The 57,671-nt window shown below is 39.1% G+C and carries 44 protein-coding genes (1 of these 44 running past the window's edge); 22 read left to right on the top strand and 22 right to left on the bottom strand.

Annotation, left to right across the window (positions count from 1 at the left end; genetic code table 11):
* Together J1N10_RS13010 and J1N10_RS13005 are read right to left on the bottom strand one after the other, a co-directional pair.
* A protein-coding gene (locus tag J1N10_RS13010; RefSeq protein WP_262327151.1) for a LamG-like jellyroll fold domain-containing protein crosses the window boundary here: on the bottom strand, positions 1-2,721 show its 5' portion. The gene continues 897 nt to the left of window position 1, outside the view; the window shows 2,721 of its 3,618 coding nt (coding positions 1-2,721); it begins with the start codon at positions 2,719-2,721; the stop codon falls past the left edge of the window.
* Between the two features lie 103 nt (positions 2,722-2,824).
* On the bottom strand, positions 2,825-2,980 hold the full coding sequence (locus J1N10_RS13005) for a hypothetical protein (protein WP_262327150.1): 156 nt from the start codon (positions 2,978-2,980) through the stop codon (positions 2,825-2,827).
* A gap of 205 nt (positions 2,981-3,185) precedes the next feature.
* Here J1N10_RS13005 and J1N10_RS13000 point away from each other — a divergent pair, with 205 nt between their 5' ends.
* The 4 genes from J1N10_RS13000 to J1N10_RS12985 all read left to right on the top strand — a co-directional run bounded on the left by J1N10_RS13000 (position 3,186) and on the right by J1N10_RS12985 (position 8,273).
* Complete coding sequence (locus J1N10_RS13000; protein ID WP_262327149.1) at positions 3,186-3,308, top strand: hypothetical protein; 123 nt, start codon at positions 3,186-3,188, stop codon at positions 3,306-3,308.
* A 34-nt stretch (positions 3,309-3,342) separates the two neighbouring features.
* On the top strand, positions 3,343-4,833 hold the full coding sequence (locus J1N10_RS12995; RefSeq protein WP_262327148.1) for a helix-turn-helix domain-containing protein: 1,491 nt from the start codon (positions 3,343-3,345) through the stop codon (positions 4,831-4,833).
* Between the two features lie 518 nt (positions 4,834-5,351).
* Complete coding sequence (locus J1N10_RS12990) at positions 5,352-6,458, top strand: methyl-accepting chemotaxis protein (protein ID WP_262327147.1); 1,107 nt, start codon at positions 5,352-5,354, stop codon at positions 6,456-6,458.
* A gap of 357 nt (positions 6,459-6,815) precedes the next feature.
* Complete coding sequence (locus J1N10_RS12985; protein WP_262327146.1) at positions 6,816-8,273, top strand: helix-turn-helix domain-containing protein; 1,458 nt, start codon at positions 6,816-6,818, stop codon at positions 8,271-8,273.
* A gap of 12 nt (positions 8,274-8,285) precedes the next feature.
* On the opposite strand, the gene J1N10_RS12980 is transcribed toward J1N10_RS12985, so the two are convergent.
* The 3 genes from J1N10_RS12980 to J1N10_RS12970 are packed head-to-tail and all read right to left on the bottom strand — an operon-like array spanning position 8,286 to position 10,304.
* Positions 8,286-8,819, bottom strand: a complete 534-nt coding sequence (locus tag J1N10_RS12980) for an RsmD family RNA methyltransferase (RefSeq protein ID WP_262327145.1) — start codon at positions 8,817-8,819, stop codon at positions 8,286-8,288.
* On the bottom strand, positions 8,810-9,664 hold the full coding sequence (locus tag J1N10_RS12975; protein ID WP_262327144.1) for a DUF3822 family protein: 855 nt from the start codon (positions 9,662-9,664) through the stop codon (positions 8,810-8,812). The genes J1N10_RS12980 and J1N10_RS12975 overlap by 10 nt, the downstream gene beginning before the upstream one ends.
* 7 nt (positions 9,665-9,671) lie before the next feature.
* Positions 9,672-10,304 carry a hypothetical protein gene (locus J1N10_RS12970; protein ID WP_262327143.1) on the bottom strand — a complete coding sequence of 211 codons (633 nt, stop codon included), beginning with the start codon at positions 10,302-10,304 and terminating at the stop codon, positions 9,672-9,674.
* Between the two features lie 89 nt (positions 10,305-10,393).
* Here J1N10_RS12970 and J1N10_RS12965 point away from each other — a divergent pair, with 89 nt between their 5' ends.
* Complete coding sequence (locus J1N10_RS12965; protein WP_262327142.1) at positions 10,394-11,818, top strand: ATP-dependent DNA helicase; 1,425 nt, start codon at positions 10,394-10,396, stop codon at positions 11,816-11,818.
* A gap of 62 nt (positions 11,819-11,880) precedes the next feature.
* Here the strand turns inward: J1N10_RS12965 and J1N10_RS12960 are convergent, their stop codons facing one another.
* The 6 genes from J1N10_RS12960 to J1N10_RS12935 form a co-directional block, all read right to left on the bottom strand.
* The gene (locus tag J1N10_RS12960) at positions 11,881-13,629 is read right to left on the bottom strand and encodes a phospho-sugar mutase (protein ID WP_262327141.1); all 1,749 of its coding nucleotides are present in this window, start codon (positions 13,627-13,629) and stop codon (positions 11,881-11,883) included.
* Positions 13,630-13,665: 36 nt separating this feature from the next.
* The gene (rfbD, locus tag J1N10_RS12955) at positions 13,666-14,535 is read right to left on the bottom strand and encodes a dTDP-4-dehydrorhamnose reductase (RefSeq protein ID WP_262327140.1); all 870 of its coding nucleotides are present in this window, start codon (positions 14,533-14,535) and stop codon (positions 13,666-13,668) included.
* Positions 14,535-15,095: a dTDP-4-dehydrorhamnose 3,5-epimerase gene (gene rfbC / locus J1N10_RS12950; protein WP_262327139.1), complete on the bottom strand. Its 561-nt coding sequence runs from the start codon at positions 15,093-15,095 to the stop codon at positions 14,535-14,537. Before rfbC ends, rfbD begins: the two co-directional genes overlap by 1 nt.
* A gap of 130 nt (positions 15,096-15,225) precedes the next feature.
* Complete coding sequence (rfbA, locus tag J1N10_RS12945) at positions 15,226-16,104, bottom strand: glucose-1-phosphate thymidylyltransferase RfbA (RefSeq protein ID WP_262327138.1); 879 nt, start codon at positions 16,102-16,104, stop codon at positions 15,226-15,228.
* A 33-nt stretch (positions 16,105-16,137) separates the two neighbouring features.
* Positions 16,138-17,088 (bottom strand): UDP-glucuronic acid decarboxylase family protein, encoded by a 951-nt coding sequence (locus tag J1N10_RS12940; RefSeq protein ID WP_262327137.1) that lies wholly within the window; start codon positions 17,086-17,088, stop codon positions 16,138-16,140.
* An 88-nt stretch (positions 17,089-17,176) separates the two neighbouring features.
* Complete coding sequence (locus tag J1N10_RS12935) at positions 17,177-18,502, bottom strand: UDP-glucose dehydrogenase family protein (protein WP_262327136.1); 1,326 nt, start codon at positions 18,500-18,502, stop codon at positions 17,177-17,179.
* Between the two features lie 351 nt (positions 18,503-18,853).
* Between J1N10_RS12935 and rpsA the strand changes: the two genes are divergently transcribed.
* The 12 genes from rpsA to J1N10_RS12875 all read left to right on the top strand — a co-directional run bounded on the left by rpsA (position 18,854) and on the right by J1N10_RS12875 (position 37,338).
* Positions 18,854-20,710, top strand: a complete 1,857-nt coding sequence (rpsA, locus tag J1N10_RS12930; RefSeq protein WP_262327135.1) for a 30S ribosomal protein S1 — start codon at positions 18,854-18,856, stop codon at positions 20,708-20,710.
* Between the two features lie 18 nt (positions 20,711-20,728).
* Entirely contained in the window at positions 20,729-21,085 is a 357-nt protein-coding gene (locus J1N10_RS12925; protein ID WP_262327134.1) for an STAS domain-containing protein, read from the top strand.
* Positions 21,085-22,002: a ribonuclease Z gene (locus tag J1N10_RS12920; RefSeq protein ID WP_262327133.1), complete on the top strand. Its 918-nt coding sequence runs from the start codon at positions 21,085-21,087 to the stop codon at positions 22,000-22,002. The genes J1N10_RS12925 and J1N10_RS12920 overlap by 1 nt, the downstream gene beginning before the upstream one ends.
* A 237-nt stretch (positions 22,003-22,239) precedes the next feature.
* The gene (locus J1N10_RS12915) at positions 22,240-25,311 is read left to right on the top strand and encodes a SusC/RagA family TonB-linked outer membrane protein (protein ID WP_262327132.1); all 3,072 of its coding nucleotides are present in this window, start codon (positions 22,240-22,242) and stop codon (positions 25,309-25,311) included.
* A gap of 36 nt (positions 25,312-25,347) precedes the next feature.
* A complete protein-coding gene (locus J1N10_RS12910) occupies positions 25,348-26,835 on the top strand; it encodes a RagB/SusD family nutrient uptake outer membrane protein (protein WP_262327131.1) in 1,488 nt (495 codons plus the stop codon).
* Positions 26,836-26,910: 75 nt separating this feature from the next.
* Entirely contained in the window at positions 26,911-28,233 is a 1,323-nt protein-coding gene (locus J1N10_RS12905; protein WP_262327130.1) for a hypothetical protein, read from the top strand.
* Between the two features lie 105 nt (positions 28,234-28,338).
* Positions 28,339-29,367, top strand: a complete 1,029-nt coding sequence (locus tag J1N10_RS12900; protein WP_262327129.1) for a LacI family DNA-binding transcriptional regulator — start codon at positions 28,339-28,341, stop codon at positions 29,365-29,367.
* Between the two features lie 118 nt (positions 29,368-29,485).
* Positions 29,486-32,119, top strand: a complete 2,634-nt coding sequence (locus tag J1N10_RS12895; protein ID WP_262327128.1) for a glycoside hydrolase family 2 protein — start codon at positions 29,486-29,488, stop codon at positions 32,117-32,119.
* A gap of 216 nt (positions 32,120-32,335) precedes the next feature.
* Positions 32,336-33,196: an ROK family protein gene (locus J1N10_RS12890; RefSeq protein WP_262327127.1), complete on the top strand. Its 861-nt coding sequence runs from the start codon at positions 32,336-32,338 to the stop codon at positions 33,194-33,196.
* 15 nt (positions 33,197-33,211) lie between these two features.
* Positions 33,212-34,084, top strand: coding sequence for an ROK family protein (locus J1N10_RS12885; protein WP_262327126.1), 873 nt, complete (start codon positions 33,212-33,214; stop codon positions 34,082-34,084).
* A 118-nt stretch (positions 34,085-34,202) separates the two neighbouring features.
* Complete coding sequence (locus tag J1N10_RS12880; RefSeq protein WP_262327125.1) at positions 34,203-35,990, top strand: glycoside hydrolase family 9 protein; 1,788 nt, start codon at positions 34,203-34,205, stop codon at positions 35,988-35,990.
* 82 nt (positions 35,991-36,072) lie between these two features.
* Positions 36,073-37,338: a glycosyl hydrolase family 8 gene (locus J1N10_RS12875; RefSeq protein ID WP_262327124.1), complete on the top strand. Its 1,266-nt coding sequence runs from the start codon at positions 36,073-36,075 to the stop codon at positions 37,336-37,338.
* A 243-nt stretch (positions 37,339-37,581) separates the two neighbouring features.
* Here the strand turns inward: J1N10_RS12875 and J1N10_RS12870 are convergent, their stop codons facing one another.
* The 10 genes from J1N10_RS12870 to J1N10_RS12825 all read right to left on the bottom strand — a co-directional run bounded on the left by J1N10_RS12870 (position 37,582) and on the right by J1N10_RS12825 (position 45,117).
* Positions 37,582-38,625 (bottom strand): permease, encoded by a 1,044-nt coding sequence (locus J1N10_RS12870; protein WP_262327123.1) that lies wholly within the window; start codon positions 38,623-38,625, stop codon positions 37,582-37,584.
* A 59-nt stretch (positions 38,626-38,684) separates the two neighbouring features.
* Positions 38,685-39,383: an aromatic aminobenezylarsenical efflux permease ArsG family transporter gene (locus J1N10_RS12865; protein ID WP_262327122.1), complete on the bottom strand. Its 699-nt coding sequence runs from the start codon at positions 39,381-39,383 to the stop codon at positions 38,685-38,687.
* A gap of 1 nt (position 39,384) precedes the next feature.
* Positions 39,385-39,843 carry a thioredoxin family protein gene (locus tag J1N10_RS12860; RefSeq protein ID WP_262327121.1) on the bottom strand — a complete coding sequence of 153 codons (459 nt, stop codon included), beginning with the start codon at positions 39,841-39,843 and terminating at the stop codon, positions 39,385-39,387.
* A 78-nt stretch (positions 39,844-39,921) separates the two neighbouring features.
* The gene (locus J1N10_RS12855; protein ID WP_262327120.1) at positions 39,922-40,149 is read right to left on the bottom strand and encodes a thioredoxin family protein; all 228 of its coding nucleotides are present in this window, start codon (positions 40,147-40,149) and stop codon (positions 39,922-39,924) included.
* A gap of 59 nt (positions 40,150-40,208) precedes the next feature.
* On the bottom strand, positions 40,209-40,493 hold the full coding sequence (locus J1N10_RS12850) for an ArsR/SmtB family transcription factor (protein ID WP_262327119.1): 285 nt from the start codon (positions 40,491-40,493) through the stop codon (positions 40,209-40,211).
* Positions 40,494-40,570: 77 nt separating this feature from the next.
* Positions 40,571-40,945, bottom strand: a complete 375-nt coding sequence (locus J1N10_RS12845) for a DUF1987 domain-containing protein (RefSeq protein ID WP_262327118.1) — start codon at positions 40,943-40,945, stop codon at positions 40,571-40,573.
* Between the two features lie 200 nt (positions 40,946-41,145).
* Complete coding sequence (locus tag J1N10_RS12840; protein ID WP_262327117.1) at positions 41,146-42,342, bottom strand: rhodanese-like domain-containing protein; 1,197 nt, start codon at positions 42,340-42,342, stop codon at positions 41,146-41,148.
* A gap of 1 nt (position 42,343) precedes the next feature.
* Entirely contained in the window at positions 42,344-42,877 is a 534-nt protein-coding gene (locus J1N10_RS12835) for a YeeE/YedE family protein (RefSeq protein WP_262327116.1), read from the bottom strand.
* Positions 42,874-43,536, bottom strand: coding sequence for a cytochrome b/b6 domain-containing protein (locus J1N10_RS12830; protein ID WP_262327115.1), 663 nt, complete (start codon positions 43,534-43,536; stop codon positions 42,874-42,876). The genes J1N10_RS12835 and J1N10_RS12830 overlap by 4 nt, the downstream gene beginning before the upstream one ends.
* Before the next feature lie 6 nt (positions 43,537-43,542).
* On the bottom strand, positions 43,543-45,117 hold the full coding sequence (locus J1N10_RS12825; RefSeq protein ID WP_262327114.1) for a tetrathionate reductase family octaheme c-type cytochrome: 1,575 nt from the start codon (positions 45,115-45,117) through the stop codon (positions 43,543-43,545).
* 601 nt (positions 45,118-45,718) lie between these two features.
* On the opposite strand from J1N10_RS12825, the gene J1N10_RS12820 reads away from it, so the two are divergent.
* Positions 45,719-46,336, top strand: coding sequence for a DUF6266 family protein (locus J1N10_RS12820; protein WP_262327113.1), 618 nt, complete (start codon positions 45,719-45,721; stop codon positions 46,334-46,336).
* A gap of 481 nt (positions 46,337-46,817) precedes the next feature.
* Here J1N10_RS12820 and J1N10_RS12815 read toward each other — a convergent pair whose 3' ends face one another.
* Entirely contained in the window at positions 46,818-47,000 is a 183-nt protein-coding gene (locus J1N10_RS12815; RefSeq protein ID WP_262327112.1) for a (2Fe-2S)-binding protein, read from the bottom strand.
* 553 nt (positions 47,001-47,553) lie between these two features.
* Here J1N10_RS12815 and J1N10_RS12810 point away from each other — a divergent pair.
* The 4 genes from J1N10_RS12810 (at position 47,554) to J1N10_RS12795 (ending at position 57,520) form a co-directional block, all read left to right on the top strand.
* Positions 47,554-50,733, top strand: a complete 3,180-nt coding sequence (locus J1N10_RS12810; protein ID WP_262327111.1) for a SusC/RagA family TonB-linked outer membrane protein — start codon at positions 47,554-47,556, stop codon at positions 50,731-50,733.
* 12 nt (positions 50,734-50,745) lie between these two features.
* Entirely contained in the window at positions 50,746-52,284 is a 1,539-nt protein-coding gene (locus J1N10_RS12805; protein ID WP_262327110.1) for a SusD/RagB family nutrient-binding outer membrane lipoprotein, read from the top strand.
* A gap of 802 nt (positions 52,285-53,086) precedes the next feature.
* Positions 53,087-56,146, top strand: coding sequence for a SusC/RagA family TonB-linked outer membrane protein (locus J1N10_RS12800; protein WP_262327109.1), 3,060 nt, complete (start codon positions 53,087-53,089; stop codon positions 56,144-56,146).
* A 6-nt stretch (positions 56,147-56,152) separates the two neighbouring features.
* Complete coding sequence (locus J1N10_RS12795; protein WP_262327108.1) at positions 56,153-57,520, top strand: RagB/SusD family nutrient uptake outer membrane protein; 1,368 nt, start codon at positions 56,153-56,155, stop codon at positions 57,518-57,520.
* Positions 57,521-57,671 lie beyond the last annotated feature (151 nt).

Genomic DNA, 57,671 nt, shown 5'->3' with positions numbered 1-57,671 from the left:
GGTCCATAAGGTAAACGATTGATTAAAAGTGCCATTGGTGAAGTTGGCCGAGCCGGCATGTTCTTCATTCACCATTTCTGAAAGGCTTAAATAGGACCAAAAAGGATTGGATACCAGATGGTAGCCACGCTCGCTAAGCACCGTGGATTGACTTTGCTCGTAACTAACTCGTCCATTATAAAATAGATGCGGCTCATCAACCGCTGTATGAAACAAGTAACCTTTAAGAGGTTCAATGGTTTGTTGGTCATCCGTTAATAAAACCCATCCTGTTGCCGGGAGCCAGCTATAGACGTAGTAATCCCACTGTGTTTCCGTATCATCCGTATACATGGTGCCATTCAAATCAGCGAATTTCACATTATCGCCAATGACTCCAAGGTACCAGTTACGATCGGTGGTTAATAAGTACTCTACATAAACATCGACATCAATATTACTGAGTTTGTCAAAGCCTAAGAAGGAGCTGGGTTTTTCATAGGTGGTTCGGAAAATGATGCTGTCCCTGACGTCCAGTGATGAACCTTCGGCGATGTACACTTTGCTGCCACGCGATACTTCAAGCGAAGAAACAGTCAAAGGCTGGCCGTCCGTGTTAATCACCATTCTGGTATCATTATTAATCACCACTTTACTATCTTTATTGGGTAGCTCGGCCGGATGCCAGCTCCAGTTGGCCGGATCAAAAATGTCGGCCACAGTCTCATTACTAGTTGTTGATTTTAGTACTGTTTCTCCTGGTTTAAATAAAAAAGGAGCAAACGATTTTGTTACCCCAAGATCACCATGTATGGTTGCATGTTGATGTCCGTGCCAGTCATGAATCAACGATTGCCCCGTTAGCGTGCCGTAATTATATTGGTAGTAAACCAATAGCCCTTCACTGTTAGTGTCAATCGTATTGTAGATGCCTTCTTTTAATTGTTCGGCTGTACGTGCCACAGACCAAAAGCGGGTGCCTTCCAGTTCGCCCCTGAAGGCACTGTCGCCAATGCGGGTGTACGTATCAGTGGCACTATTTATGAAATACGGACCTTCGAGGGAAGCACTACTAATTAAGCGATTGGCGATAAAGAGTTGTATTTCAGAACCAGTCCCCACTACCGATACATGGCTCCATGCCTGTTTGTGCTTCGTATCGCGAGCTGCTGTATTGATAATGATATTGCCGTCTATGAGCACCTCAATTTGCTGATCAACCATTCTTAGCTCAAAACTTTTGTCAGCATCATTGTCGCCGCTTCCTTGCGAAAACAGTGAGAAATCGCCTAAACTGGTTCTTTTAACCCATCCCCCAATTGTAAACTCCGACTGGGGGGATTTATAGATGCCATTTTCAGCTGAAACGCCATCGCCGACCTGTAAATACCCTCCGTTAAACACTAATGAATTGCCCAGATAGTTGGTAATGGCGCTGTGTTCAGCTGTTAGTGCATAGGTTTCAACTTCGCCATTGGCTACCTTACTACAGGCATTATCCAGGTCGCCTGTGGTATTCGATAATTTAAGACGCATGATAAATTTACCCGGGGCACTCGTTGCTAGGGTGTTAAATGTGATGGTGCCTGAGCCGCTGGTTCCGACTACTTCTATAGGAATATCCAGGTAGTTATCTGTGAATTCAGAGGTGTTGGAGTAATAACCGAACCACACACGAACCAAAACGCTGTCAGCAAATAGTCCGCCTTCATCATTACTTAGTTCTGCCAATTCTATTGCTAAGGTAAGTTCTTCCTCAGGTGTTATAACTGCCGATGACGAAAGGTTATAAAAGGCACTTGTCTCAGCACCAGAAGTTTGACTGAATATTTCTGTTTCGCCCTGCATAAGCGTAACACCAGCTATATAACCGTCTGTGATGTTCTCGGCGTAAGAAGGGCAGCCAACAGTGATGTAGTGGCCTTGACTACTAAAACTCGAAGTAGTGGCATCTTCTATCTCAAGTGTGACATCATAAAAGCCATCCTCGGTTAAAGGAATAGTCGGTTGACTACTGCTGGAATAAATAGGATCAGAACCTGTGGTTACATTGTTGATAGTCCAATGCCAGGTGGTAGGATATCCGTCGCTAAGGTCGATTAAGCGCAGTGTGTCGCCGGTTGCCAGATACTGGCTTTCGGCAGTGAAAGCTGCAGATAGTATCGGTGTTTCGTCAGCAGGTAAACCTGATATTTCAATGCTTTTAATTTCAATATTGGGTAAAAACGATCCGGTATAAAACTGCAGACTTATTGCCGTGCTATTTAACTGAGCTTCTGTTAAGGTATAAACAAAGGTTTTCCAACCGTTTTGAGCCTTTTCATCGTGCAATATCTTGGTTTTACTTAAAGCTGATTGAGGAATCGTGTTATCCAGGTATATTTTCAGGTAGTCGTCGTAGCCAATGTTTTTTTTACTGAGCCGGTAACGTATACTGATGGTTATTTCACTGTAGGCTTCCGAAATAGGGTTACCCTGGTTAGGTGTGAATAAAGGTGATGTTGACTCGTAGGGCGACAGACGAAGGCCTTGGTTGGTAATAGCAGGCAAGCTTTCCGGCTCTTGCCCTTCGGGTAGACTGATGGAGAAGAAAGTCCAGCCATTCGTTGTTAAATCTGTAAGGGTGGTCTTTTTAAAATCTATGGTGTACAGCGAGGTGTGGCTGGCTTTGTTGCCTGCTGTCAGCACAAATGAAGAGCTAAGTAGTGTAAAGATTAACAGGTATGTATTTAACCTTTTCATGATGGTGATGGCTATTTGCTTAGGGTGAACGCTCTTCACAATTCGATTCCGGTCAGTCGAGGAATGCAGAGTTAAATTGGAAGAGGGGTTCATGGATTCTATTTTAATTAAAAGGTGATGATTCAAACGGATTGACTTCAACAAATGTATTTTGCTTAAATATTCTTGTAGGCGGTGTGGTAGCTCCGCCTGGAAGCTCTGGTTCGCCATCGCCTGGATCAGGCAGTGATGACATGGCCATAGAAATGGTTCTATCCATATGATGTACTGTTATGCTTGGTGCGCTGTATTTTCTTTTTGACATTTTAGAGTTTATGCAATAAGTCATTAATGATTTTACAGCGCAAAAATAGAGTGGCTTGTTCTATGAATTTGGTATTCTCTAAGGGCATGCGGGCATATGAACAAATGGAAAGATGAACATGTCTGTTGGAGTGTGATAAAGACCATAAAAACAAGGAGATATGTCCGTTTCTGTGGTGAAGAAAGAGTTTGGCTTGATAATTGATTGGGCAAGCGGGCAACACAATGGAGCTACTCAATTTTTAGGTAAGTTGCTGAAGAATACGCCAGTTTTATATGGCTAATACTAGAGTTTAATTGACATTAATAAGTGATGATATGCAGACACCTGAGTGCAATGAGAAAATGAGCCGGCAGCGTCAATATCTTAAATTGTTAATTGGTTTAACAAGTATTTTAATTGTTGCGTCATTCCTTGTTTATCAGTTTAGCGGGCATTCGCTAGATGAACAGAATAAGCAAATGAAGGCTGACCTACTACTGGTTACTAGTCGATTAGAAGATATTAAGGAAAGGGCAGAGTTGGCTCAGACCGCCATATTAAAAAGCATTGCCAAGTTCGAAATAGAGGATCAAGATCGTTATATGGATAATATAACCTGGATGTGGATGGGTTTTATCGAAGAATATGATGTTGTATATGGTATCAAGGGACAGCTTAGAAATGACACGTATGTTAAAATTATTCGATTGGGAGACAATAAATACCTTCGTAAGATTCATACCCACTCAGCGAAGGAAGTTCTTTGTCAGCAGATTAGTTCCAAAGCTGACGGAATCGCGGTGACAAAGAGCTGGTTTCAACCTTTTACCAGCGAAGAAATAAAAAATGATTGGGTGTATCAATCAAGAATAACAGATGAACCCGTGGTTACTTCTGGATTTTACAACGATCCAATATTAAAAACACCGGTTCTGTCAATATCAAAACGTAATAAAACAGAGAATGCTGTTTTAGAAATCATAAGTGTGAAATTTGCTTTACAACCGTTAGCACAGCTTGTTTATCAAAGTAGTTATACGGAGAATATGTTTATTTTGTCGGATGGGCAGCAGCATGTGGTTTTAGATAATGGAGATGGAGTTTTAAATCAATCATTTAAGATTACTCAAGCCGAAGTCAAAACATTTTTGGACAAAACGCTTCATAAACAGTTTTACCCCGATAGCCCTTTGGAATACACCAGTGAAGGTACTAAATATATGGGGCAATGGATGCTTATATCAAGTGGTAATCAGGAGTATAAATTAGCAGTTGTTGGTCGAGTCAATCCAATTACAATGGAGCAAATTATTTATCTTATCGTTATTGGTCTTGAGCTTATGGTGTTGATTCTTTTGCTGATTATGTATAAAAAAGGAGCTATGGAGATTCCTCCGCGGTTGATTGAAGAAAGTATAGGCGTTCAGCATGAGAATAACGATATGACACAAGTTGCTAATGTGAATGGTGAAAACGAAAGTGATATAGTTGAGGCTATTAATAAACACTTAAGTACTGGTCAACCCTATCTGAATGTTAATTATAGTTTGGGTCATATCAGTGAGCAGATTGGAATTGATCGCGAATCCATAAAGAATGCTATTCAATACTTTGAAAACAAAACGATAAAAGAAAAGATAAATGACTATCGTATTCAGGATGCTATTCAGTTTCTAGAATCAGACAGTAATGCCATGATTTATTCAATGGACTCGATAGCTTTGCAATTTGGTTTTAACTCGCGTACTACTTTCTATCGGGAATTTAAGAAAAGAACCAATTATACACCCGCTGAGTTTCAGACCATAAAAAAAATAATTGCCTAATTTTATATTTTGATGAGAGTGCCTATGCTCTCAAAGCGTTAGAATTGCGGCTCAATAATATCGAATATCTGAATTTAAAGTTAAAAAATTTTATCTTCTCTTTGATAGATAATGAGTTAACTATTGAGGAATCAGTCTTCTTCAGCCATAATGAGAGCTGGGTATAATGGTCAGCTTTACAAGTTCAAGTAATGCTATTCGCCTTGTTGAACAAACCTATTAATCGTTCAGGAAAGCGACTAAGTTCAGATATTCAAGTGTTTATTGGGATTAGTGCGTGCTGAAAATCATGTTTTAATATGCTAGTATTTAGGGATTATTAACAAACCTTTGCATTGGTGGAACGTTATAGTGTCATTGAACCTTAAGGGAGAGGTAAAGGGTAAGTAATAATGGACACTTTTGTTGATATAATACCGTACATGGGGAATAAATATATTGACATTCTCGGAAAGAGTGTTTAATTACTCTGTTAGAATAGTGACGATAATAAACAAGTAATATTTAAAGGGGAAAACATGAGTGATTTAATGATTGAAATGTTAAAGACATTCTTAACAATACCGATAGCGATTATTGCCTTACGATTGATTTTTAAGAAATCAATCATGTTTCGTTTTAGTATGTTAACAGTGTCTTTCGTTATTTTTGTAGCTTTTACCAAATCGATTGAATTCTATGGCGCCAGCTATTTTCAATATATTGTAACGCCATTAAATGTTTTGGTAGGGGTGCTGCTCTTTATGTATATCAACAAGGTGTTGCGTCAACCGCTTGAAAAAGCAATCAAAGAGCTCGAAAGTCTATCCAATGGGGAACTTAGTGTTTCTATCGAAGCGACTGATTCTAAAGATGAGTTGGGCGTGTTGAACAACTCATTAAAAAAGTTATCAGAGAAATTGCGCGATGTTATTTCAGACATCAGCAATGGTGCCAGTCTGCTGTTGCAGGCAAGTAGTAAATTAAACAGCTCGGCTGAAGAATTATCATCTGGTTCAGCCGAACAGGCTTCTTCATTAGAAGAGATATCAACGACCATGGAAGAGATAGCAGGTAATGTTGCGAGTAATACCGACAACGCCAATGAAACATCTACTATTGCCGCTGAATCATCTACAAAAATTGCCAACGTTTCTGATGTATCGAATAAAAGTTATACGGCTGTGAATGATATTTCGGAGAAGGTAAAGGTGATTAATGAAATTGCTGTTCAAACAAATATTCTTGCATTGAATGCCGCTGTTGAGGCCGCCCGAGCGGGTGATATGGGTAAAGGGTTTGCAGTTGTGGCCGCCGAAGTTAGAAAGCTTGCAGAGAACAGTAAACGTGCAGCCGATGACATTATTGTTATGGCCGACTCCACTCGCATGCAAACAGAGCAGGCTAATCAGCTATTAAACGAGATGAAGCCGGAGGTTGAAAAGACATCGCACCTGGTGAGGGAAATTGCGACGGCTGGTTATGAGCAAAATAATGGTGTGGAGCAGGTTAATGGTGCGATTCAGCAGCTAAATGCCAATACCCAACAAGGGGCAGCTGTAGCTGAAGAGTTGGCTTCCAATGCTGAGGAGCTGACAAGCCAGGCAGAGAGCCTTCAGGATGTGATCGGATTTTTCAAGCTATAAGCAGGATAGGGCAGAAGCCGGTTGTTATACCATTTGTATTTTGATTAGTAAACGGTATTATCTGACTTTCTGATTAGAAAAGCCCACGCTATTTTTTAGGTATAAAAACGCCCAATTAGCTAAACGGCTAAGGTGTTTTGGTTTGTTTGCAGTGCATTTTAATGTTTGTTCAAATGTTGGTGTTTAAATAGAATGTGATGTTTAGGTTTGAGGGAGAGGGTTATATGTGTTATGTGTTAGGGTGATGTGCAGATGAGCGTTTTTAAATGAACAGATGCACAGTCACAGAATAGCTCATTGTCAGGGAGGTTTACTTTTTTTGCGCTTTGTTTTATTATTTGAACTATTACAAAAGATATGCGCATTAAGGTTAAGGTTTTGATCCTATTAATTTCTGGTATCATTTTAATTGTTGTTTCAGCTTTATCTGTTCACGATAATTTGCAGTCGAATGATCGAATGATTGAGCACATCAACCATGAGATGCAGGATGCTATTTTAAAACTTGATGAGCTTGAGTCGAGGGGAGCGCAAACAATTTACTCGTTACTAAAATTATCACAGGGCGACATTACCTTGCCAGTAGATACTAATTATGACAAGCTCACCCAGTTATGGGTTGATTATATGAATGAATATGACGTGTTGCACGGCATTAAAGCTTACCTCCAGAATGAAACGCATGTGAAGGTAATTAAGGTGGGGAATAATAATTATCTCAGAATCAAATTGAAAGATGTTGAACGCAGAATCGCCCGGTTTCAACGGTTAACAATTCGCAATGGGACCATAGCTATTAATGATACCTGGTATAAAGAATTAACAATTGATGAATTTGAAAAAGACTGGGTACATCGATCAAAAGTAAACAGTCAAAAAGTATTTGTTTCACATTTTTATAACTCACCCTTATTAAACGAATCGGTATTTTCACTTTACAGGGCCAATAATGATAAGAAGAGTAGGGTACATGCCATTAGTTTAAAAGTGTCGTTACCGGCTTTGGTGGGTAAGTTAAGTGCAACAATGAGTAAATATAATTTTGTTGTGCTTAGCGATGATGAAACGCATGTGAGGATATCCAGTAAGGCGGGGGTATTGCAAAATGCGAAGCCTGGTTTAAAGAACAATGACCTGGTTACATATTTTCTGAATCTAACACCCGATAAAAATTCCTACCCGGCTCGGGCTATACCTTTTAGTTACAAGGGAGTCAGGTATGTTGGTCAGTGGTCCACGTTTAAATTTGGGAATAATACGTATCGTATCGCTTATGTGATGCAATGCCAGATGGCCAATAATGCCCTCACTTATAGTGTGATTACTTTACTTATAACCTTAATTTGCGTTGCGCTCGTGATTGTTTTGGAGCAGCTTCAACGCAAAAAAGAGGAGAGCGAGCATGCGAAGATTAAAGCGGAAGCAGAAGCTGTAGAGCATTTAACAGAAGTAACCGATAAGCAAGAGTATATAGCATTGTACAAGAAGCTTACACGTTATCTGATTGAGTCAAAAGCCTATTTAAAGCCCGAATGTTCACTTGGTTTAATAAGTGAGTCGATTAATGAAGAACGGGAAGATGTAGTTAAAGCTATTGAAAATCATTATCAGAAAAGTGTTCGTGAGTTGGTTAATGATCTTCGGATTGAAGAAGCTACTTCGTTTTTTGATAGTGATGAATATGTCCGTTGTAGCTATTCAATTGATTATTTGGCTACCCGTTTTGGCTATAATTCACGAACTACTTTTTACCGTGAGTTTAAAAAACGAACCAATTTTTCGCCGGCTGAATACCAGATGCTCAAGTCAAATTAGGATTTATAAGGGCTATGAAAAAAACGAAAAGTGTACTTTGCCGTATTTTTTTACTTCACTAAAACGAGGGTGATTGTCAAAGGACTTTTTATCGGAATGCTCCAGAATAAAAACACCATCTTCTTTTAATAGATTATTTTCAAAGAAGCGATCAGGAATCGTTTCAAAGTCCTTCAAATCGAATGGCGGATCGGCAAATACCAGGTCATATTTAAAACTACACTTCTTAAGGTATTTAAATACATCAGCTTTAATAACACTGATCGAGTTATCGAGCTGAAACTCTTTAATCATTGATTTGATAAAGCTAAAATGCTTATAATTTAGTTCTACTGTGGTTATTGCTTCACAGCCGCGCGAGGCAAATTCATAGGAGATACTACCGGTTCCACCAAACAGGTCTAATACGGACAAATCTTCAAAATCAACGCGATTGTTTAATACATTAAATAAACTTTCACGTGCTATGTCGGTTGTAGGACGAGCAGAGAAACTTTTGGGTGGCGAAAAACGCCTTCCTTTTAATAAACCACTGATTATACGCATATGGACAGGTTAAATAAATTATGGAACAATAGCTTGTCACCTTCTTTAATCCGCATATGGTTGCTAAACTTAAAATGAGGTGTTGGATTGGCCATTTTGGCTTGGCGGAGATAATTTTTAAGCTCTTTATAAAGAGGATTCTGTTTATCTGACAAGCCATGAACCATTACATTGGTGTTTTCAGCTTCAAGCTTTAATTGCTCGAAAGTGAACAAGACGAAATACAGAAAGTCATTCACGTTGGCATAGGCATACGAATTGCACAATACCATTTTTCTATCTTTAATCACCAGTAAGTCAAAAAACGTATCGTGCACGGCGATGTGCATCACCACTTCCTGTTTCTTCAGCTGACTGGCAATTAAGCAAGATTCTACAAATGGTGAATAATGTTGGTAAAACTCAATGCTGTCGAACTGTGTTTTAACCAGGTGATACATAAATTGCGGAATACTGCAGATATTCCAGGCATCGGCCATTTTAATTTTCTGAGCCACCAATTCATATGGCTCTTCACTAACAGAATGGTTTAGTTTGAACAATTCGTTGTGCTTGCTGCTATCGTACAAAGCTGAAGGTACCAGAGTAGCTTTGGGCGATTCGTACAAGAAGAACACCTTTTTATATGGCAACTGCAGTAACTCTTCTTTTAATAATACTTCTTGCGTTTTTATATTGTCCTTGCTGGTATCAATAAACGGAATATTGGCAAAGGCAATGTAAGTATTGGTAACCGGGTCGAGTACACAAAAAGAAAGTCCACCCGATGATGATCGGATGGACAAAAAATAAGATGTTGTAATACTTGCGTCAAACGACTGATCTACAACGTATGTCTTGGTCATAAAACAATTATTCCCAGTTACCTGCGTTATTGTTAGCTGCTTCTAACGAACCCACTTTAAGGCCAGGATATCTTTCCAATTTCTCGGTCTTATCGTTAAGGTTAATAATTTCTTGTGGCTCAAGACCAGCCAGGTAAATGTTGTTATGTACTTTGGCTTCGAACACCTGTACTTTAACACCAGAACCAGTCACTACGACACCTGCGCCCATTTCATACATTTTGCCTCCTTCAATGAAAGGAATGTATTTTAATGAATCAACAGGATATCCAGCTGGGAATAAAGAATCTTTTACGCTAACACGAATGGTATCACGGCTAATAATTCCCAAAGCCAACGCTTTAATCTCTGTCATTCCTTCAGCTCGCATGCTATCAGTTAAACTACCTTCTTTTTTAACCAATGGAAGCGAGTCATTCAAGATGAAATTAATTAAAGTGTCATAGCTACCTGTATACTTATTAAACACAGATTTATAAGCTACCTGTGCATCTCTGGTATACATTAGTTTTTCAACGTTAGCATCTTTTCTTAAAGCATGCTGCTCTTGAAAACGAATCGGTTTTTGAATACTTTCAACACAGAAGTATCCTAGCGCAATAATTAAAATAGTCAGAACAATCTGAATAACTGTTTTCATTATCTTCGGATTTTTGTTTTAGTTTGAAGTCACAAATTTAAAAAAAAAATCAAACTACCGATTTTTATTGCGTCTTATCTATATTAAAAATGCTAAATAATCATTTATCAAGCTTAATACGACAGAAATTTGCCTTTGAACCAACAGCATCTCAGCAACAGCTAATAGATGGACTGGGGCAGTTTGTTATGGATGAATCATCGCCTTCGGTGTGTTTAATAAAAGGATATGCCGGTACGGGTAAAACATCCTTAATGAAAGCCTTTACCGATGTGCTGGAAGAGCTAAAAATTCCCTGTCAGTTGATGGCACCAACAGGTAGGGCGGCCAAGGTACTCAGTTCTTATACCCAAAAACCAGCATATACCATCCACAAGTTAATTTATCGTCGTCAGTCGTCGAATGATGATTTTGGGTCTTTTAATTTAAACTATAACAAATCCAAAGAGGCCATTTTCATTGTGGATGAGGCGTCGATGATATCGAACAATAGCTTAGATTATACCATGTTTGGCAGCGGGCGCCTGTTAGAGGATTTGCTCAACTTTGTGTTTGCTCAAAATCGCTGTAAGCTTGTTATAATTGGGGATGTGGCCCAGTTGCCGCCAGTTGGCTTTGACGAAAGTCCGGCATTGGATAAGTTGTATCTCGAGAGTTTGGGGATGCAGGTACGTGATTATTTTTTAAGTGAAGTCGTTCGTCAGGAAGAGGATAGTGGTATTTTGTACAATGCCACCAAGTTGCGTTTTTTGCTTGATGAAGGTTTGTTTGAACCAACATACCCGGCATTAGAAGCCACAGGTTATCCTGATTTCAAGCGTATAACAGGGGAGGAACTTATTGATGAACTTAATTGGTGCCAGGAAAACTATGGTTTAGACGAAACGCTTGTGGTGTGTCGCTCAAATAAACGGGCCAATCTTTTTAATAAAGGTATCCGCGGCAGTATTCTGTATCGTGAGGAAGAGTTGACCGTCACTGACCACTTGCTCATCATGAAGAACAATTACTTCTGGCTAAAAGATAGTAAAGAGGCTGATTTTATCGCCAATGGCGATATTGCTGAAGTGGTTCGTATCAACGGCTACGAAGAATTGTATGATCGTCGTTTTGCCAATGTCACCCTTCGTTTAACCGATTATGAGCATCTTGAGATTGATGTGAAAATAATTTTGGATGCCTTACATACTGATACCGCTGGCTTTTCAAAAGAGAAGCAGGAGGCCTTCTTTCGCAATGTGATGGAGGATTATGAAGAGGAAAAATCGCAGCGCAAGAAGTATGAAAAAGTGAAGGAAAATCCTTATTACAATGCGTTACAAGTTAAATATGCCTATGCTATGACTTGTCATAAATCGCAGGGTGGGCAATGGAAAGCTGTTTTTATCGATCAGGGGTACATACCTGAAGAACAGATGGGAACCGGTTATTTTCGTTGGTTATACACGGCTATTACGCGGGCAACCGAACGCGTGTACCTGGTTAATTTTAAAGATGATTTTTTTGAGGAGTAGAAACAAAAAGACCTTAAGGTTTTCAAAACCTTAAGGTCTACAATTATTTTGTATGAAAGGTATTAAATACCTAAATCTTTCGCAATGGCATCAATAATCGCATCGGCTTTTTCATTCGCCGGATAGAACTCTTCCTTGCTATTCATAGGTACTTTTACTTCCATATAGAATTTAATCTTAGGTTCAGTGCCCGATGGACGAACAGAAACTTTATACCCATTTTCAGTAAAGAACTGCAAAACGTTTGATTCGCCAGGTAAGTCAATGGTCTCGTGCTTGTTTTTCAATACATAGAACGCATCCAACTTCGAATAATCTTTGATGATGCTTACTTTGTCACCCGCCAATGTTTGTGGTGGAGTTGTACGGAAGTTGGTCATCAGTTGCTTGATTTCATCAGCGCCCGATTTACCTTCGCGCACAATGTAAATCATCTTCTCTTTTGAGAAACCATATTCCATGTAAATATCCTGAAGTACATCGAATAGAGATTTGCCATTGTCTTTAGCCCAGGCAGCGATTTCCGCAGTAATAGTGATGGCAGCTACAGCATCTTTGTCGCGCACATAATCGCCAGGTAAGAAACCATATGATTCTTCACCGCCGCAGATGTATTTCTTCTCGCCTTCTAACTCACGAATCACCTTGGCAATCCATTTGAAGCCCGTGTATACATCAAAATATTCAATACCGTTTTTAACCGCTATTTCCTTCATCAACTCTGAAGTAACAATGGTTTTAACGATGTACTCCTTACCGGTTAACTTTCCAAGCTCTTTCCATTTTTTCAGTATGTACCAGGTAAGTAGAGTTGCTGTTTGGTTACCATTAACCAGTACAAATTCGCCTTTTTCGTTACGAACGGCTATACCCAAACGGTCACTGTCAGGATCTGATGCCATCACAATGTCAGCATTGGTTTCTTCTGCTTTATTTAAAGCCATCTCTAATGCAGCCGGTTCTTCCGGGTTGGGCGAAACAACTGTTGGGAATTCACCGCTCACTACATCTTGTTCAGGAACGTTGATGACATTTTCAAAACCGCATTTGCGCAGCGCTGCTGGAATCATTTTAACACCTGTACCATGTATGGGTGAGTAAACAATTTTCAGGTCTTTATTACGGTCAATTAAATCCTGGTCTAAAACAAGGCTTTTTACCTGTTCCAGATATTGGTTATCCATGTCTTCACCAAGCACTTCAATAAGCTCTTTGTTGCCTTCAAATTGAATGTCATCAATCGAAGCTATTTTGTTTACTTCATCAATGACATTAGTGTCGTGAGGCGCTGTTAACTGGGCTCCATCATTCCAATAAGCTTTGTAGCCATTGTATGCTTTTGGGTTATGTGATGCCGTGATAATCACACCACTTTGGCAACCTAACTGACGAATGGCGTATGAGATTTCTGGTGTTGGTCGTAAATCTTCAAATATATACGCTTTAATACCGTTAGCACTGAAAATGTCAGCAACCACTTCAGAGAATAAGCGGCTGTTGTTACGGCAATCGTGGCCAATAACAACGCCAATTTGCTCTACATCGCTAAAGTTCTTCAGTAAATAGTTGGCCAAGCCTTGCGTGGCTGCACCAACCGTGTATATATTCATGCGGTTTGAACCAGCACCCATAATGCCGCGAAGGCCTCCGGTACCGAATTCTAAATCTTTATAAAAAGAGTCGATTAGTTCAGTTTTATCTTCTTTGTCCATCATTGCTTTGATGGCTGCTTTTGTTTCAGCATCGTAGTTGCCGTCAAGCCACTCCTGGGCTTTTTTTACAACAGCATTTAATACATCCTGATTTTGCATCTTCAATAATATTTGTGGTGTGTTAGATAATCAGATTTATTTTATTTTCGATAAGCAAATATCTAAACTGTCTCTCCAATAGGGAATTGCCAGATTGTAGGTTTCCTTAATCTTAGCCTTATTCAAAACACTATAATGTGGTCTTGGAGCAGGCGTTGGATAATCTTTTGTTTCAATTGGTTTGACCCTGCAAGATATGTTCATTTTTTCCAAAATAGCAAGCGTGAAATCATACCAGCTGACAACGCCTTCGTTGCTGTAATGATAGATGCCAGGAACAAAAGGAATAGATTTGCTCATGTCTGATTCAATAATATGTAATATCGCATCAGCCAGATCGCCGGCATAGGTTGGTGTTCCTATCTGGTCGAAGATAACGCCGAGTTCTTCTCGTTCTTGCCCCAGGCGAATCATGGTCTTTACAAAATTATTTCCATTGGCCGAGTAAAGCCATGAGGTGCGGATAATAATTGAGTTCGGATTGCTTTCCATCAAGTGCTTTTCCCCGCTTAGTTTTGTGGCTCCATATACCGACTGAGGCGCCGTTGCAGCATCCTCTTTATACGGAAAATGACTATTGCCATCAAACACGTAATCGGTAGAAATATGGATGACTTTTGCGTTGATTGCCTGCGCTGCTTCTCCTATTTTTTCAACAGCTGTTGTGTTAATCTTTATTGCCAGATCTTTTTCACTTTCAGCTTTATCAACAGCCGTATAAGCAGTGCAATTGATTATATAGCTGTAGTTTACAGCCTTAATTGTTTTTGTTAAATCCTCTGTGTTAGTGACGTCAAGTGTTTCAAGTGATGTAAACGAAAATTGTGCATTGTCAACTTTCTTGCATCTGTCTTTTATTTCTGAACCCAACTGTCCTTCAGAGCCGATAACTAATATTTGCTTCATTATATACCGTATACAAAGTTGTGTTCTGCTTCGCCAAAAGCAGGAAGAATACTGTCCTTCGATGAAATAATTGCCTTTTCTGCAGGGATTTTCCAGTCAATATTTAGTTTAGCATCGTTGTAAGCAATGCCGCGCTCCGCTTCCTGACTATAATAGTTGTCACATTTATAAGAGACAAGGGCTTTTTCGCTTAGTACTGAAAAACCATGTGCAAATCCTTGTGGGATGTAGAACTGTAACTTGTTTTCTGCTGATAATTCAACCGAGAAATGTTGGCCGAATGTTGGGGAGTTCTTTCTTAAATCAACAGCAACATCTAATACTTTGCCTTCCAATACTTGCACCAGTTTGGATTGCGAATAAGGTGCTAATTGATAGTGTAAACCCCTGATGACACCATAGGTTGATTTGGAGATGTTGTCTTGAATAAACTTAGAATTGATACCAGCATCCTGATATCTCTTTTCAGTATAAGCCTCTAAAAAGAAGCCTCTAGGGTCACTGAAAACTTCCGGTTTAATGATTAATAAGCTAGGTATGTCAGTTGTTATAATTTCCATATACTACCAGTTTGTTGTTGGGTTGACTCACTGTATAAAATAATGAGCGTACAAATATAGAAAGATAATAAGTGTATTTGTAAAATGTTTTACGAATTAAAAGTAAAGCGATAATAATCTTGTGTAATTATCAGTTTTCGTTGACAATTCTTAGCAAATACTGCCCATATTCGTTTTTCTTCAATGGTTCGGCCAGTTTAATGAGTTGTTCTTTGTTGATGAAACCTTTTGTATAGGCTATTTCTTCAATACAAGCAACCTTTAGTCCTTGTCGGTTTTCAATGGTTGCAATAAAGTTAGAGGCCTGTAATAAACTATCGTGCGTACCAGTATCCAGCCAGGCGGCGCCACGGCCAAGAATCGACATTTTTAAGCGCTGCTCATTTAAATATAGCACATTGAGGTCGGTAATTTCCAACTCACCACGTTTCGAAGGTTTTAAAGATTTGGCTTTTTGAACCACATCATTGCTGTAGAAATATAATCCTGTAACGGCATAGTGGCTTTTCGGTTTCTCTGGTTTTTCCTCTAAGGAAAGTACTTTCCCATCTTTATCAAACTCTGCAACACCGTATCGTTCCGGATCAGTTACATAGTAGCCAAATACCACCGCACCATCATTTGTTTGTGCTGCTTCTGTAAGTGTTTTGGTGAAGTCAAAGGCATAGAATATATTATCGCCTAATACCAAAGCTACATCGTCATCACCGATAAACTCTTCACCAATAATAAATGCTTGAGCCAAACCATCCGGTGAAGGTTGCTCGGCATATGAAAGCGACAGGCCTAGATCGGAACCATCGCCAAACAATTCTTTATACAAAGGTAAATCATGTGGTGTGCTGATGATTAATATTTCCCGAATGCCAGAAAGCATCAATACTGAAAGCGGATAGTAAATCATTGGTTTATTATAAACCGGTATGATTTGCTTGGAGATACTTTTAGTAATCGGGTAGAGGCGTGTACCTGACCCGCCAGCTAATATTATACCTTTTCTCTTTTTCATATAGCTTTTGTGTCGATTGGAATGAATATGATATTATGCGTCTCCTTGTTTCAACAAGTCATCAAAATACTGAATCGTTTGTGTCAGGCCTTCCCGCAACTGAACCGTGGGCTCCCAGTTGTTCAGCTTTTCTTTAGCCAGTGAAATGTCGGGTTGTCGCTGCAAAGGATCATCGGCAGGTAATGGCAGGTAGACCAGTTTTGACTTGGAATTGGTTAGGTCAATCACGTTTTGTGCCAATTCCAGCATGGTAAATTCATTTGGATTACCAATGTTAACCGGTCCAACAAAGTCTTCGTTATTCATCATGCGAATCATGCCTTCAACCAAATCATCTACGTACTGGAAGCTTCGGGTCTGCTTTCCGTCACCAAAAACAGTAATGTCTTCTCCTTTTAAAGCCTGAACAATAAAGTTCGATACAACGCGTCCGTCATTTGGATTCATGCGAGGGCCATAGGTATTGAAAATGCGGATGATGCGAATGTCAACACCGTTTTGTTGGTGGTAATTCACAAATAAACTTTCTGCACATCGTTTTCCTTCGTCGTAACAGGAGCGAATGCCTATTGGGTTCACATTTCCCCAGTAATCTTCTGTTTGTGGATGAATAAGCGGATCGCCATAGACTTCGCTGGTTGATGCCTGCAAAATACGTGCTTTAATTCGCTTAGCCAGTCCAAGCATGTTAATGGCGCCCATCACCGATGTTTTAATCGTTTTGATAGAGTTGTATTGGTAATGAACCGGCGAAGCAGGACATGCCAGGTTGTAAATCTGATCTACTTCAACAAAGTATGGGTGTGTAACATCGTGACGGATTAGCTCAAAGTAGGGGTTATCCATTAAATGAACAACATTCTCCTTCGAACCGGTAAAATAGTTGTCCATGCAGATAACCTCATTGCCTTCATTTAATAATCTTTCGCATAGGTGTGAGCCAATAAAGCCGGCACCTCCTGTTACTAAAACTCTGTTTTTCATTATGTGTGATTATGACTTAATGCTTTGTTTAGAAATGATAAAGCCTGAAAGGAGTTTGTTGTCTTTCAGGCTTATATTTTCATTAGTATTATTCGCCAATAGTAGGTCGGCCAATACTATAATAGGTATAGCCAAATTCTTTCATTTCCTCAGGGTCGTAAATGTTACGGCCATCAAAAAGGACTTTTTGTTTCAGCAACTTGTCCATCACCTTATAATTAGGTACCCTAAACTCTGGCCATTCGGTTATTAGAATTAAGGCATCTGCATCAATCAGAACATCATACTGGTCTTCGCCATACTCAATAGTATCACCAAGGATGTGTTTCGCTTCATCCATGGCAACCGGGTCGTAAGCTTTAACTTTAGCACCCAACTCAACCAGGGCGTTGGCAATGACAACTGATGGTGCTTCGCGCATGTCATCCGTGTGTGGTTTAAAGGATAAACCCCACATGGCAAATGTTTTTCCTTTAATATCAGGGAAGTGTGCCTTTATTTTGCTGATGATTACTTTCTTCTGATCGTCATTAACATTTTCAACGGCTTCCAGAATACGCAAGTTGTAATTGTTAAGTTGAGCAGTTTTAATAATGGCTTTCACATCCTTTGGGAAACATGACCCACCGTAGCCAGCACCAGCATAAATGAATTTGTTACCAATGCGTGAGTCGGAACCAATACCACGGCGCACGTTGGTGACGTCAGCGCCAACAATTTCACAAAGGTTAGCGATGTCATTCATAAAGCTAATCTTAGTGGCTAACATGGCATTAGCAGCATATTTTGTCATCTCTGCTGATGGAATATCCATAAACAGGATAGGGTGACCATTTAATACAAATGGTTTATAAAGTCTGTTCATTAATTTTTCAGCACGTTCCGACTCAATGCCAACAACAATTCGGTCTGGCTTTAAGAAGTCTTCAATGGCATTACCTTCTTTAAGGAATTCAGGATTGGATGCGACATCAAAATCTAATTCAACGCCTCTTTTCTCTAGTTCATCCTGAATAGCTGCTTTTACTTTTTTTGCGGTGGCAATCGGTACTGTACTTTTTGTTACAACCACTAAATAATTAGTCATGTGTCGGCCAATCTGGCGAGCTACTTCTAGTACATGGCTTAAATCAGCACTGCCATCTTCACCCGGAGGAGTTCCTACTGCAATAAAGATCGCTTCAGAGTGCTCAAGGCTTTCTTTCAGGTTTGTGGTGAAATGTAATCTTTCTTTTTCAACATTTTTAAGAACCATTTGGTCAAGACCAGGCTCATATATTGGAATGATACCCTTTTTTAATTTGTCGATTTTATCTTTATCGATATCAACACATGTTACATTGATGCCGGTATCGGCAAAACATGTGCCGGTTACTAATCCTACATAACCAGTTCCAACAATTGAAATTTTCATATGTCTAAAGTTTTATTTTAGATATTTTCAGCTTAAGTATATTCAGCAATGAAAGTACTATTATAATTCATTTATTACAAAAGCCAAAAGTATAACTTTTATTGTTAGTTTGCCTTAATAATTAGGTGTTGTATAATATAAAGTATAAGAGTGCAGTGTAATTTGATGCAGTATAAAGGCTCCTTAATAAATGTTAAAACGGATGACTTGACGTAAGCGTTTCTCCACCTTATTTTTAGGACTTGCTGTTTATTTGTTCTGAAGCTTTTTTACATGGAAAAAAGTTTCTACTTTTGCAGCGATTTTTTCAATATAATGTCTAACTACTAGTTATTAAAGATTTAAAGAAAAATGGCAGAAGAAAAAGTAAATGCTGAGGAGCAGGAAAAAGCTCCTGAAGTAAAGGAAACGGTAGCTAACGTACCAATGGAAGATTTTGATTGGGATAGCTATGAAGCAGGCGACGTTGTAGGTGGCGGTGCTTCAAAAGAAGAATTAGCAGAGATGTATGATAAAACATTATCTACAATTTCTGAAAAAGAAGTTATTGAAGGTGAAGTTATTACCCTTACAAAACGTGAGGTTGTAATTAACATTGGCTTCAAATCAGATGGTATCGTTAGTCGTAACGAATTCCGTTACAATCCTGAGTTAGCAGTAGGCGACAAAGTAGAAGTTTACGTTGAGAGCCAGGAAGACAAAAAAGGACAGTTAGTTCTTTCGCACAAAAAAGCACGTGCTTTACGTTCATGGGACAGAGTAAACGAAGCGTTGGATAACGACGAAGTTATCAAGGGTTACATCAAGTGTCGTACTAAAGGTGGTATGATCGTTGACGTATTTGGTATCGAAGCTTTCTTACCAGGTTCTCAAATTGATGTTAAGCCTATCCGCGACTATGATATGTACGTAGGTAAAACAATGGAATTCAAGGTTGTTAAAATCAACCCTGAGTTCAAAAACGTTGTTGTATCTCACAAAGCGCTTATCGAGGCTGAGCTTGAGCAGCAGAAGAAAGATATTATTTCTAAGTTGGAAAAAGGTCAGGTATTGGAAGGAACTGTTAAGAATATCACTTCTTACGGTGTATTCATCGACCTTGGTGGCGTTGACGGATTGATCCACATTACTGACCTTTCTTGGGGTCGCGTAAATCATCCGGAAGAAATCGTTCAGTTAGATCAGAAATTGAACGTTGTAATCCTTGATTTTGATGATGAGAAGAAGCGTATTGCTCTTGGATTGAAGCAATTGACTGCTCATCCATGGGATTCATTGGATGCAGAAATGAAAGTTGGTGACATTGTTAAAGGTAAAGTGGTTGTGATGGCTGACTACGGTGCGTTTGTTGAAATCGCAGCGGGTGTTGAAGGTCTTATCCACGTATCAGAGATGTCATGGTCACAACACTTGAGAAGCGCTCAAGACTTCTTAAAAGTGGGTGACGAAGTAGAAGCTATGGTATTGACTTTGGATCGCGACGAGCGTAAGATGTCATTAGGCATCAAGCAGCTTAAAGCTGATCCATGGGAGAAAATTGAAGAGAAATATGCTGTTGGTAGCAAGCACTCTGCTACTGTTCGCAACTTCACTAACTTCGGTGTATTTGTAGAGATTGAAGAAGGAATTGATGGATTGATCCACATTTCAGACCTTTCATGGACGAAGAAGATTAAGCACCCGGCAGAATTTACTGCTATCGGTGATTCAATCGAAGTCGTTGTTTTAGAAATCGACAAAGAAAACCGTCGTTTAAGCCTTGGTCACAAGCAGCTTGAAGAGAATCCATGGGATGTATTCGAAGGAATCTTCACTGTTGATTCAATTCACGAAGGAACAATTGTTGACATTTTCGACAAAGGTGCCGTAATTGCATTACAGTACGGTGTTGAAGGTTTCGCTACTCCTCGTCACTTAGTGAAAGAAGATGGAGCGCCTGCTAAGGTAGATGAGAAACTTGATTTTAAAGTAATTGAGTTTAACAAAGCTGCTAAGCGTATCATCCTTTCTCACTCACGCACTTTCGAAGATGCTAACAAGTCAGAGGAAGTAGCTGCTAAGAAAGCTGCTTCAAAAGCAACCAAAAAAGGTGTGAAGAAGTTGAATGATAACTTAGAAAAGACTACTTTAGGAGATATTTCTGAATTAGCTGCATTGAAAAATCAATTGGAAGCTAACGAAGGAAAACCTGAAGGAGATAAAGAATAAGTTAAAAACCAACGATATATGGACTTCAAGATTGATAAATTAGACGATTTTACACTGGTTCAGGTTCTGAAAGAGAAGATGGATACCCATGTGGCTCCAACCTTAAAATCAGAATTGGTTCTATTGTCAGGTAACGGCGAAAAGAATATTTTGCTTGACCTGGGAAAGTGTAACTACTGTGATTCGTCTGGTTTAAGTGCAATCTTGGTCGCCAATCGTTTGTGTAAAAATGCTGATGGTGTATTTGTATTGGCAGGATTACAGCCGGCAGTTGAGCGTTTAATCTCAGTGTCGCAGTTGGATTCAGTTTTAAACATCGCACCATCGTTAGAGGATGGTATTCAAATGATACGTAAAGCCATTGAAGCAATTTAATGTCTTTGTCATTAACCATCCTTGGAAGTAATTCAGCATTACCTACATCGGATAGATATCCTACCGCTCAGATACTACGTGTATCTGAGCGTTTTTTTTTAATCGACTGTGGGGAAGGTACGCAAATGCAATTGCGTCGTAATAAAATCAACTTCTCCAAAATCAATCATATCTTTCTTTCACACCTTCATGGAGATCATGTATTTGGCTTAATTGGACTGATTTCTACATTTGGCTTGTTGGGAAGGCGCAAAGTATTGACAATTCACGCCCATGAAGATTTGAAAGGCTTATTGCAGCCACATCTCGACTATTTTTGTGCCGATTTACCTTATTCAATTGTGTTTAATGATTTAAGCTACGAGGAGCCCCGTGTTATTTATGAGGATAAAAAGGTGATTGTGCAATCCTTCCCGCTCTCGCATCGGGTGCCTACCTGTGGTTTTTTATTCAAAGAGAAGCCAAAACCCGCCAATATTCGAAAGGAAGCCATCGTAAGGTATCAGTTAACCGTTCCTGAGATTGTAGCTATCAAAGCTGGAGAGGAATTCATAGGCGAAGATGGTTTAGCTGTCGCTTCAGAAGAATTACTGACTCCTGCTCCTAAGCCTTGTTCATACGCCTTCTGTTCCGATACGCGTTATTATCGGCGTGTTATTCCGTTTATTGAAGGCGTGGACTTACTGTATCATGAAGCAACATTTCTGCATGAGTTAAAAGATTTGGCTAAACGAACCAGTCATACAACCGCTAAGCAGGCTGCGACCATTGCCCGTGATGCACGCGTGGGGAAATTATTATTAGGACATTTTTCCAGTCGCTATAGAGATTTAACTCCAATATTGGATGAAGCTAAAGGTATATTTGAACCCACGGTCTTGGTTTCCGATAATCAAACCTTCGAGGTTAATCGATAAGTATCAATCCTATTAATTTAACTGCAATCTGTTTTTTTCTTCATTTTTTTGTGAAAAAATGTAAATATTCCTTGTGCTTTGTATCCTTTGTCTACTCTGGCTTACGCTGACATTAATTTTCCTCAAGATAGTTGCAGTGAATAAATAAAGAGTGCAAACGCTTGCATAAATAAATTCAATCGTTCATATTTGCATTGAATTTTGATTTGAAATATCGTTTAACCAAAATTAGATCAAATGAATAAAAATCCAATTGGTCACACTGCGACAGGTGGTGTGAAGAGAATTGGCAGGCGTTTAATGCTTTTTGCATTGATGGCTCTGCTTTCTTCTACAGTGCAATTGCTTGCACAAAATCAAAAAACAATTACAGGTAATGTGGTCGATGTAACCGGTGAATCACTGCCTGGAGTTAATGTTTCTGTTAAAGGAACAACAAACGGAACCATTACTGATATTGATGGTAATTTTACTTTATCCGTTCAGGATGCGGATGTTTTATTAATCAGTTTTATTGGGTATAAGGCACAAGAGATTGCTGTAGCTGGTCAAACAAGTTTTAATGTTATTCTTGAGGAAGATGTAACTGACTTGGATGAAGTGGTTGTGGTAGGTTATGGTGTGCAGAGAAAGTCTGATGTAACCGGGGCTATTTCAACCGTTAAAACTGAAGAATTAGTTAAGCGTGATGTGGCTTCAGTTGAGCAGGCCTTACAGGGGCAAATAGCAGGTGTGACTGTTACACAGGGCTCTGGTACGCCTGGTTCAACGCCTAATATTACTATTAGAGGATTGGGTTCGTTAAGTAATACCACGCCTTTGTATGTTGTTGATGGAATGATGATGGACGACATCTCGCATGTTAATTCAAAAGATATTGAATCGACACAAGTGTTAAAAGACGCTTCTGCATCGGCAATTTATGGTTCGCGGGGTGCTAACGGTGTGATTATTATCACCACTAAGAAAGGTAAAGCTGGTCAAGGGAGAGTGAATTTTAGTGGCTATTATGGCGTGCAGAACTTCAGATATACTCCAGAGTTAACGACTGCTAGCGAGTGGGCCATGTTGAATAACGAGGCTCGTTTAGCTGCTGGAATGGAGCCTAATTATTCGAATCCTTCCGCTCTGGGTAAGGGAACGGATTGGTTAGCGGCTGTTACTAACGAGAATGCACCAATTCAAAGCTATGATTTGTCTTTTTCTGGAGGAACAGAGAAAAGCACTTATTTTATCAGTGGACAGTATTTTGGTCAAGAGGGGATTATAAACAACACGGAATATAATCGACTTTCTGTGCGTGTAAATTCAGAGCATAAGGTAAAGGATTGGTTAACGGTTGGTGAAAATATCTCCGTTACAAACTCCAATCAATCGACAGTTTTAGAGGGGGATGAGTGGAATAACTTATTGATTACGCCTCTTAATATGGAGCCTGTAACGCCTGTTTATAACGAAGATGGCTCGTATGCAGCTTCAAATAATCAGGTGAATAACCCGGTTGCAGCTATTGATAATACCAATAATAATCGTGAGGAGTTTAGGGTTTTAGGTAACCTGTATGCCAATATCAATCTGATGAAAGGTTTGGCATTCAAAACCAATTTTGGTGCTGATTTATCATTTAATGAGGAAGATACTTATAACCCGATTTATTTTGTTTCGCTGACGGATAGAAATGAAATGAACAGCTTGGCTAAGGGGCATGATCGTGGTACGCTTATAACCTGGTCGAATACGCTTAATTATAACAGGACATTTGGTTCTAACCATGATGTGAAGGCAATGGTTGGAACGGAATATCTGAAACGTAAGTATGAATACGATGGAATTAATGTAACTGATTTCCCAACAGATGACGAGGATTATCGCATTATAGATAACTCAAGAAATGCGCACCAGGGCAGTACTTATGGTTCATTTTTAGAGGATAATCAGATTTCTTACCTGGCGCGATTAAACTATTCTTATGCTGGTCGTTATTTGTTAACAGTTAACTTCAGGGCCGATGGTTCGTCTAAGTTCGGCGATGCTGAAAAGTGGGGCTATTATCCATCATTCTCTGCCGGATGGCGTATTGTTGAGGAGAGCTTTATGGATGGTGTTGAGTGGATTAGTAATTTAAAACTGCGCGCTGGTTGGGGGCAGATTGGTAACCAGGCTGCTTTGACGCCTTATCGTCAGTCGACAACAGCATCGGCAGGTCAAAATTATGTGTTTGGTAACCCTCAGGTTATTACAAGCGGAACAGCCTTTAATAGTGTTGGTAATAATGAAATAATGTGGGAGACTGTGGAGTCTACAAATGTTGGTTTAGACTTTGGTTTTTTAAGAGGTAAACTTTCGGGTAGTGCTGAATACTATATTAAGAATACTCGCGATATGTTGTTAACGCCGCCAACGCCTTCGCAAACAGGGATTGTTGATTATCCATGGCAAAATACCGGTGAGATGAAGAATACTGGTATGGAGCTTGAATTAAACTGGAGAAGTAAAATTGGACAGGTTGAATATTCGCTTGGAGGTAATATAACAACAATTAATAATGAGGTGGTTAGTTTAGGTTCAGCTACCCATGTTGATGATAATGATTTCCGTAGTTCGGGATATGTGAACCGTACAGTGGTAGGTCGTCCTATTTCAAACTTTTATGGCTTGGTGGCTGAAGGGCTTTTTCAGACTCAGGATGAGATTAATAACTATTACAAAAATGCCGCTGATGGTGTGCCAGCAAGCGTGAAGCCAGGTGATATTCGTTACCGCGATGCGGATGGAGATGGAGAATATGACTATGACTTTATTGGTAGTCCAATTCCGGATTTAACGTATGCTATTAATGGTAACGTATCATACAAAGGCATTGATTTTAGTTTCTTGCTAAATGGTGTTTATGGGAATGACGTGTATAATGGTCCTGGATACTATCAGTTGAGCTCAATGGCTTATTGGAATAATAGTAAGGAGATGTTGAATCGCTGGACAGGTCAGGGTTCGACTAATGATCCGCGCCATCCGAGAATGAATGCTAAAGACTCGCACAATACGCGTATTTCAAGTCGTTATGTGGAGGATGGTTCTTTCTTAAGAATTCAGAATGTTCAGTTGGGCTATACTTTACCTGAGAGTGTGGTGAGTAAGCTTAAGCTGGAGTCTATGCGAGTGTATGTGAGTGGACAAAATCTGTACACCTTTACCGAGTATACGGGTTATGATCCTGAAGTGGGAGGTTATGGAACGGCCATTGGTTTAGATCGTGCGACTTATCCAATACCACGCACGATAACATTCGGTATGAACTTAAGCTTTTAAGCGGTAATTCCATTATGTATGTTAAAAATTAGAAAAATGAAGAAATTAAATATATTAACATCTGCTATAGCTTTTATAGCTTTGTTTGTGGCGTGTTCTGAGAGCCTGCTGGATACGCCGGCACCTAACATTTCAGATGAATCATTCTTTAGTTCTGATGCGGCTGCTTTTGATGCTTTGGTTGGCGCATACGATCCTTTAGGGCGTTACAATTATACTCAAATTCACGAGTGGATGATTGGTGATGTTGTATCTGATGATGCTGAAAAAGGAGGCGAAGGCCCTAGTGACTGGGCTGAGTGTCAGGATTTAAAAGATTTTAGAGCGAATGCGGAAAACTCCATTTTAGCTGGTCGCTGGACCGAGCCTTATGTGGGTATTGCCCGGGCTAATAAATTAATTGCTGGTATTCAGGAGAATGAGAATATTTCAGCTGGTGTTCAAAAACGTTATATTGCCGAAGCGAAATTTTTACGTGCCTGGTATCATTTCCATTTATTAAAGGTTTTTGGAGGCGTGCCAATTGTTAACAAGGTCCTTCAACCGTCGGAGTTTACTGAGCCTCGAAATACAGCTGCTGAAGTGTATGCACAAATTGAAAAAGACCTTACTGAGGCTGCAGCTGATTTGCCAACAAAGCCAGAGTTAAATGCTGATGAGATGGGGCGTGTAACCAGAGGCGCTGCTGAGGCATTTTTGGTAAAGATGTATGTTTTTCAGGCTAAGTGGAGTGAGGCTGCTACCTTGTCTCAGAAATTCATTGATGAATATGATTGGTATGGTTTAGAAGACAATTATGCCGATGTTTTCTCTGCTACCGGTGAAAATGGTAAAGAATCTATTTTCGAAATACAGTATTCGTTTATTACCGGTGATGATAACTGGGGCGATGATAACGAAGGTAATGTAACGGCCATTTACCAGGGAAGCCGTCAGTTGTACAATAGCAAAGGTGAGATAGAAAGTGGCTGGGGCTGGGGCTTCAACCTGCCTACTCAAAATTTATATGATGAATTTGAAGAGGGCGATCCGCGTCGTGATTTCACCCTGATTGATGATGGTGATGTGCTTTGGGAAGGAACGGATGATGAAGAAACGATATGTACACAGCATATCAATGGTATTGGTTATACGCAAAAAGTATATCACTCGCGTAAATACTATATTCCTAAAAGTGAGCGCAACGGAATGTCTGATTCGCCAAATAACTGGCGTGCTATTCGTTATGCCGACTTGTTGTTGTGGAATGCTGAGGCCTATGCTCATACCGGTGGTGATTGGGAATATGGCGTGAACGAAGTAAGGGCACGTGTAGGCTTGGAGCCAACAACAAATACGGATGGCTTGTCTGCTGTATATCACGAGCGTCGTGTAGAATTGGCGATGGAAGGTCATCGTTATTGGGACTTAGTGCGTACCGGAAGAGGTAGTTTGATGACTGGTTATAGCGACAATAAGCGTTATATGCCGATTCCTCAGGGCGAAATCGGTTTGAATCCTAATTTGGAACAAAACCCTTACTAATAATATCATGCTTTGGCAAAGCTGGTGAGACTTTTCTTATTGGCTTTGCATCATGTAATTTCAAATACTAAGAAAATGAAGAAATTAATATATTTATTTACCTTGCTTGTGGCAGTTGTGGCTTGTTCGCCCGAAGTAGAGCTTCGTGAGCAGCCTGCAGAATTGCCAGCGCTTGAATTTACGATTGATGCCACAGATCCTAATCAGCCAATTCTGACAATTAACGATGAAACAGTCTTTAATGCAAACTGGATTTTTGATGATGGAACTTTGTTGCAAGGAACTAGTGTGCAATGCTTTTATCCACTAAAAGGAGATTATGGATTTGAGATTGTAGCGATGAATGGAAAGGGACAATCAATCGGAACAGGTTCGGTCAATGTGCCAAGCAGTAACCCTGATATGGTGTATGGTATCCCTGAGTATGTATCCTTGTGTGGTGAGAAAGAAGATAACGGTAAGTATTGGGTGTGGGCTCAGGATGAACCTGGAGGTGATGTGTGCTATATGACAGATCCATTCGATTGGGGAGTATTCTGGTGGCATCCATATACAGGAGATAATGGGCCTAAAATGCCAGATATTTTAAACGAAATAAAATTTGACTTAGAGGGAGGGTTTAACTTTACTAGATTTGAAACGAAAGACGGCGTAGCCCACAAAGGTAGTTTTTCTCTTGATGTTAAAGGGATGACCATTCAACTTAATGGTGTTAACATACCTAATTATGAAGCTCGCAACCCTGATGTAGATGCCGATTCAAATTTGGATTTAAATGTTGCATCAACAGGTCTTTATAGAATTCAGGTGTTAAATGATTATGAGTTATTGTTGTGGCAGGATCATAATACGGATGAGGACCATAATTATGGTTGGGCTTGGAAATTTAAAGCGCGTGATTTAGTGCCGCCAGCAAATAACCCGTTATATAAATTGGCTGGTGAAGAAGGTGAAGGCGGTAGGACCTGGACGTTTGATAATGATGCAAAATCACTTGGTGCTTGTTATATGACAGCACCAGATAATCATGAAGGAGCGTGGTGGACTCCATATTCAACTTTGGAGTCAATTCCTGAGTATGATCACACGATTAAGTTTGATTTGGAGTATAATTATACTCGCTTTGATGGAACTGGTGCTGAAGTTGAGGTTGGTACATATGATTTTGATATTAAAACGGGTGCCCTGACGCTGTATGATGGTTTTGTACCAAATCATGAAGTGCGCAATCCTGATGAAGATGCAGACTCTAATATTGATTTGGATGTTGCAGCAACTGGCAAATACATTGTTCAAAGTGTTGATGATGATCAATTGTTTATTTGGCAAGATCACTCGCCGACTAATGGCGGTGCTATGGACTATGGTTGGGCTTGGATATTTAAACCTGTAGAATAAAAAAAAACAAGGGCTGGCAGTTATGTCAGCCCATTTAATAAGTTTTGCTTTTAGTTTAATACGTATGTTTTTTATTATTTTGCCATAATAACTAACAGTAGGGTCATGTCATCAAAAGAAAAACGAGAAATAACCATCAACGATATTGCAAAGGAGCTTAATATTTCTCCTTCAACGGTTTCACGGGCATTAAATGATAATGCAAAAATCAGTGAGGCAACCAAGAAGAAAGTAAAGGCTGTGGCGCAGGATTTAGGTTATGAGTTGAATTTGGTGGCATCTAGTTTATCGAAGAATAAAACAAATGTTATTGGGGTGATTATTCCCAATATTGGTTCTCAGTTTTTTGCACAAGCCTTAAGTGGAATTCAGGAGAAAGCACGCGAGAATGGCTACAATGTTATTATTTGTCAAACCAATGAGAGTGTTGAGCAGGAGAAAGAGATGACTCGTGTGATGAACTCGGCACGTGTTGATGGCTTGGTGTGTTGCCTGACCATGGAAACAAAGGATGTAAGTCACTTCGGTGTTTTTGAGAAGAAAGGCATCCCGGTTGCTATGTTTGATAGGGTTAGTTATGCGGTGCCTGGACCAAAAATTGTTGTTGATAACTATGAGGCGGCTTATACTGCTACTGAGCATTTGATAAATTTGGGGTGTAAGCGCATCGCTCATTTAGGAGGTGTCACATCGTCAAAGGTTTTTAGCGATAGGATAGAAGGCTTTAAAGATGCATTGAGTAAAAATGACTTGCCCTTGATGCCACAGTTTTTATTGTCAAGTGATTTAACTGAACAGGATGCACGTGATGCTATGCGAATTTGGCTTAACTTGCCTGAAAAACCTGATGGGATTGTGGCGGCCAGTGCTTCGTCAGGATTAGTCATTGCTTCTTCAGCAAAAAGTGCAGGGCTTGATTTACCTGAAGAATTATCCATTATTTCACTGGGTAATGAGCGTTGTAATGAGTTTGTAACACCATCTTTATCGGCAGTTGATATGCCTGGTTTTGATATGGGCAAAACAGCCATAACAAAGTTGATTGAATGCATTAAGGAGGAAAAAGTAGATAGTTCTATTACACTCAAACCTATTCGCTTACTTATTCGAAACTCTTCATTTAAACACAAATAAATAGTATTCTTAAGAAAATACAAAGGAGAAGAATTTTTGTTTTATAATAAATAATGCAAGCGCTTGCATAGGATGCAATATTTGTGCATCTTTGCTTCAAACCAAAAAAATATTATAAATGAAACTAACTGTATTAAGTAATTGGATTGGTAGTTTATTAGTGCTGGTGTTGCTTGGCTGTCAATCGAATGAAAAAGTGAATGGTATTCAAGAGTTAAATAATGATTGGCATATTCAATCAGCTGATAAAGTCAGTGGAGGTGGCGAACTTCTTAGCTCACCTACCTTTAAACAAACTGATTGGATACAAGGTAATATTCCTTCAACAATAATGACGATTCTACGTGAGAGTGGAGAATATCCTAATCTTTTTGTAGGAGATAATATTGATAAGGTAGATTCTGAGCGATTTCAACAGCCTTGGTGGTATAGAAAAGTATTTGAAGTAAATAATCTGGATTCGGAGGGAATTTATCAATTGCGATTTGAAGGATTGAACTATAAAGCTAATATCTGGATTAATGGTCAGCAGATTGGTGAGGAAAGCCATATTGAAGGGCCTTTCAGTCGTTGGACTTTTAATGTAAGTAATTATCTTACAGAAGGGATGAATGCCATCGCCGTTGAGATTATTCCACCGGTACACGGAGATTTAACCATTGGCTTTGTGGATTGGAACCCAGCAGCCCCAGATCAGAATATGGGACTGTGGCGTGGTGTAGAGTTGATTAAAAGTGCAGCAGTGTCAATTGAGTCGCCATTCGTTACTACTAAACTTAATCACGATAATTGGAAAGATGCTGACTTAACAGTTACCACTATGGTAACTAACCATTCAGAAAAAGCGGAGAAAATTACCATTAAAGCAAATATTAATGGCATTGGCGAAGTAAGTAAGCAAGTAGAGTTAAAAGCCGGGGAGGTGAAAGATATTTCTATCACACCACAAGACGATGCGAAGTTAAGTGTGAAAGATGCGAAACTATGGTGGCCTAATAACCTGGGTGAACCTAATTTGTACCAGATGTCGGTTGTCGCTGAGGTAAATGGGGCAGAGTCGCAAAGAATAGATACCCGCTTTGGTATTCGTGAAATTGAGCAGTTTATCAATGCAGAGGGTCACAAAGGCTGGAAGGTCAATGGAAAGCCACTAACCATCAAAGGTGCTGGTTGGGTAGACGATATGTTTTTGGCTGACAGCAAAGAAAAGGTAATTGCCCAGGTGGAGTACGTCAAGCATATGAACTTGAACTGTATACGTTTAGAAGGTTTTTGGGGAAGAGATAAAACCATATATGATGCCGCTGATGAAAATGGTCTGTTGATTATGATTGGATGGAGCTGTCATTGGGAATGGGAGGCTTATTGCGGGCGCCCTGAAACGCATTATATGGCCATTACGGGCAAAGAAGAAATTGAAAGGCATGCTCTGTCATATCGCGACCAGGTACTGTACCTGCGCAATCATCCAAGTGTGTATTTGTGGGTGTTTGGTAGTGATAAATTGCCTGTGCCAGAGTTGGAAGCGAAGTTAAATGATTACATCACAGGAGTAGATGAATCTCGACCAATTTTAGCAGCTTGTAAGTATCAGGATTTCGGAACGGATCATTACAACCATAGTGAAGTTAGTGGTTCAACAGGTGTTAAAATGTTAGGGCCATATGGCTATGTGCCTCCAGTTTACTGGTATATTGATACCATTGCCGGTGGAGCATATGGTTTTAATACGGAGACCGGGCCGGGTGCTCAGGTACCTCCTTTGGAAAGTATTAAAAAGATGATTCCGGAAGATAAGTTATGGCCGATTAATGAAATTTGGGATTTCCATTGCGGACGTCATCAGTTTGGTTCGCTCGACCGTTTTCTAAATTCATTTAATAAGCGCTACGGAGAAGCTAATAGTTTGGAAGAGTTCGCATTTAAGTCGCAAATCTCCAATTACGAAGCGATACGCCCAATGTTTGAAGCTTTCCAGTCGAATAAGTATGAAGCAACAGGTGTGATTCAATGGATGCTTAATTCAGCATGGCCTGAGATGTTCTGGCAATTGTATGATTATTATTTAGTGCCAAACGGAGCTTTCTATGGTACTAAAAAAGCTTGTCAGCCAATTAATGCAGTTTATAACTACAAAGACAATGCTATTTATTGGGTCAATGATTTCAATTATAATATTGATAATTTGAGCTTGAACATTGAAGTGTATGATATTCATTCAAAAGTGATATTAAACGAAAAAGTGGCGTTAAACCTAAAAGCGCATTCTTCGGGTGTGGCTTTTGAGCTTCCGGAAATAGAGGGCATTACTGAGACTTATTTCTTAAACCTGGAATTGGTTAACGAAGCCGATGAATTGATGGCGGATAACTTCTATTGGTTATCAACTAAAGCCGATGAAATGAAGTTTGAGGAAACCACCTGGGTATATACGCCGCCAAAAGATTATGCGAATCTTACTGCTTTAAATAATCTGGCTCCAGTTGAGGTAAAGGCTATTTGGGAAAGACGAATTGAAGGTGAGCATACTGTATTCGAATGTCGCCTTGAGAATGCATCAAACCAGATAGCTTTCTTTATTGAAACAGCTGTTCTTGATAAAGAAACCAACGAAATAATTGTACCGGTATTTTGGGATGATAATTATATCAGCTTAATGCCAAATGAAACAAAGACGATAATGGCAAAAATTGCCAATAAGTTATTGCCTGATAATATTGACTATAGAGTTAATGGGTGGAATGTTAAGTAGTTAGTATTGAGTGTGAATAAAGAAGTCGGTGTTTCCTTATCAAACCCAACCGAAACGATGAAGCCGACTTCTTTTTAAATTGAATTACTGAGAGATAAACCTTATACCCCCTTTGTGTTTTGGAATCAGATTCATAAAGGGGGCCACCATCACATTGCTTTGGGGAAAGTTTTGTGTTGATTGGCCATTGTTATGGCAACTAATTAAAAGAGAAAAATGGAACAAATAAGAACAATTATTGGTGTTGACCTGGGAGGAACGAACATGAGGGCCGGACTTGTTGTTGGTGATGAGATAAAGAAGGTGTCTTCTTGTTTGGTTCCTAAAACAGATGTTGCAGAGGAGGTGACTGAGGCTTTAATCACGACGATTAAAGAGGTTATTACAACAGAGGTGGAAGGAATAGGTGTTGGCGTGCCAAGCTTGGTGAAAGCGAGCAGTGGCATTGTTTATGACGTTCAGAATATTCCATCGTGGAAAAAAATCCCATTGAAAGACATCCTTGAAAAGGAGTTTAAGTTACCTGTTTATATTAATAACGATGCGAACTGTTTTGCTGTAGGTGAACGCGTATATGGTGCGGGGCGTGAGTATGCAGATTTTGTTGGTTTAATAACCGGAACCGGTGTAGGGGGAGGGATTATTAAAAAAGGACATTTAATGCCTGACCAGAACTGTGGTGCTGGTGAATTTGGCATGATGCCTTACCTGGAGCATGATTATGAATATTATTGCAGTGGACAATTCTTCGAGAATGTTTACAATGTGAGTGGAGGAGAGCTGGCACAACGAGCTTCGGAAGGCGATGCTAAAGCGCTGGATATATTCAAAGAGTATGGAAAACATCTGGGAAAAGCCATCAAAAATATTTTATTGGCTGTTGATCCTAATGCTATCGTATTAGGCGGTTCAGTTTCTAAATCCTATGCCTATTATAAAGAGGCAATGTGGAGTGAGATTTCGACATTTCCCTATCAGTTTGTACTTGAAAATTTTGTGATTGTACCATCAGTCGTGAAGGAAATTGCTATTTTAGGTGCGGCAGCTCTATATGTTGATGCCGAAACAGACGAATAAAGATTATAAGCAGATATGTTACAGGATATGACCATTCAAAACCGATGTGCAGTAGGTGTTTACCTGGGGGGTAAGAACCTGCGCGTTGGTCGTGTACGCAATAATGTGGTAGAAGCCTCATTAGCGCTTGACATCGATAACCATAATTCAGAAGAAGTGATTTTGAAGGAAATAATGGAGGCTATCGATCAGGTTTTTAATGAAGATGTGGGAGGTATTGGTTTTGGTGTACCTAGTCTTGTGGATGTTTCAAAAGGTATTGTTTATAATGTTGAGCACATACCGTCGTGGCACGAAGTGCATTTAGGCGACTTACTATCCGATCGTTATAAGGTTGGTGTTTATGTCAACAATGACGCCAACTGTTTTGCTATAGGAGAGAAATATTTTGGAAAAGCTAAGAAGTATGCCAATGTGGTTGGCATGGTAGCTGGAGTTGGTTTAGGATGTGGTGTTATAACTGATAATCGTTTATACTCCGGAACCAATTGTGGAGCGGGTGAATTTGGTTGCATTCCTTATCGCGACCATAATTACGAACATTATTGTACGACACAATATTTTGAAACGAAGTACGGCTTAAAGCCGGATGTGCTTTTCAGGAGAGCTAAAAAGCAAGATAAAATAGCATTGGCCATTCTAGAGCAGTTTGGTTTTGATTTTGGACAAGCTATTAAAACTGTTTTATATGCTTATGACCCTGAATGTATTGTCATTGGAGGTAATGTCAGTAGGTTCTTTCCCTATTTCGAAGAATTCATGTGGAAGGTAGTGCGAAAGTTTCAATATGAGAATACTGTTGAAAAGCTGAAAATTGAAGTAAGTGATCAGCCTGATATTGCCGTATTGGGGGCAGCAGCCTTGTATTATGATGCAATTTCAAAATAGAGACAATTAACTGAGTTGAAATAACTGAATATGTAGATTGCGAGTTTCTTATCAAGCTCGTAAGGGAACATATACGCTTTTATGAACGAATTTTGAGATAAACCTTTAAATATTACTTATGTCTAAATCCATCATTTTAATAGTTTTGAGTGCTTTGTTACTGGCATGTTCAAGTAATAAGTCAGTTGAGGGAGAGGTGCTAATCAATCATCTGGGATATCAAACAACAGGCTATAAAACAGCTGTTTTTCAGACTAAATCAGACGCTCAGCCTTCAAAATTCGTCCTGGTTAATGAGCAAGGTGACGATGTGTACTCCGGAGTGTTCAATGCCGGCGGTCAAGTTGATAACTGGCATACCGGCAAAGCCTATCAGCTCATATTTACAAATTTGCAACAAAAGGGTACCTATACCTTAGTTGCGTTAGTTAATGGCGTGAAAGTTTCTTCTGAACCATTCGAAATTAGCGATAAGCCTATTGCCAATGATGTGTTGCCATTATTGACAAAGGCCTTTCAATTGCAGCGCTGCAAAGACCCTTATGATACAAAAGATAAGGCGTTGTCGTTTTATGGCGAAAGAAAAGATGTGGTTGATGTGAGTGGTGGTTGGTACGATGCTTCCGGTGAAAAGGGCAAGTATTTAAGTCATTTAAGTTTTTCCAACTATATGACACCGCAACAATTGCCGATGATGGTGTGGAATATGTTAGAGTCCATTGAAATTCTTGGTACAGCAAACTTGACCAGGCAAAAACAAATAGTTGATGAGTTAAAAATTGAAGCAGCCTTTGGAGCTGATTACCTGGTGCGCATTCAGGATGAAGAGGGCTATTTCTATACGACCATATTTGCAGGTTGGACAAAAGACCCGGAGCAGAGACAAATATGCGCTTATGAAGGGCAGGATGGAAAGCGAAACGACCGCTACCAGGCAGCCTTTCGTGAAGGTGGAGGATTGGCCATTGCTGCATTGGCACGTTGTGCATCAGTAGATGTCAGTGGTGAGTTTTCAACTAAGAAATATCTTCAGGCAGCAGAGAAAGGATATGCACATTTAAAAGCCAATAACTTGAAGTATTGCGATGATGGAGAGGAAAATGTTATTGATGATTATTGTGCCTTAATAGCTGCTGTTGAGTTGTATAAAGCGACCAATGATGAGGCTTATCTTAGTGATGCTCGCTATCGATCTGAATCGCTGAACCAACGCTTATCAGCCGATGCTAATTTTAAAGATTGGCTGAGAGCTGATGAAACTGGGAAGCGGCCTTATTTTCATGGTGCAGAAGCTGGTTTACCGGTTATTGCAATGGTGCACTATCAGGCAATTGAACCAGAACAAGCGAGAATTGATATGGTAAAAGCGTTTGTTAATAGAGTGGTGGTCTTTGAATTGACGATAACAAATGAAGTTAATAATCCATTTGGTTATGCACGACAGTATGTGAAGGCTGCTAATGAAGAGTCGCCGCGTTCGGCTTTCTTTTTACCCCATCAGAATGAGACAGGTTATTGGTGGCAAGGTGAAAATGCACGTTTGGCGTCTTTGGCAACCGCCATGTTAAAAGCCCAAGATATTTTAGAGGATAGTTCTAAAGACTTAGCACGCCAGTATGCTGCGAATCAAATTAACTGGGTGTTTGGTCTTAATCCCTACAATGTATGTATGTTACATGGGGCGGGACGTAACAATCCGGATTACAAAGAAGATGGAAAATCGATGAATTACCTTGGGGGAATTTGTAATGGTATCACTGCTGGTTTCGATAACGAAACAGATATTGCTTTTCGCCCGATGCCATACGATAATGATCCTGCTCAACGTTGGCGCTGGTCCGAACAATGGTTACAGCACGGTGGCTGGATGATTCCTGCTATTGCTTACACAACGATTTCTAAATAGCTCAATCCTTTAGTATGAGAATGAGAGCGCCCCGAAAGTCTTAGTTCTTCTGTTACGGGCGTTCTCTTTTTAAACCCTTATTATGCGATACTTATTTTTTGGAGCCTTGCTTTTGCTGGCCATGCTTTCTTGTGAAAGCAAAGAAGAGGTGAAACGACCGGATGGAAAAAAGGTTTTTGTCCATGAACCGTTAGAGGCGCAGAAAGCTTTTCCTCAAGCTATTGATTTTGATAATTGTATTAAGCCAAGTCATCTTTCGCAAACTCAGATGAATGAGAATGTTGTTGAGTATTACAAAGATTGGTTGAGGAATTATGTTCGTGAATCGAATGGTGTTACGCCTGGTGGTGGGTATTATGTGAAAATGCAGGGCACCGGAGGCGATGGTAATGAAATCACAACATCTGAAGCCCATGGCTACGGCATGATAATTTTTGCATTAATGGCCGGACAGGTGGATGATGCCCAGAAGTACTTTGATGGTATGCTGAATATGTTTGACAAGCATCGAAGTACAGGAAATCCGGAATGTATGTCGTGGGTCATCCATAAAAGTGAAGAAGGTCAATACGATGCAGGTAGTGCAAGCGATGGAGATATGGATGTGGCTTACGCTTTATTGCTGGCCGATAAGCAATGGGGCTCTGCAGGTGCCATCAATTACCTTCAGAAAGCCAAAACCATGATTACAGAAGGTGTTAAAGAGAGTGATATGTCCACTTCATCGAAGCGTTCGATGTTGGGTGATTGGGATAGTAATGCTTACTCGACTCGTTCATCAGACTGGATGACAGCTCATTTTCGCAATTATCATGCGGCTACGTCAGATGGTTTTTGGCTTGACGCAGCTGATCAAGTCTATCGTTTGATAGAAAGCTTAACTGCTAACTATAGTGCTCAGGCAGGTTTGATGCCTGATTTTATAGTCAATCAAACACCACGTCCGGCATCAGAATATTATCTCGATGAATATAAAGAAACGGATGAGTATAGCTGGAATGCTTGTCGTTATCCCTGGCGCATAACAACGGATTACGCGCATTTTGGAACAGGTAATGCTAAAAATGCCATGGTAAAACTGCTTGATTTTATTGTGGAATCAACAAATGGTGAACCATCAAACATTAAGGCAGGCTATTATTTAGATGGTCGACCATTAAATTCCTACTCTAGTGGTGCTTTTACAGCTCCATTGGTAACAGCTTCTGTTGTTGACGATAAATACCAGGATTTTCTGAATAAAGGATGGGATGTCATTAAATCGAAACAGGAATCATATTATGGAGATACCATTACTTTGCTGAATATGTTGTTGATATCGGGCAACTGGTGGAATCCGGCTGAATAGTTCTAACGAAATTATTATACACAAACACAATTGTAAAAGGTGTCTGAGAAACTGGTAGCTCTCAGGCACCTTTTTTTATTGAAGGGTTTCTAAATCACATCTGAAAAATTCGCTCACTGAGATGCTCCCTGAGCGATAGTCGAAGGGAAGTCGAAGTGAATATATACAGATATTCAATTTTATTAACTCTCCATCTCGATTTCGCTCGATGTGCTATTTTCGTTTTTAGCCATTCATTGGTTTTTATATTATCCAATTAAATAAATAACCTAATAAAATAATGAAGATGGTGATTGTGCCAAAGAAGATGCCAATCAGCTTCCATTGCATCACCTTTTTCAGTAAAGTAGCTTCTGGCAGAGATAGGCCAACAACCGCCATCATAAACGCAATGGCAGTGCCAAGAGGTACTCCTTTGGCAACAAATACCTGGATAACGGGTACGATGCCAGCCGCATTGGCATACATCGGAACGGCCAGTATAACAGCTAATGGAATCGCATACCATTTGTCTTCCGATAAATATTCGGTGAAGAAGTCTTCCGGCACATAACCGTGCATGGCGGCTCCAATGGCAATGCCAATAATCACGTATAACAATACTTTACGAACAATACCCCAACCGTCTGCAATTATAGCAGGTAAACGGTCAATAAAAGGTGTTTTTTCACCTTCCCACTGGTCCGCTTCTATCTGTGCATTTTGTTGAATTTGTTTCACCCAATCGCTTAAATAGCGGTCGAGCTTAAATTTGCCCAGAATATAACCACCAATCATCCCCAAGAGAATACCACTTCCGGCATAAATGAGTGTGGCTTTCCAGCCAAATAAACCTAAGAACATGGCTACCGCCACTTCATTAACCAGAGGCGATGTAATCAGGTAGGCAAAGGTGACTCCCAGCGGAATGCCACCTTGTACAAAACCTATGAATAGAGGTATTGAAGAGCATGAGCAAAAAGGTGTAACGGCTCCGAAGAAGGACGCAAAGAAATATTGCAATCCGTACATCTTTTTGGTGGTTAAATACACACGAAGTCTCTCAACTGGAAAATAGGCATTAACAACTCCCATTAGCGAACTGATAAGGAATAACAGTATCATTATTTTTATGGTGTCGTAAAAGAAGAAGTTAATGGCTTCTCCAAGATGCGTTTCGGGTTTTAAGGGCAAAAGTTGGTAGGTGAAATAGTCGATTAGCGGTTGCAGGTAAGTATATAGAGCTACTAAAGCCGGCAATACGACTATAATTGAAGCAATTAATTTGAGTTTCTTTTTTTGTTCCATTATGCTTTGTTCGTAAAAAGACGAATTAATAAATCAAAAAAATGTGGGAACTGCTATTTCTATAGTAGCAGAGTCACCACAAAGTAGATGCCGATACCGATAAACAAAGTTGCAATCACACGTCGGAACCAGATTTCAAAGTTTTTCATCTTATTGTAAAAGTTGCCGATTGAGCCAACGCTGTAGGCAATCAGCCAGGCAAAGATGATAACAGGTATGCCGGTGGCTATCGCAAAAACAATCGGCAAATAAAGGCCGCTGGCACTAGCTACTGTCATGGGTATTAGCATGCCAAAGTAAAGCACACCACTGTAGGGGCAAAAAGCCAGGGCAAACACAACACCCAGTAAAAGAGCGCCCCAGTAACCATTACCGGCTTTCTTTTCCAGCTTGTCGTTCAGAAAGTCCAGCCCTGGAATGGCTAACTTAATAACCCCCAGCATAAACAAGCCGATAACAATCAATAAAGGACCTAGTAATTTCTCTCCCCATTCCTGGAAAAAACCCGATAGTTGAAATTGGCTCAATCCGAAAAAGAAGATAAGTCCTAAACCCGTATAGGAGATGGCTCGTCCTATGGTATAAACAATCCCATTGATAAAAACACGCTTTTTGCTTTCAATATCCTTGCTGATAAAACCAATAGCAGTGATATTTGTAGCTAACGGACAGGGGCTGACAGCAGTCATCAACCCCAGTAAAAATGCCGATAGAATTGGAAGTTGAGAGTTTTCCAATAAATTCTGTAGTACTTCCATGTTATGACATTGATTCTATCGTGGTCTTAATTAATGCCTCCAGCTTCTCCGGTTTTGTGCGGGCGTTTAAAAAAGCTTCATTGGTCAGGTTTTTAACCTGGCCGCCTTTGATGATTAAGAGCGTTTGCCACTCTACTTCATATTGTTTAGCCAATTCTTTTTCTTCTTCGCGATTAATCGAATGGAAAGGAACAGCATCTTTAAAATGTCTGGCTAAGGTTTCTTTCGTTACTTTTTCAACAGCTTCACAGGTAGCACAGCGACGGGTGGCGTGAAAATAAACCACGCTTACCTTACTGGTGTCGATAGTGGCATTGCTATTAGTAGTTGAACTGCAACAGCTTGTTGATTCACATGAGCTGCATGCTGTTTTCGTTGCCGTTTTTTGCTTGTCTGAATGGCAGCCTGCACTTAATACGATGATGGCTACAACAAATAGTATATTGAATAATTTGTTCATAACATGGTTAATTTCTGAGTTGTTTGGTTATCAAGTTGATCTTACTTCTCATAACTCACAGCTCATCTCGTTCTATTTTTACAGTAATTTCTTAATCTCATCCACTGAAGGAACACGTCCTTTAACAGCAACTTTACCGTCAATAACCAGGGCTGGCGTAGTCATTACACCAAACGTCATGATTTGCATGATATCTTCTACCTTTTCAATGGTTGCATCAATACCTTTTTCTTCAACCGCTTTGCGCGTTACTTCTTCTAAAGTTTTGCATTTGGCGCATCCTGTGCCTAGTACTTTAATGTCCATAGTAAATAATCTTTTGTTGTTCGTCGTTCGTGAAAACACGAACAAAATGTTTAAATTTTTTATATATCAAAAAACGCTTTCAATAAAAGCTGAGCTTCTTTCCAGTTTTCTTTATTAATGCAATATTTAATGCGAGGAGCTTCTATTTCTCCTTGAATCAGACCTGCATCTTTTAATTCTTTTAAATGCTGCGATAGTGTTGATTTCGCAATAGGCAAAATTTCTGTGAGGTCGCCACTGTAACAACACGATTGCAATGATAGTGTTTGCAATACAAAAATTCGTACGGGATGACCAAGTGCTTTTGCATACCTGGCAAGTCTTTTTTGTTGGTCGTTAATCATGGATATAAATGGTTGTTCGTAATATTGCGAACAAATATAGGATTAATTTTTACAAGCCAATTTATTGTTAACATCTTTTATACTTCAATGATGTTGATTGGTATTTCCACGACGGATTGGTAGTCTTCACCGGCTTCAATCATATCCTCATCACCCTTATCGCAATACCATGCTATACTGGCTTTGTTGTTATGGATATAAAGCTCATTAATCTTCTTAAAAACATTGAGCAGAAAGATAGATGAAATAGTGTTAAAGTAATCCAGTTTGATTTCTACTTTAGTCTCGGGTGATGGGTTTGAAGCATATTTGTCTAACCATTCCATGATTGGGTCGTAAAGCAAGTGTGCATTTTCAGGAATGGATCTTCCTCTAATTTGAATGTAACCTTCGTTGGCATTAAAATTCAAATAAGGTGTTTTATTGGTCGCTTCTTTAACTAAGGGTTGCATTTCAGCTTAATTGATGTGGGTGATTAGAAAGTCTAATCTAATCATATTAATTGTTTTAGCAAAATATTGTACTGAGTTTAAAGGAACTTAAATCTGATTATATGCTTCTTTAGATATGATTAATTAACCTTGGAGAGTATAAAAAATCCCCCAACGATATGTCAGGGGATTATAAGGTTCAAATCGATTTGTGCCAGTAATTAAGAACATCCACCTTGTACACGCTTAGCCTTTTTAACAACAGGTTTATCAAGGTTAGCAACGGCCTCTCCAATTTCCTTTAGCTTTTGAGCAGCTTCTTTTCTGAAAACGAAGGTTTCGTTATCCAGTTTATTATCAGGTGCATCACCAGATAATAAAAAGAAGTTGGTATTGAACTCATCCGCCGTGCTGTTTAATGCAAAGTTATCGGCCTTGCCATGGTATTTTGATACCAGACAAGCACGTTGTGATTGCTCATACGATGCGCCGTAAAAAACATTGGTTTTGATGTTTTGCACAATCCGACTGATGTTTTCCGCTTTATGTAATTCTTCCAATGGAATGTTAATGGCGGTTGGAATATGGAATTTCTTAAATTCTTCCGGTGAGCGCACATCAACAACATTAAAGTGATAGTAGTTGTGCATCAGCTCATAAGCCAATTTATCATCGTCCATCATCTGTGGTCGGCATTCGCCTGACGCAATTTTCTCATCAATGCGTTTATTCATCAACTCACCACGTGTAGGCGTAACCACCGTGATTAAAATGACCAATACGGCTAATCCAATTCCAATACTATATTTGGTAATGTCTGATTTTAACCATTGAGTAGCTCGATTATTAACTTTATTTTCAATCATGGTAACGCCTATAAAGGCTCCTGTTGCCACAAATACCATAATGAGTGCAAATGCCTCACGAGAGATGCCCATCATTTCAAATACTAATAGGTCTCCCAGGTTTTCGGCCACCATTAAATCCTTTATTAACGGATATCCCTCAACAAAGGCAAAGATGCCCAGACCGGCTCCAAAAACGAAGGCCCAGCCATCGATCTTTCCACTGGCTGCAGCTACCACACTGGTTCCAGGGCAAAAACCACCGATGATAAATCCACCGCCCATAATAAGGCCGCCAATTATTGCCGCCCACAAAAAGGTGGGGTTGATAAATATGATATCGACATCTAATAATTCGAAGTGATTTAATGCTGTGATACCTACCATGGCAGTTACACCAGCTGTGAAAAATACTTTTAGCACCGTAAAGTCGTAGCCATAAAACAGGCCTACCAATTTACGGGTTGATCCAAATCCGGCTTGCTCAAGTGCAAAGCCAAAGCCCATTCCAACAATAATAGCAATGATGAAATTGAACTCGTTACTGATAATATCTGGTACTAATGGTCCCATCCTAGTTTACTTTATTAATCCATAATTTTCTAAAAAACCACGCCATGGCATAAGCCATTCCAAAGATGGACATCATGGTTATGATGCCTCCGAACGACATAACGGCCATTCCACTTAATGCAGCTCCGCTGGTACATCCACGGGCTAACTGACTACCAAAGCCAAATAAAGCACCACCGAAAATGGCAGCAGCTATGCGAATGCCGTTTTTAACGCCTGGTCCTTTTTCTATTTTTACCGTCACCCTGTTGGAAACCACTGCTGATAAAAATGCTCCGATAATCACACCTAGTACTTCAAATACTAACCATGATTTTAACGGGCCATCAGGGTTATTTTGTTTTTGAGTAATGTAATAGTCGGTTGCGGCAGCATGTTGAGGAGCTACCGTTTCAACGGTTTGTACGACTAAACTTTTAATGGCACCACTGGCGCCTAAGCCGCGTCCGGTAACATAAATGGTTGTTAAAAGTACAAACCCAAGAAAGAACCCGGCTAAATAGGGATTCATGTATTTTTTAGGAGCTTCTTTCATGATATTTCTTTTTTAATTTCATCTACTTCATTCGTCTCGCTGTCTTTCTGCTCATCTTCTTCCAGTAATTCCCAGCCGGTAATCATTGCTTTAATATTGGTTGTTACCGTATGGCCTGTGGTCGTCATATAAACATGTACAATAATAAAGGCCATTAATAGCCAGGCTCCTAATGTATGTGCCCAGGCAATCCATTCTAAGGGAATGTCACTGACAACGATAATATCATTAACATCAAATGTTTTGTAATACAAATACAGCAAGCCTGTTAAAATCATAACCGGTGCCATCAAAAGTTTAAAGCCCAGGTATGTCATTGCTTGTAAAGGGTTCAGTTTTTTTCGCGCCGATTTAATGGTTGGGTGAGGGGCATTCTTAAAAATACCCACAGTATAATACTGAATCTGCTCTTTTAACTTCGAAATCGTCGGAATATACTGCTTCCACTCACCAGTGGTGAAATGCCAGAATATTGAAAAGGCGATGAGTGCTAACAATAAGTATGAGGCAATCCGGTGGAATAGCACAGCTTTTTCAAACCCTAATAATGAGAATGAACCATGGATTTCAAAACCAGTTAGTGCTAAAAACAATATCAATGCGGCCTGACTCCAGTGCCAGAAACGCTCAAATTTCTTATAAATATATACTTGCTTCATCTTGTCTTATTTTGATTCCAATTCATTGCGTTTGTAGCCATTAATCAAACGGGCTAAACCATGGATGAATACACCAGTCAGTGAGCTCCATAATAATAGACTGCCTAATAAATCAATCCAGTCGTTTTTGTCACGGCCCGGAAGATAAAAGTCATTCAGTGCAGCTAAGCGACCATTTTCTCTCACATGGCACTCTTCGCATGAAAGCGCTTTGTCGGAAGGTGATACCATATGGTTGATCGGCCAGTACATTTCTGTCTCGATAAACTCAAACTCACCACTAAACGGCAGTCCAACACCATTCATACCTGCTTCGGCAGCCAGTTTCCAGTCGAAATCCTGCCAATAGGCACTGTCACCTTTACTTTCAGCATATACTTTAGGTTGAATTAACAATTTCGTATTTGGGTCGTAGATCTGATCACCTCTGTGTACTTTAACCGGATATATCTTTGAATGAATGTCATCAGCAGCACCTAATAATTTATTGATCTGAACAGGCACAGATGTTACCGTGTCGCCCAAGGCATAATGTTGCGCATTACCATTGAACCACTTGTATTCTGGCTCCACATTATTGGCCCATTCAAATTCACCTTTAATCGATAAATACGTGTGGTTGCCTAATGAGTCTTCCTCGTGATAAGGGTTGCCATTTTCATCTAATCGACCTGCTTCAGACCAGCGCCAGGCCATTTTAGTAGAGTTATCTTTGGCGTAAATAGGGATATGGCATGTTTGACACGATACTTTAGAGAAGTGACGGTTCAAAACATCATCCAGGTGAGGCTTCGTAGTGTGACAATCTTCGCAACGTAAACGATCCACATCGGTTGATGATACTGAATATAATTTACCCTTTATCTGGTGCTTGTCGGCCGAGTGACAGTCGACACAATCCATATTAATACCATTAGAAGCCATGTGTACATCTACATTTCTATCACATGATAACAATGCTTCTTCCAAATCACCATGTTTCACATTGTTGCCTCCGCCACTGTAAAAGTGACAAGCACCACAGTTAATTTTATCAGGTCGGCCTACGCTTTGAGCCACTTTCATCAGGTTAACACTTCTGTCGGGATAACCCGCCATAGAAGCACCTTTAATGTATTCCTCACTTTTGTCGTGACATACCATGCAGTCCACATTTCGTGCATTGTTGAAATCGAAAGTATTGTGCGTCATGCCGAAGCCAATGTGACATTTGGCGCAAGCCTGTTCGTTGGTGCTGGCTCCAATACAAAAATTGTTAAGCACATTTTTCTTTCCCAACTTAGAAATACCTTTGCCTTCAACGTAGGCTACGCGTTCCCAGTTCCAGTGACTGGAATGCATAATCTCTTCATGTCGTTGGTTGTGGCAGGTCAAACACGCTTCGGTTACATCCTGAGGTGTTTTAAAATCTTGCTTTAAGATTTCGAACTGTGTGTGATCAACCGATGGCATCGGTTTGCTTGCAAACTTTTGCTTCAGCTCATATTGCGATAAATTAAGGGGTTTATCGTGGTGGAAAAAATTCACCAGCAATAAAACAATTACCGTAATTAATACTGAATAGGTTATCGTTTTATTCATCTGTTTTAAATGTTAGTTGTCATTGTAAATGCAAGTTCACTAATAATAACTGTGAAATCAATTATTAGATGCATCTAATAATCGACAAGCAAAAATATGTAGATATTTATATATAACGGGTTAAATATGTAGATATTTAGATAATTTAGAATGAGTCTTATTAGAAATAGAATCCTGACTTTGAGTTTTAGTGGACTAAGTTAAATGGCAATCGCTTTGAGTAGGTTAAATGTATTTTCACAACTTAGGAACGGAACCGGTATAACTTATCTATTTTGTCTATCTGAATTTCTTGCTCACATATTATGAATGGAATGTTTAACCATTGAAAATAAGAAAAGGTAAAAAATGATTGCTCAATTAATAACATGCATCCAAGGGATATACTCGTACCTGCCTCATGCCTTACTCGGGTTTAACTCATAGTAAAGTCAAAGTTCTTACAAAGTTTCTTCAATGTTTGTTCAATTTTAATTGATAAAATATTGACTTTAATATGAGGATACTATAATTTGTTATTGAATAATCTCCGAGTATGGCCCGAGTAAGAAGCGAGTAGGGTACCTTGGAGCTTAAGTCTAACCCTAAAAAATAAAGTATTATGGCACAGGTAATCGATGGGATCAATGGTCAGGTAAAAGGGAAAGCAGGTAATAGTATATTTTATACCATGTATGGAAAAAACTTTGTTCGTTCACGCCCGGATATTGCCAGGCGCAGAAAACCGAGTGTAAAGCAACAGGCTCAGCGCCAGCGTATGGGGCTTGTTCAGGATTTGTTAAAGCCGTGTAAAGAGTTGATTAAACTAACGTTTGCTCCAGTTACTGAAGGTAATGCGCCGTATCATGTGGCTAAATCATATAATTTGCGCCATGCGATTAAAGGAGACACTTATCCGGAGCAGGAGATTGATTGGGATAAAGTTTATTTAAGTGCAGGTTCGGTTGAATTACCGGAAAGGGGAGCTGTTCAGCATAAGGGAGATAGCTTATTGTTCAGTTGGTCGAAGCAAAAGGGGCAATTTAACGACAGCCTGGTCGTGATCGCTTTAGATAAGGACCTGACTACGGCACAGTATCGTTTTACAGGTGTGTCACGCGCTAAAGAAACCTTTACCTGGGATATGGACAGGCATGGTCAACAATGGCACATATGGCTGGCCTTCAGAAGTAATGATGAACAGGACATAAGTAATAGCCTATATCTTGGTCTTGTGTAAGTGCCTTAAGTAAATGTATTTACGAAATATCGACCTAAGCTATTTATCCAGGGCAATCATCTGGGAGTTTGTCTTTAAACTAAATAATTTAGAGAGCTTGCTGCGCAAGTTAATGGTCGTGCACAGATTACGCAGGTTTTAGCTTCGCTGATTTTCAATTCTCAGGTTATTAATTTAATGTGAATTTGATATAAGCATCGTACTAAAGTTGCAGCTTGTTTTATGATTGTTCGCATTTAAGCATAAAAGATAAACACAGAGACACAGAGTTGTTTTTATGTCTTATTATAAAACTATTCGACTCAGTGTCTCTGTGTTGAGTTTCTGTTTGCAAAATACTTTATCCTCCTTTTAAGCATAATTACGGATAATCAAAAAAGATTTACGTCGATCTCGGGTTAATACAAAAGCTTGAATTATTTTGAGTTTCTACTGATTATAACCTTTAGGAGATAGAGCCGGATTTATTTTTTACTTATTGTTAGCGTTTACCAACAGAAGCCTTCTGTATAATCGCTTCAATCGCATTAATGCACCTGCCACAGTTGGTTGCAGCTCCGGTCTCTTTTTGAATCAACTCAAGGCTTGGAAAGTCAGTTTTACTGAGTGTATCCAAAATTTCATTCTCTCTAACATTATTACAGATGCAAATTGGTCGAGCCATTTTATTTTTTATGCGAAATTACGATTAAATATTTAACCTATTGTGACTAGATGAAAATGTAGAGCAATGTTTATATATGTAGAATTAATAATAATTAACAAATGTTCTCATATATTTTGCTTTTTAATTCGAAAAAACTAAATTTGACTAGTTCTTTGATTTATAGGATGTAAATGTTCTTTTCGAAAATAAGAAGAATAGTTACAGATTGTTTTTGTATAAACTGAATTTGTTTCAAATTATAATTTATATACTTTTACAGCGTCAAAATCGCCATTTGACGTTTGTTAAAAGAAAACAACACAATTAAAAGAAGTTTAACCTTTATCGCCATTATTAACTTTTTAAACCTTTAATCATGTACACTAGAAACCGTTTTTTCTTTAAAAGAATTCCTATTTAAGATTTTAATTCTAACCCTTAGGGATTATGTATGATGCTGTGTATTCGCCAGTATGGAGTGATATGTAATGCTTGATGGGATATCTATGTTCAAAATTAACGCTTAAGGCGTTGAAATTTATCACTATTATTAACTTAAACCTTTTGTTTTATGCGCAGATTAGCATTAATCGCGTCCCTGATATTATTCGTGGGACTCAACGCAATGTTTGCTCAAACAACAACCATTACCGGTGCAATTACCGATAGTGAGACAGGTGAGCCCATGCCGGGTGTATCTGTGGTTGTAAGAGGAACAACTATTGGTACCGTTACAAATGTTGACGGTAACTATTCTTTAAGTGTACCCGATGATGCAACAAACTTGTTGTATTCGTTTGTGGGAATGAAAACACAAGACATCTTAATTGAAGGTCGAACTACAATTAACGTAGTTATGGAATCTGAAGCAATTGGTGTTGATGAAGTTGTAGTTACAGCTTTAGGTGTTTCCCGTGAAAAGAAATCACTGGGTTATGCTTCTCAAAATGTTAAATCAGATGAATTAACATCTGCCAATAGTGCTGATGCCATGTCGGCATTATCAGGTAAAGTAGCAGGTGTACAGATTTCTGGTTCTAACTTTGCCGGTTCTAAGAATGTTTTGATTCGTGGTGCCAGTTCGTTAACAGGTAACAACCAGCCATTATATGTTATTGATGGTGTTCCTATGGACAACCAGAACTTTAACTCAACTTCTACTCAAACAGGTGGAGGTGGTGTTGACTACGGTTCTATGATCAATGATATCAATCCAAATGATATTGAAAGTGTTAACGTATTAAAAGGTAGTGCAGCTTCTGCATTATATGGTAGTCGAGGTCAGAATGGTGTAATCATGATTACTACTAAGTCGGGTAAGGCTGGTAAAAAATCTTTTAGTGTTGATGTAAACACAGGTGTAACATTTGAAAAAGTTTATATACTACCTGAGTTACAAACTAGCTATGGTGGTGGTTATGGAGACTTTGGAACTGAAGTGATTGATGGTGTTGAATACTTAGTGCCAGCTTATGATGTAGATGAAAGCTGGGGACCAAAATATGAAGGTCAACAAGTGTTACACTGGTGGGGTATTGCTGATTATGAGCAAGGTATCACATCTACACCACAAACAGGTGCCTGGGTAGCTCCAAAAAATGATGTAGAAGATTTCTTCGAAACAGGAGTTCAGTATCAAAATTCGATCTCGATTACAACTAGTAATGAGACCTCTGCTTTAAGAATTGGATACACTAATGTTAATACGTCGGGTACTGTTCCTAATGCAAGCCAAAACAAGAACACATTTAATTTGAATGGTAATACGAAGCTTTTTGATGGTATCGTTGAAGCTAACGCGACAATGACATACGTTAATACCTATACCAAAGGACGACCAGTTTCTGGTTACGATGATCGTTCTTTCTCGCAGAAGTTTTATCAGTGGGGACAGCGTCAGCTTGATTTTGAAAAATTAAAGGATTATAAGAATCCTGATGGAACACAGCGTGTTTGGAACCGTATAAGTATTGATAATCCAAATCCGATTTATTCTGATAACCCATATTGGACAGTCTATGAAAACTATCAAGATGATGATCGTCAGAGAGTATATGGAACAACAGGTTTGAAGTTTAACCTGACTGATGACTTAAATGTACAGGGTAATGTTTATTTAGATACTTATACTTTTAATCAAAGAGAACGAGTTGCTCCTGGTTCACAGTCACTTTCTTTTTATGATGTAACTCAACGTCAGTTTACTGAAGTTAACTACGAAGGAAAAATTAATTATAAGAAAACTGTTAATGACTTTAATATTGTTGCTTCGTTAGGTGCCAATAAACGTACGGAAGATTATAGTCGTATATATTCTGGTACCGATGGAGGTTTGGCTGTTGCTGGTTTATGGAATGTGAATAACTCAAATAATACTCCATTAACAGAAAACTACTCGCGTAAGAAGATTGTTAATAGCTGGTTTGCATTTGCAAGTTTAGGTTGGAAAAACACTGTTTATTTAGACCTGACAGCAAGGCAAGATCATGATACATCACTTCCAACGGATGATAATACATACTTCTATCCAGCAGCATCGTTGAGTTTTATTTTATCAGAAATGGTTGATTTTACCTGGTTAGATATGGCCAAAGTTCGTATGAACTATGCTGAAACCGGTAATGGTACAGACCCATACCGTGTGTATCAATCATTTAATGTAGGTGATTCGTTTGGTGGTTATCGCCAATTTACGAATAATACGCGTTTGAATAATGCTAAACTTAAATCTGAAAAAACAAAAGAAGTTGAATTCGGTTTAGAGGCATCGGCCTTAAACAATCGTGTAAGATTAGATGTAAGTTATTATAAACGTAATACGACTGACCAGATTGTACCTATTGAATTAAGTGGTTCAACAGGTTTTACTTCGATGGTTGTAAATGCCGGAGAAATTGAAAACAAAGGTATTGAATTATTAGTTGGAGGTACTCCTATCAGAACAGCTGACTGGACATGGGATATTTCAGTTAACTATGCCAAGAACAAGAATGAGGTTGTAAGTTTACCAGAAGGATTTGATAAGCTTCAGATTGGTAGTGCTCCGTTTGGTGGTGCTTACTTAAATGCTTCTGTTGGTGATCCTTTCCAGATGTTATGGGGATATGACTATGTGTATGATGATAAAGGTAACAAGGTAATTGATGAAGGTTCAGGTTTTTATGCCAATGGAGGACTGAAACCAATCGGTTCTGCATTACCCGATTATAATATGGGTATCAGAAACTCATTACGTTGGAAAGATATTGACTTCTCTGCTTTGATTGACATCCAAAAAGGTGGAAAATATTATTCACTTACCAATATGTGGGGTATGTACTCAGGTATGATGAAGCAAACTGCTACTCCTACCAGTGGAGGTAACACTATTCGTGAAGACGGTATCGTATTAAACGGTGTTATTGATAATGGAGATGGTACTTACAGAGAAAATGATATTAATATTAGTGCCGTAGATTATGGTGAATATCACTATCATGGCTATGGTACTCCAAGTGCAACAAGTTTCTTTGATGCTTCTTACATTAAATTAAGAGAGATTACAATCGGTTATACGCTTCCAAGTATTACACCTGTCATTAAAAAGATGAGAATTGGAGTATATGGACGCAATCTTGCTACATGGGGATTAGATAATAAAGGAATTGATCCGGAAGCAACTGTTGGTGGTAGTGGTAATATCCAAGGTATGGAAGGTGGTATTATTCCTACATCACGCTCTTATGGTATGAATCTACAGGTAACATTCTAATTTTGAATAACTATGAAAGTATTAAAAAATATATCACTATTGGTTATTGGAATACTTCTATTTTCATGTGAAGTAGACTATTTAGATAACCCTAATGAACCTATAGTGCCTACTAGTGGAGGACTGATGACTAGGGTTCAGAAGCAATTTATGAATGACACCCGTGATGAATGGATGTCAGGGCGTATGTCTTTGTTATGGGTGCAGTACTGGAACCAGGTTAACTATACCGAAGAAGACCGTTATCAGTATCGCGAGACAGTAAATAAGGCAGGTTGGAATGATATCTATAAAAATGCTCAGGATTTAAAAGATATTATTGCTATTAATACTGATGATGCAACTAAAGGGGATGCAAATGTCATAGCACCTAATGAAAACCAGATTGCAGCAGCAAGAATTATGTTGGCTTATGTATTTCAATTAGCTACCGATATCTGGGGAGATATTCCTTATTATTCATATGGTAATGACGATCCGGATTTTGAAGCTCTCCAGCTCAAGGACGGTGGTTCTATTACGCCTAAGTATGCCAGTCAGGAGAAGATTTATAAAGATCTTTTAAAAGAACTGGACGAAGCACAAGCCATGATTATTGAAGGTAAGAATATGATTGGTGCGGATTTATTCTATGATGGAGATGCTTCTATGTGGAAGAAGTTCGCCAATTCACTACGATTAAGAATTGCCAACCGTATTAAGGATAAAGATGCAACATTGGCTAATCAGCATATTGCAGATGCTTTAGCTGAAGGTGTATATACTTCAAATGATGACAATGCAGGTGTTAAATTTGAAAACTCAGCACTTAATGGAGCCCCAATGTATCGTGCTTTTGTTGTAAGTGCACGTCGTGACTTTGCTCCTTCTTATTCATTTGTACAATTATTAAAAGGAAATGACATTCATGTTTACTCAAATCCTTTTGCTGGATTAGAGGATCCTCGTTTACCTATTTATGTTGATCCAAATGGCGATGGTGAATATCTTGGAGTGCCAGTTGCCGAAAGTAACGCTTCTGTTCGTACCTTCAAATGGGAGTCTAAACCAGGTGCTGAAGTTTTAAGCTCAACATATAAAGAACTTTACATGGAGTATTCTGAAATATGTTTTATACAATCAGAGTTGAATGGTTGGGATCAAACCTGGTATGAATATGGTGTTGAAGCTTCTATGCAAAAGTGGGGTGTTCCTCAAGCTGATATTGACGCTTTTATTGCTACTTTACCTGCTGCTACAGAAGAAACTGTTATGACACAGAAGTATATCGCTTTATACATGAATGCATATGAGGCCTGGTCTGAATTACGAAGGACAGGATATCCTCAGACATTGATAAAGTCAGGCGATACATATGACTATACATTTATGGCTGATGGAGAGGAGCAAACGCTTACTTATTTCTATAATACTATTGTAGATTTGCCTGAAGGTCCAAGTCGTGTTAAGTATTTATTAAATGAAGACAACATTAATAAAGAAAATAAGGATGCTGCAGTAGCCGCAATGGGAGGTGACGAAATGGATACTAAAATGTGGTGGCAACCATAATAAATTATGAAATACTAACTTTTAAGCTGTGATGGAACGTAGATTAAAGGTTTAGTTGTGTGAGGAAGGGGATGTCAAAGGGCATCCCCTTCTGATTTTATAAAAGCTAGGTAAGGCCTCTTATGCAACAATGACTAAAAATTGTTGTATAAGAGGCTTTTTCTTTAACAGGTAGTCTTATTATTTGTAATGTCTGGTGGTGCTTTTTTTTTAAAAAAAACATACTTGCTCAATATTCGCATTTTTATTTAAATGATGTAAAAGAAAGTTAAAATAACGTATGTGAATTAGTGCTAACTGTTAAAAATACAAATAATTTCATTCTAGATATATCAAAGAAGGGGTGTGTGGCTTAAAAGAGTAGTAAAACAATGCATTAGGGGGTATAAAAAAGGGGCGAAGGTTATTAGTGTGTAATCTAATGTCTTTATTTTGTGTTGTCTGTTCTTTGTGTGGATGATTTTATTTGCGTCCATTAAGTGTAAGATACAGAGGTGTATAGAAGGGATGTTTGAGATTTTTTATTAATTTTTATATATTAAAATTTGTTACAAAATGTTATTTGTGTATTTTTAACTGAGAAATCGCCTTAATCGCCATTATTAACCATTAAAACAAGTAAGCAAAAATTCAGGTAGGAATATAAATCTACAAGTTTTTTGAAGCATAGCTAACGTTAGTGTACTAACCAAGATAAATTAACTCTTTGTCTTTGAGTGATGTATACTTCGTATTTGATTTATTATGCCCTAATGCATAAGCGTTAGGGAAGTCTCTATTATTAACTTAAACCTTTTGTTTTATGCGCAGATTAGCATTAATCGCGTCCCTGATACTATTCGTGGGACTGAACGCAATGTTTGCTCAAACAACATCCATTACCGGTACTGTAACCGATAGTGAGTCAGGGGAACCCATGCCGGGTGTATCTGTCGTTGTTAGAGGAACAACTATTGGTACCGTTACAAATATTGATGGTATCTATACTTTAAGTGTACCCAATGATGCAACAAACCTGTTGTATTCTTTTGTTGGTATGAAAACACAAGATGTCTTAATTGAAGGCAGAACGACTATTAATGTGGTTTTGGAGTCAGAAGCTATCGGTGTAGATGAAGTTGTGGTTATGGGATATACCACAGCCCGTAAGAGTGAGGTAACAGGTTCTGCTGTAAAAGTCAGTGGGGAAGACCTTGCTAATATGCCAGTGGCTGATGTACAGCAGGCCCTTCAGGGTAAAGTGGCTGGGGTATCTATCGCTTCATCTTCTGGTACTCCGGGTTCTGTACAGAATGTTAGAATTCGTGGACGTAGTTCAATTACGGCAGGTAACGATCCTTTATACGTTGTGAATGGTGTGCCATTAAATACCGGTAACGCTTCTGCTACAACTTCAGGTTCTTCTTTATCTGACCTGGTTAGTTTAAATAGCAACGATATTGAGAGTATTACTGTATTGAAAGATGCAGCTGCGACGGCTGCTTATGGTGCACGTGGCGCCAATGGTGTAATTGTAATTACAACTAAAACGGGTAAGTCTGGAAAAGCAGATATCAATTTTAGTGCTACTTATGGTGTTTCAAACGATGCGATGGATGGACCTGGTGTTTTGACAGGTGCAGAGCGCGAAATGTTATTTTATGAAGCAATTAAAAACACCTGGGGGTTATCAGGAGAAGCTGAAGCAAAGCAGTTTTATGAGGATAACCCAAGTACCTTCGGTACGGACTATGTTACATGGAACGCAGCGGGGCGTCCTGAAACAGATTGGGGCGATCTAATTACTAATAAAAATGCACCAATGCAGGAATATAACTTATCAGCCTCTGGAGGTACAGATAAGATGAATTATTATACATCTGTTGGTTATTTTAATCAGGAAGCTACTGTAATTGGTTCTGATTTTGAGCGTTTCTCGGGTAATGTTAATTTGACGGCGAACTTAACCGATAAGTTAACATTTAGTACTAACAATAGCGCTGCCCATTCATATCAGGATGGATTATTGGAAACCAGTGCCTACTTCTCATCTCCTCGAACATCTAAATTCTTTATGCCTTCTATTGATCAGGCATATAATGATGATGGAAGTATAAATTATGCTTCTACTGCATTGCCAAACCCATTGTGGATTGCTCAGGAAGATATTGATGATTCGAAATTGACCAAGATTATATCAAACAATGCACTTTCGTGGGAAACCCCGATTAAAGGCTTACGATTAACTTCCCGAATGAGTATTGATTATCAGGTTTATAACTATAAGCGTTATAGGAATCCTTTAAGAGGCGACGGCGATGGTGAAACTAAAGGATATGGTTGGCAAGCTCATACGAATCGTGTGAACTATGTATTTCAGAATAGTGCGGATTATTCTTTTGACTTAGATGGAGGGCATAATCTTGATCTAAAAGCACTTGTTGAGTATCAGAAGAATAAATTCTATTATCTGGAAGCAGATGCTGATAACTTCTCTGATTTTGGGTTAACCAACCTTAATTCAGCTGGTAATCCAACATTGGCTAACTCCTATTTTACAGATTGGTTAAGATCCGCTTATATTGGTATGATTCACTATTCTTATCAAGGCCGATATGTGTTGGATGTAACTTATACCCGTGAAGGTAGTTCTCGATTCCATCCGGATCACCGCTGGGGTAACTTCTATGGTATTGGTGCAGCATGGAATATGCATCAAGAGAGCTTTATGACGGGTATGGATTTTATAAGTAATTTCAAATTAAGAGCTTCTTATGGTGTAACAGGTAATGCAAATATTTCATTAAACCAATACCAATCATTATTGAATTATGATGGTGATTATGCTGGAGAAGGTGCATCTTACCCTGGAACTTTTGGTAACGACGAGTTATCTTGGGAAACATCGCATACGCTCGATATTGGATTAGATTTTGGGTTCTTAAATAATCGTATCTCCGGTGCAATTGGCTATTATAGAAGAGAAACAAAAGATATGTTGTTAGATGTGCCTCTTTCGTTAACCACAGGTTTTGTGGAGCAAACACGAAATATTGGCCGAATGGAGAATAAAGGTATTGAATTTGAATTAGATGTTGATATTATCCGTTCAAGCGATTTTAATCTATCAATTGGAGGAAACTTCGGAACCGCTAAGAATGAAGTATTGGAATTAGCAAAAGATCTTAATGGAGAGGAAGTTAATATTACTTCAACTACTCAGCGAGTTGAAACAGGGCACCCGGTATTTGGCTGGTACATGCCAACCTGGGCTGGTGTTAATTCGGAGACAGGTGACGAAATGTGGTATGTTAATCCAAATGAAAGTGATGAAACGACAACAAACTTTAATGATGCAGAACAGGTATGGCAAGGTGGAAGCGCTATTCCTGAATTTGTTGCAGGGATGAATCTTCACGTAGATTTCAAAGGTTTCTTTGCTGATATCAATGGAGTATATGCTGGAGGTCATAAAATCTACGAAGGATGGCATCGCTATACCAATGGTACAGATGTATTTTCAGTTGCCTATTATCAAGGTATTGATGTACTACTTGACAGATGGCAGCAACCTGGTGATGAAACACGATTTGGTAAATTTGAATATACTGGCCGTCCATGGCAGCGTCACTCAAAGTTCTTATACGATGGTGATTATTTTCGCCTAAGAGATGTAACTGTAGGTTATGATTTCCCAAAATCTATTACAGATAAAATTAAATTAGGTGGCTTACGTGTGTTTGCTAAAGGATTAAATCTTTACACCTGGGTGAAGGATGATAATTTGCAGTATGACCCTGAAACAGTTGATAGTAATGGAGAAACTTCTCTAACAACTCCAGCAGTAAAGTCGTTTATTTTTGGTGTAAATGTTAAATTTTAAAGGGCTATGAAAGTATTAAATATATTATCAAAGATGGTCATCCTGGTGTTGCTTGTTACTTTTGTTAACGCATGCTCTACAGAAGATTTAGATCCATCTACAGAACAAAATAAGCCTGTAGAAGGCGGTATTACTTCCGATCAGAATTTATATGGAGTTCTGAAAGGTGCTTATGATCAAATGACAGCTTCAGGTTATTATGGACGTGACTACATTATTAATAATGAAGTTCGCAGTGATAACTGTTTTTCTAACGGTAATTCCGGTCGCTTTTCAACTCAGGCAGGATTTAAGTATGATGCCAATACGGGTTTCTTTTGGGATGAGGCTTATTCAGCTATTGCTAGTGCTAATATTGTGATTGGCGTCGATCCTGAGGCGATGACTGGAGATGCTGAATGGATCAAACACATGCAAGGTCAGGCCTACGCTATGAGGGCTTTAGTTCATTTTGACTTATTAAAGCAATATGGACAGCAACATGTTGGTGGTACTTTAGGTGTTCCGTATGTAATGGAGTTTAAAGGCGATGATTTATTTCCAGCTCGTAATACAGTTGAGGAATGTAAAAATTTCATAATTGATGATTTAAACATGGCATTCTCAATGATGGATGAGAGTCAGGATCCATCTCGTGAATTTTTAACTAAATATGCAGCTAAAGCGCTATTATCAAGTGTATATGTGTATTTTGAAATGTGGACTGATGCCATTGCAGCAGCAGATGCAGTTATCAATTCGGATAACTACTCAGTAATTCCTTCTGATCAATATGTTTCTCATTGGGGATCTGATCTATCTGCTAACTGTATTTTTGAATTAGCTTTCAATTCAACAGATAATCAAGGTATTAATGGATTAGCCTATATATATCGAACTACTGGTGGTGGTAGTTATGGTGATGTTCAGGTGCTTGATATTGTAGCAGATATCTATGATGCTGCTGATGTACGTGCTGGTATATTGGGAATGGAAGGTGTTATGTTACGTAATATTGGTAAGTTTCCTGATAACCAAGGGTATGATAATGTAATTGTGATGCGCTATGAAGAAGTGCTAATGAACAAAGCAGAAGCCTTGGTCGCAACAGGTGGTGATGCTGCCACTACTTTAAATATGATTATTGCGGAACGTGGTATTCCTTCATATACATCTGTAACTATGGACGATATTTTATTAGAGCGTCAGCGTGAGTTTATTTTTGAAGGGCATCGTTATGAAGATTTAGTGCGTATGGGTAAGGATATTGAAAAGATATCTATCCAACAGAACTTTACGGCGACAATACCATATGGCGACCCAATTATGGCGTGGTCTATTCCTCAAGCTGAAATGGATGCTAACTCGAATATGGTTCAGAACGAAGGCTATTAAATGTTGCACACAAAGTTTTTAAACTAAGACAAAACGTTGACTTTAGGTTAAAAATAATAAATAGGACAAAAATAAACTTTTAAGCTGTGATGGAACGTAGATTAAAGGTTTAGTTGTGTGAGGAAGGGGATGTTAAAGGGCATCCCCTTCT

The sequence above is a fragment of the Carboxylicivirga litoralis genome, assembly GCF_025499605.1.
GTDB classification, from domain to species: domain Bacteria; phylum Bacteroidota; class Bacteroidia; order Bacteroidales; family Marinilabiliaceae; genus Carboxylicivirga; species Carboxylicivirga litoralis.
This window is presented reverse-complemented; position numbering and strand designations above follow the sequence as displayed.

Bases quoted from the DNA above. Each gene is read 5' to 3' on its own strand.
- J1N10_RS13005 (WP_262327150.1), bottom strand. From the start codon at position 2,980: ATGGATAGAACCATTTCTATGGCCATGTCATCACTGCCTGATCCAGGC.
- J1N10_RS13000 (WP_262327149.1), top strand. From the start codon at position 3,186: ATGTCCGTTTCTGTGGTGAAGAAAGAGTTTGGCTTGATAATTGATTGG.
- J1N10_RS12995 (WP_262327148.1), top strand. From the start codon at position 3,343: ATGCAGACACCTGAGTGCAATGAGAAAATGAGCCGGCAGCGTCAATAT.
- J1N10_RS12990 (WP_262327147.1), top strand. From the start codon at position 5,352: ATGAGTGATTTAATGATTGAAATGTTAAAGACATTCTTAACAATACCG.
- J1N10_RS12985 (WP_262327146.1), top strand. From the start codon at position 6,816: ATGCGCATTAAGGTTAAGGTTTTGATCCTATTAATTTCTGGTATCATT.
- J1N10_RS12980 (WP_262327145.1), bottom strand. From the start codon at position 8,819: ATGCGTATAATCAGTGGTTTATTAAAAGGAAGGCGTTTTTCGCCACCC.
- J1N10_RS12975 (WP_262327144.1), bottom strand. From the start codon at position 9,664: ATGACCAAGACATACGTTGTAGATCAGTCGTTTGACGCAAGTATTACA.
- J1N10_RS12970 (WP_262327143.1), bottom strand. From the start codon at position 10,304: ATGAAAACAGTTATTCAGATTGTTCTGACTATTTTAATTATTGCGCTA.
- J1N10_RS12965 (WP_262327142.1), top strand. From the start codon at position 10,394: ATGCTAAATAATCATTTATCAAGCTTAATACGACAGAAATTTGCCTTT.
- J1N10_RS12960 (WP_262327141.1), bottom strand. From the start codon at position 13,629: ATGCAAAATCAGGATGTATTAAATGCTGTTGTAAAAAAAGCCCAGGAG.
- rfbD (WP_262327140.1), bottom strand. From the start codon at position 14,535: ATGAAGCAAATATTAGTTATCGGCTCTGAAGGACAGTTGGGTTCAGAA.
- rfbC (WP_262327139.1), bottom strand. From the start codon at position 15,095: ATGGAAATTATAACAACTGACATACCTAGCTTATTAATCATTAAACCG.
- rfbA (WP_262327138.1), bottom strand. From the start codon at position 16,104: ATGAAAAAGAGAAAAGGTATAATATTAGCTGGCGGGTCAGGTACACGC.
- J1N10_RS12940 (WP_262327137.1), bottom strand. From the start codon at position 17,088: ATGAAAAACAGAGTTTTAGTAACAGGAGGTGCCGGCTTTATTGGCTCA.
- J1N10_RS12935 (WP_262327136.1), bottom strand. From the start codon at position 18,502: ATGAAAATTTCAATTGTTGGAACTGGTTATGTAGGATTAGTAACCGGC.
- rpsA (WP_262327135.1), top strand. From the start codon at position 18,854: ATGGCAGAAGAAAAAGTAAATGCTGAGGAGCAGGAAAAAGCTCCTGAA.
- J1N10_RS12925 (WP_262327134.1), top strand. From the start codon at position 20,729: ATGGACTTCAAGATTGATAAATTAGACGATTTTACACTGGTTCAGGTT.
- J1N10_RS12920 (WP_262327133.1), top strand. From the start codon at position 21,085: ATGTCTTTGTCATTAACCATCCTTGGAAGTAATTCAGCATTACCTACA.
- J1N10_RS12915 (WP_262327132.1), top strand. From the start codon at position 22,240: ATGAATAAAAATCCAATTGGTCACACTGCGACAGGTGGTGTGAAGAGA.
- J1N10_RS12910 (WP_262327131.1), top strand. From the start codon at position 25,348: ATGAAGAAATTAAATATATTAACATCTGCTATAGCTTTTATAGCTTTG.
- J1N10_RS12905 (WP_262327130.1), top strand. From the start codon at position 26,911: ATGAAGAAATTAATATATTTATTTACCTTGCTTGTGGCAGTTGTGGCT.
- J1N10_RS12900 (WP_262327129.1), top strand. From the start codon at position 28,339: ATGTCATCAAAAGAAAAACGAGAAATAACCATCAACGATATTGCAAAG.
- J1N10_RS12895 (WP_262327128.1), top strand. From the start codon at position 29,486: ATGAAACTAACTGTATTAAGTAATTGGATTGGTAGTTTATTAGTGCTG.
- J1N10_RS12890 (WP_262327127.1), top strand. From the start codon at position 32,336: ATGGAACAAATAAGAACAATTATTGGTGTTGACCTGGGAGGAACGAAC.
- J1N10_RS12885 (WP_262327126.1), top strand. From the start codon at position 33,212: ATGTTACAGGATATGACCATTCAAAACCGATGTGCAGTAGGTGTTTAC.
- J1N10_RS12880 (WP_262327125.1), top strand. From the start codon at position 34,203: ATGTCTAAATCCATCATTTTAATAGTTTTGAGTGCTTTGTTACTGGCA.
- J1N10_RS12875 (WP_262327124.1), top strand. From the start codon at position 36,073: ATGCGATACTTATTTTTTGGAGCCTTGCTTTTGCTGGCCATGCTTTCT.
- J1N10_RS12870 (WP_262327123.1), bottom strand. From the start codon at position 38,625: ATGGAACAAAAAAAGAAACTCAAATTAATTGCTTCAATTATAGTCGTA.
- J1N10_RS12865 (WP_262327122.1), bottom strand. From the start codon at position 39,383: ATGGAAGTACTACAGAATTTATTGGAAAACTCTCAACTTCCAATTCTA.
- J1N10_RS12860 (WP_262327121.1), bottom strand. From the start codon at position 39,843: ATGAACAAATTATTCAATATACTATTTGTTGTAGCCATCATCGTATTA.
- J1N10_RS12855 (WP_262327120.1), bottom strand. From the start codon at position 40,149: ATGGACATTAAAGTACTAGGCACAGGATGCGCCAAATGCAAAACTTTA.
- J1N10_RS12850 (WP_262327119.1), bottom strand. From the start codon at position 40,493: ATGATTAACGACCAACAAAAAAGACTTGCCAGGTATGCAAAAGCACTT.
- J1N10_RS12845 (WP_262327118.1), bottom strand. From the start codon at position 40,945: ATGCAACCCTTAGTTAAAGAAGCGACCAATAAAACACCTTATTTGAAT.
- J1N10_RS12840 (WP_262327117.1), bottom strand. From the start codon at position 42,342: ATGGGACCATTAGTACCAGATATTATCAGTAACGAGTTCAATTTCATC.
- J1N10_RS12835 (WP_262327116.1), bottom strand. From the start codon at position 42,877: ATGAAAGAAGCTCCTAAAAAATACATGAATCCCTATTTAGCCGGGTTC.
- J1N10_RS12830 (WP_262327115.1), bottom strand. From the start codon at position 43,536: ATGAAGCAAGTATATATTTATAAGAAATTTGAGCGTTTCTGGCACTGG.
- J1N10_RS12825 (WP_262327114.1), bottom strand. From the start codon at position 45,117: ATGAATAAAACGATAACCTATTCAGTATTAATTACGGTAATTGTTTTA.
- J1N10_RS12820 (WP_262327113.1), top strand. From the start codon at position 45,719: ATGGCACAGGTAATCGATGGGATCAATGGTCAGGTAAAAGGGAAAGCA.
- J1N10_RS12815 (WP_262327112.1), bottom strand. From the start codon at position 47,000: ATGGCTCGACCAATTTGCATCTGTAATAATGTTAGAGAGAATGAAATT.
- J1N10_RS12810 (WP_262327111.1), top strand. From the start codon at position 47,554: ATGCGCAGATTAGCATTAATCGCGTCCCTGATATTATTCGTGGGACTC.
- J1N10_RS12805 (WP_262327110.1), top strand. From the start codon at position 50,746: ATGAAAGTATTAAAAAATATATCACTATTGGTTATTGGAATACTTCTA.
- J1N10_RS12800 (WP_262327109.1), top strand. From the start codon at position 53,087: ATGCGCAGATTAGCATTAATCGCGTCCCTGATACTATTCGTGGGACTG.
- J1N10_RS12795 (WP_262327108.1), top strand. From the start codon at position 56,153: ATGAAAGTATTAAATATATTATCAAAGATGGTCATCCTGGTGTTGCTT.